Origin of the sequence: Prevotella communis (genome assembly GCF_022024175.1) — a bacterium.
Lineage (GTDB): Bacteria > Bacteroidota > Bacteroidia > Bacteroidales > Bacteroidaceae > Prevotella > Prevotella communis.
Map to the genome: position 1 here is coordinate 3,344,948 of NZ_CP091794.1, position 57,671 is coordinate 3,402,618.

The following is a 57,671-nucleotide window of genomic DNA, read 5'->3' on the forward strand; positions in this document are numbered from 1 at the left end:
TCAGCATCCTTGTAGGCTGCTGCACCATCGAGAGTGGCTGTAAGGTCTAATGACTTTTCAGCCAAGTACTTTTCGATATAGTCATCCTGGATGGGGGAAATGCGGTTATTGATTTTCTCCACCTTCTCAGGGATGACATCCACTGCCGTGACATGATTATGTTGCGCTAAAAGCGTGGCTATGCTCATGCCAACATAGCCGGTTCCTGCTACTGCTATATTCATTTTTCTCTTGATTTGATTTCTAAAAAAAGGGGCAAGGATTATCAGGTTATTGAACCAGGGAGATGTTAGATGGCAGATGGAAGATGTGTTTCCTACCACCATTAACAACTGCGATTCCATTTACCTTTTGAATATTTGTTATTAAATAAGGGAGGAAAGAGTCACATTATTCTTGCGTCCCTATGGTAGCAAGCGGTGCAAGCACCGAGCGGAATCTTGATTTTTTATGATATAAGATGGAAGAAGGAATATGTAAGATATGTTTCTTTCCACCATAATCAACAGTGATTCACATCCCTTATATCTTTTTGTATTTTTGAAAAGGAGGAGAGGGAAACCTTTATTGAACCTTTGTATTATGAGAGAGGTTTGCACCTCCCCTCCTGTTAAAGCTATTTTTATTTGTTATTCAATTATCAATTATCGTTATCTGCTCCCTCAGCATTTTCGTGATCGAAGGGTGAATCTTAGAACTCCAGGAAAGGCAATGGATGAAAATCCGGCCGGGATTAACCGATGGGCGAAGCTGGGCTTCGCCGGAATTACGGAATCACGAATCTAAGGAATTACGGAAAAGAGCTTCGCAGGATTTACTGTAGGACGCGAGGACAAGTCTGCGTCTCACATGGTTACCATGGACCCCATTGTCCCTTTTATGTTACTAATTATTCACACATCGTACTTTTTACGGCTAGGAAATCTAATATCCAAAAAAATTTTTTAGGTCGCGGTTCAATGTTCTGCCTTTATAATATGCGCCCCAGTTGGCATCAACAGTCTTCTCGCCTGTTTGCGGATCATATAACTCGCGGAAGTAATAATACTTATTTGTATCATCAGCCCTAACAGACTTCTCGAATTCCTCCCATTTTGAAATGATATCAGTTAGTTCCTTATCTATGGATTCTTCGAAGTCGGAAGGATATATAGATTCATTATATCTATGTGAGATAACACATGCTATGGCAAAACGAGCGAGATTCTTCACATTAAATGATGAACTCTGATAGTTGTTGATACGTTCAAAAGCCATATAAGCGTAAATACATTTGCGATAATCCAGATCTTCTGGGACTATTGTATCAAATGTACGTTTCTCAAATAGCGTATTGATTGAAGTTGATCTTGCCCTAACAGGTTCGTCTTCTACTGCCAAGCAGATACGTAAGAACTGTTCACGGTCTATAATCTTGGACCTTTCGATATATTTCTTTCGTAGGCCATCACCAAATTCACCTCGTTTGCGCTCATAATAAAATCCAAAATCTGCAAAGATTAACTCCTGAAGCTTTACCTGGATAGCATCGTTAGCTCGTCTGTCTGCTTCATATACGGGAGACTGTTGGTTGGTCGCTATAGAAATGTCTTCTATCAATTTCAGTTTATCTTTCTCACTTCTCTCACTGGCATTGAATGAAATGATTTTCAGCAGCACTTCCTTATTATCAAACACGTCAAGAGTATTGTTTGCAAGATGATTATCATATATTACACTTAACGTATAGGCCGTCTGACCACCGTTGATTATCTGAGGATTGGTGACCATTATCTCTGCCTTGTTTTTCTTTCCGACCTTATCGCTATAGATGGTTTCATCGGAAAGCATGGTGATACCATTATTAAAGAGAGCAAACTCGTTTGTAGCTATATTTTCAATAGAATTGGCAATCTTAGCATTGACACTTCCACTTTTTAAATCAAGATAACTACGGGGATTAAACTTTAAAATGGAATTCTTATATTTAGATAATATCTTGGCTATTTCTATTGTCGGAACATAAAGCGCATTAACTGTGCATTCTCCATAATTCGTTTCAGGATAATACTGGATTCTGTGACCCGCGCTTTCCTTATCAACATTCAATGTAATCTTTAACTCCTTGATATTAAAATATGAACCGCTAATAAGAGGGAATAACAGCTCTTTGTATACACGCTCATAATTATATACCTCGACAGCATATCCACCTGTCAATTTCCTCAACTTAGGAGCTAAAGAAGATTTCAGATTCGCCAGAAGGATTACCTTTGGCGTATATTTAGGAATATCAGAAATCTCTCCCAATCTACGGATAAATCCTTGAATCTTTCCATTGTATTGCGTCCCGTTTTCATCAGTTTCTTCTCCATCCAGAATACGTGTGATATCCATTGCCAACAGCTCCTCCATCGTAATCTCCTTATTTTGGAAGTTGGCATCAGTCGTCCTGAATTTAGATTGGATGAAGTAGATTATTTTATCTTCTTCATCAATGTAATAAGCATCTATTCCTCCATCAGAAGGTCCATCGGTAACTAGGGCTTCACGTTCTTCAAAATTAATCAATCCAAACTTAACCTTAAGAAACATATGGATATATGCACGGGTACGAGCCTGATTGATTTTGATCTGATCTGATGAATCTGGATAATATCTGCGATTCTCCGAAGGAGCTTCACATCGCAGACTATCAATTACTTTCAAAAGGTCGTCATATTTTGCCATAGTAAATAAGATAAAGATAAAGGTTAATATTATTTTTTCACGACACAAGCATTTGCAGCTCCCCTTTTATTGAGATATTCTAACAGTTCTTGTACAAATGTGTCGTCTGTTTTGCATTCTAATAATTGACATATCTGGAAACCGGTATCCGTAAAAGTGAATACATGCAAGAAGACTTCACCACTAGCCAATTTTAAATCTATATCGCACGATTTACACTCTAAGACGCAGTCCTTATCTATCGTTATTGTACCTTTTGATCCGTTGACAAATCCGCAATCAACTAATGACTGGAACTGATTAAAACGGAAGAATTTGTTGTCATCCAAAATAAAATCTGGTACGTAAGCATTCTCTATAGACATTTTACATAATTCTGCAAACCATTCAGCCTCATGCCTCTCTATTTGCTTCAAACAAGTCAGCGTTCGCTTATAATACTTACCCGGCTTTTTTATTTCACCTGCTAGAATCTTTGCCCACAGAACCCTAATTTGATCGTCAGAACAGTCTTTAGCGCAATCAAAGAAGTGAGCTGACCACTCGTCGCTTGGCAAATTAGCGGGCAACTTTGACGGATCAAGACCTTGGAGCTCAGCCATAGCACCTCCATATATTTCAGCGATATTATGGAGTTCGTTGCGGTCTCTGGAAGTCCTGGCAACATTAATTATATCCTGAGCCATTGCCTCCTTTAGAGCAATTATTGCATTCTGATTTGAACGCTCTTGCTCTATCACCATTTTAGCTCGTTCGTCCCTTTTGAGAACAAACGGATGCATCAAGGAACTGATGCCTTTATCAAGGCAATCAACCACTCGCTTTAATGGCTCACTGAGTCCAGCTAAATCTTTTATGTTCATAGCAAGGAAAGATAGTTAATGGATTGTTCTAAATTTCTTTTAAGAATCTTTGTTCCACTGACATTTTTCTCACCCTATTCAGCCACTCTTTAATGGCCCTAGGTGAATTCTTAAACCTCTCATCATCCGTCTTTTCAAGAGCGATCCCCATCAAGGCGTACTCACGCTCAAGTGAGGTTGAGAACACACCAGAGTCGTCTGTATTGATCGAAACACTTATCTCATGAGGAGGATAAGGTGTATTCAACCCAAAATTGTTGAACTTAAAGATAGGATGTTCAATATAATCCTTCATCTCTCCAATCCTCAAATTAGACGAGGGGTTGCACTCAATGGCAATATGTAAACGTTCCACTTTGGAAAGCAACAGTTCCCTTACTTCATCCACCATCTTCACAAACTCAATATAATAATTGTGGGCTATGGGAAGAATTATTGACTTATTTCCCTGCTCCTGCGCTTTTTTGTTGTAGTGGTATTCAAAATACAAGGTCCTGGCTTTCTCATTGTTTCTTGCTCTATTCACATCTGATTCCTTGTCATTCAGCGCAGCCTTACTCCAATCGCTTAAACTATCCTCCTGCTTCGCCTTTTGCAATACCGTTTCAGGAGCATCGCCTCTTAAAAGCCAGGAATCGTAATAGTCGTGAATATCAAACTGGACATCGCAATCTGTATTATCATATATCAACTGAAAGAGGTGCTTGGCCTCATATTCCAGATACTCACATAAAGATATGCGTCCTACCAAATTTGCCACACGTACATACAGCCAAACAAAGTTGTCCAAGATCACCTGTCTTGTGGCTCGGATGGCCTTTCCTCTACTCTTATAATACACTTCCACATCAGTACCCAGTACCAAGGCATGTCCCAAACGGTCATTGCTGCGAAAGTTCATAAAAGTAAGCACCTCATCTACGGCACGAAGGCCATCTACTACGTCATAAAAGTCTTCACCCACATGATATGTCATTTTCAAGACAGCTGGATGATTCTCGACTTCATCCTTAATGATATGGTGTCTCAAAAACCTAAAGGCCTGTGCAAAAACTTCTGGACGGCACTTAATCTCTGAATTTGCAGCATCAATACCAACCACTCGCGATGCGCTTTTATAGCCTTTTCTCCTATAATCATAAAGGGCCACAGCCTGTTTCTTAACCTTATTACGAAGTTCATAATGCCTCGGCAACAATTCTGAAGGTTTTCCGTCAGATGTCTTGATGAAATGGAAGATATAATAGCCGTTAAAACGCTTGTCATCCTTGTTTTTCCATTTTTTGACATGGTTATCCATCATAATGACAGAAGCACTATTTTCCTCTACTGTATTCTTTGGAGTCACTCTTGCCTCCATATATCGATTCGGACTATTTGGTCTCAGGAAGTTCAGAAAAGCCATAGGTGTCAAAAGGCGTTCATAAACAGAACCGTCGGGAATAAAACAACTCTTTCTCTGCTCATATGTGTCAAAATTCGCAAACCCAACCACATCATTCATCTGGATTATTTTTTCCCTCAACTGCTGTTTGAACACAATATATGCATACAGACACAATGCAATATCCTCATTTCCGTCATAAGCTTTGCGGAAAGCATTATAAAGAAGACTCCTCTCGCCTGTCAGTACAGAAAACACATCTTCAGAACCATCTGAAATAGCATAGTCGGGACACTTTCCACAATTCCCGATATTATCATAGAATCGCCCATAGGTAGTTCTATAATTCCAAGCACAGGCTGACATCTCAGACAGAATCGGTTGTATTTCCTCTATACTTTTTCCATTCGCGAGTTTCTCAATCCATTCCTCGGGCAGTGAGCAGTTACTCTCACTCTTTGACAAGAATAGGAAGAATCGCAAAGCAACGGCCAATGCAACACATTCATACAATTCCCGCAGATCATGTGATTTCTTGTCTATACCCCCAAAAGTCTTTTTACCAAACAGGCTCAAAAATTCTCTTTCACGATGGCATGGATAATTCATTAATGAAAGCCAACTTAGTTCGAAATTTGCAGAAGAGCCTTTCAAATGCGCATGCAATTCAGAAATAGGCAAAGAGAAAAGATGATTCACATCGTTAGTTTCCACTTCCAGATATGGAGGCCATCGGAAGTTTTTTCTAGCTCCTATTCCCCGTCCCAAGTCGTAGGCAGCCAAATAGGCTGTCGTAAACATATCCTCACCTAGTCTTGTTGTTGCCTCATGCCACTCGTCAACACTCCTGTACCTGCAATATAACGTATGGTCATTAACAATCAGTTTGTCTTTGGTAAAGTGAAGCAATATGTTCAGTACAGATGGTGTTTTTGAAAAATGTAACCCGCATGTATCCTCTGGACAACAGAAATAATAGTCTCGAATAACATTCAGGTGGACATCTAATTGATCCAACGAGCCTACTATACCGCGACGACAGGCACGGTATTTATAAGAATCCTTATCCAAAGTGTTAACCGGTGAGCTTAATCCACTAAGCTTCGCCTGTTTTGTCAACGCTTGAATTAGTCGTCTCGGTGTCGGTTCCTGAAATGTTAGACGTATTGTTTCCTGTAACATCTTCACGATAATTATCTAGTGAACTAGCGTTTACAAGCAAATTATTCAAGAAATCCGGATTATTACGCATGCTCTGGATAGCATCCATGATGACTTTGAGGAAAGTCAAATGTATCTTATTGTAATTTTCCTTGTCTTCAGCCTTATATTCATAAAGAGGGAAGGCATAATTTGCCAATTTATCCAATTCAGAGAAGAACAGTTCAAATCCTGCAAACGATTCAGTTCCTTCACATCTGACGATGATGTCCTGAAGTACCTCGAAATTTCGAAGCGATACGCGATGAATATAACCATAATCATTCTTTTCGTCCTCTCCATTAATAATTCTTTTTTTGAAAGAATCATAAGAAGCACTTTCCGCCATCACTTTGTAGAAATCCTTGTCGTAGCGGGAAATAGACTGGTCGTATCTAGTAATATTGAAAAGAAATGCACCAGAACTAATAACCACCTGGCTCTTTGTCGTTTCAGTGGGGATTGTCTCCCATTGCTCATAAAGTCGGACCGACTCATCCTTATCGTTTACTCGCACATAATAAATGGACAGTACAAGCACTTCTGCCATTAGGACCTTGGATTTTTCCTCATCTGTAAGTGTCTGTTTAGTGCAAATATCCTTGCATTCATTTACCAATGCGCGAAGCTTCTCCGCATTCAAGATAATATCAGTATTTGTCCTTTTCAATTGTACGAATGACCCTCCAATAAGCTTTTCATAATCATAATACATGCTCCACTTGTCCTGACGCAAGATGGAACTCCTTGTCTTACCGTCACTTCCCTCCAATTTTCTCTTCAAAGGTCTCTTCTTTTCTTCAAGCTCTCCCAATATCTCGCAATATGTATCATAGAGAAGCATGGAATAATAGGATTTGATGAAGAATAAAAACTTACGGTCTTTTTCCTGAATCAGACGAGGCTCAATTTCTGAAATCATTGTCAGAATGTCGGAAGTAGAAACTGGAAGATACCTATTCACCTCTGGTGAGGCACTTAAATAATCCCTGAACCGAGTCTTCATCATCTCCAACAGAGTTTTATTAAACAGTGTCATATCAAGAATGCTCCGCAACTTAAGTACATGTTCCCTATCATCAGAAATTAAGTTCGAATGTACCCATGTCCCATAAAAATACTCTTTGAAGAGCGTCTTGTTATGCGGGTGTTCCTGATTATCTGCATGGTAGTCTGGCATCGTTATCAGAAGCTTCATCAACTGACGCAGTTCCCTAAGATTTCGCGGAACAATGTAACTTTCATAGTAATTGGTGTTATAAAACAGATAACGAGTTTTCTTGAGAATCAATTCCAATAGAGCCTGTTTTACAGAAACGAATTTTCTTCTGCTAACCTCCTTATTCATATTTTCTTCATCGGAATCTATAGGACAATCCAGTCCTGCCTCTGTGACAAATTTTCCAATAATATACAACTCGTAGTCATGATAGGTGGCCGGTTCAGGCATTTGTATACAATGACTTTGAGGAAACACCTTTGTGAGGTACTTCTCAGCTAGTTCTTCACAACATGACTTCTTTGAACCGTCTTTCAGCCCACTCATAAACTCCCTAACCTTTATTAATTTCAGTTGCTCCAGACTGCACGACACAAAAACCAGTAAATTAGGCTGAACGAAGTATTTACGCATGGATTCTATCATCTCTGATGCCTGAGCAAAATCCATATCCACATCATCGATACGCAATATCAGCACCGTGTCTTTCCAATGGAAACAATCGATGTAGGCATCAACTAACTCCTTGATAGTACGTTTCAAATTAACGGATGCAGACGCTTCTTCAACATATTCCATCAAATCTTCGTCTGAAAAATTGTCGTTTTTCCTTTCTTGATAGAGCCTATGAAGTTGGGAATGCGCTTCGCGATAACAGGAAAGGAATTTCTGTTTATCATTGGTAGAAATACGTCCGTTCTCAGAGTCTTCAATTTGCTGTATAAAACTCTTATACAATTTTGCCAAGAATAATGACAACAAATTGTGAGCCTTATCAAAATAGGCTGGATCTATCAAATCGATAGTAACAAACTTGTCCTTATAAATAAACGGATGTGTTCTTTCCTTTACACACTTCTTCTTTATAAGCATATCAGCAACAGATATCATACACGAAGTTTTGCCCGTGCCCCTACCGCCTTCAAACGCGAAGATATTGTTATTGTAGTCAATATCATCATGAATATGCTCCGTATAATTCTTATCCTTACTTTCCTTCTGATTCTCCTCTGTCTTCTCCAATTCCAGTTCTCTCAGATACGACTCCACCTGAAGCAAAGCCTGTCTGTACTGGGGTTCAAACAGTTTTCCTTCAATTTCAGCTTCTTTGATGGGACGGTTGTCATTATCAAAGTTGAATGTGATAGGTCTCTTTTCTGTCATAGTCTTATACATTTGCGTTAATCCATTTATCCATTGCGATATTAACTGGGTCTGCCTCATAATAATTACCAAAGCTGACCTTCATGAACAATTTCTGATAGTCTTCCTTCAAGTTATTAAAAATTGTATATGAAGCACGTACTCTACAACTGCTAAGCTTGGCCTCTTCAGAATGTTTCTTGGCCGTCTCCATACCTTCACCATTCCAAGCATATACAGATTCTTCTCCATTCAAGCTCTTTATCAACAGGACCTTTCCATAATGCATCCCCACTCCGTAACTGATTTGGAATTTATAAACTCTATTTATCAATTTAAATAAAGAATTTATCTTTCCAACGCAATCGAGTGTTGCATCAATATCTGTCTTGAACGGAGTATCGAATATGGCCACAATATAACTACCCAATGACAAGACGTCCCTACACTTGGAGTGCTCACAGAAAGCCTCATATATAGCCTTTGTGATTGTAGAACAATCGGTCTGTTGCTTGGTTTCAGACCAATCAACATAAACACTGACCACAGTCACATATACAATACCATTTTCAAAATTATCCCAATTCTCTACCTCACCCATATTCTGATACACCTTGATTTCCGCATTGCCCAACAATGCGGATTTGATAATTCCAGAATATTGATCTATATCTATTGTAGGATGAAATTTTATCATAATATTTCTAACTCAAAAGAGTACGCAATTCTTCAATTGAAAGTTTTCCACTATTGAGATTGAACACGTCTGCCGTCTGCTGTTTGCTTTGCTGCAAAGCCAGTATTTTCTCCTCAACGGTATCTTTACAAATCAGTCGCATTACTTCAACGGGGCGTTTCTGTCCTATGCGATGAGCTCGGGAGAAGGCCTGTGCCTCCACGGCAGGGTTCCACCAGTCATCCAGCAGCAACACGTAATCTGCCGCAGTAAGGTTAAGGCCAACGCCTCCAGCCTTGATACTGGAGAGAAACACCTTTACTTCATCTTTGGTCTGAAATATTGAAACTGGCGTCTCACGGTCGGTAGTGCTGCCATAAAGTGAAACGTAAGGTATGCGCTGTTCCTTAAGATATTCTTCCATTTCCTCCAGTGCCTGCACAAACTGTGAGAATATAATCAATTTGTCGTCTTTACCCAGTTGCTGAATCTGCCCCAAAGCCAATTGCATCTTGGTGGATATATGTCGCCCACCTTTGTAAAGCGAGGAAGGCAACAAATTCACTGAGACACAAGCCTGACGTAGCCTTAGCAAAGCCTCAAGGGCTATGCTAGTAACGCGGCCACTGATTCCGTTCTTTAATGCCTTATTGAATACGCTATGTACTCTGTTATACGTTTCAGATTCTTCTTTGTCAAACGTAACATATATATTGCGCTCAGTACAAGGAGGAAGTTCCTCCAAATACTCATTCTTGGTTCTCCTGAGAATGAACGGGTTCAACAACTTGGATGAAACCCTCAGGAAGGAATCCGTATTGGTGGCTCCGTCGGATAATTTTTTCAAGCGGTCGTGTACAGACCTCATTCCCTTCATGAGAATGTAGAAGTATGACCAAACATCGTCAATCGCATTCTCAATGGGGGTTCCCGTCATCACAATGCCGTGACTAAAGTCTAATTGAGAGATAACCTTGTGCCGTTGAGTGTTGTCGTTCTTCAGCATCTGCGCCTCATCCAGAACCAATGTATCATAATGGACTACCTTGTAATAACTGATGTTGCGGCGCAACAAATCGTAGGATATGATGTGTACCAACTTGTCCTGCTCGGGCACCCGTTGATTCAAGGACACCTTTCCATCCCATGAAAGAATGAACCGCAGTATCTCTGCATTCCAATTGGTCACCAAAGAAGTAGGCACTACTATCAGTGTACGAGTATTGCCCGTAGAAAGCAGATGTGCCAACACTTGAAGGGTTTTGCCCAAGCCCATCTCGTCAGCAAGTATGCAGCCTGCCTGTTTTTTACGCATGGTGGCAAGCCAGTAAACGCCATCCCACTGATAATCACGCAGAGTTGCCGTGAAGTTCCGCTCAATGACATCTTCTATGGCATTCTTTTCATCAGGTGTCAGCGTTATCTCCTTGTACTTCTCAATCAGGTTCTCATCCTGGATGAAATCATTAACAAAAGATTCATTATCCTGTTTGGAAATATCATCCTTTGAAAAGAACGCTGTGTAAGACCGACTTTGTTGAAAGTTGCGGCCATGCATATAAGCATCCAACAGTTTGGCTGTAACATCATCATCAGTCAATTTTGCATCAGTACTGAACCAATCTATACCAGAGGAGGTGCGTTTGAAGTGCACCTTTGATGCCGCGGACTTACCTTTGGCGTAGAGAATCTCCCAACCCAGACTTTCAAGATTCTTCAGGAAAGCCACTTCGTATGCGGGTAATGTAATGGTTCCATCGACTGACAACTCACAAGGTGACAATGTTTCTAACCATATTGATTCCTCTTTTGCATCCCTCTTTTTATAATTTCCATCAAGAGTTCGAATCGGGTACTCATTATAGAAAGGCAAGGTCTCTGCTACTGCATCTTGATAGCGGAAGCGTACTTCTATACCGCTTTTCCAGTTTTCAAGGTTGGTGACATACAATGTTCCACCCAACAGATTGGCAACTGGGAAACTGCCACTTGTACTTGTTAATTTTAGTTGTCCTTTCTTTAACGATCGACTATTACCACTTTGTATGAAACTGTATGGGTTTTCCCCTAACAATGTTACCACTTCTGGTAATGACAGTTCTTTACCAGAAATCCGGAACGGCTGGTATTCGAAGCCTAGATTATTCAGCATTGCAGCATATTTACGTGTTAGCGGGTTGTCATCTATAGCAAGTTCTGACACGGTCACTTTGCGCACGAAAGGAGAAATCTGCGAAGAGCCACCTTCATTACAAACCTCTAAACACACTTCCTTAAGTGACTGTTGTTCCTCTACGTAAATATTTGCTATCCTGTAGGACATAATTCAAAATGAGTACTGGTACTCGTAGCTTTCAATCATCATCTTGAGCAGATGCTCATTGGGGCCTTGGCATTTGAGTTGTTTCAGCAGTTGGCCTATACTCCACTCTTTACCCCTGAAATCATATTCATCAATCCTACATCCACCTCCGCAAATGTATCTTAAAACGCAGGTGCGACAAGGATCTACATATTCTACGCTAGTTTCAAAATGCGCTTGTTCTCCCTTCTGCAGGAAAAATAAAAGAGGATGGTCTTTGACATTACCATGAGAGGTTACTTCCAACACTCGATTGCAGAAATACACATTTCCGTCTGCGGCTATTGACAAGCCTCCGAATCCACAGTTTCTTGATACCAGATTGGGGGTATGACCTTCCATAAAGGACTGGTATTTGGCATTGGCATCTATCAGTTCTTCTATCTGTCGGATGCGAGCCTCGTAGGCTTTGTTTTCATCTTCTGTATATGTTTTTGCCCTTCCGGGTAGGATTTTCTTTGTGAGTTTGAAGAATACCTTTTTATCGGTTGCTTCGTTTATTCTTTTGACCAGCTCGACATATTTGTCTGCGCTGTCAATATTGTCATTGGTGAATGTGGTTGCCACAGATACACGTACTCCGTTATTGGAGAAACGTACAACTTGGTTTACCAACTGTTCAAAAATGCCAGCCTTACGCACTTTGGCATTAGATTCATCATCAACTCCATCAATACTGATCTGAACTTCTGCCAGAAGTGGCGACAGTTGGTCTATCAATTCATCAGTCCACAGGATACCATTCGTTAAGATCGTGCTTTGAAGACCTTTTTTGTGTGCTGACTCAATGATGGTTTGGAAATCAGGATTCATCAGTGGCTCGCCACCAGTGAAAGTAACGAATTGTCCTCCGGCTTGTGTGAACTCATCCAAAACACGAATCCAGTCATTGACAGAAAGCTCATTCTTCAGTTTTTTACCCGCTTTCATAAAACAATGTGTACAGGACAAGTTGCAGGCATTGGTGAGATAAATATTAAGCATTTTGTACCCTTGCACGAAACTAGGACTTGGAATCTCATCCAAACCTGCAAATTGACGTGCCATAATAGCTGAGAGGAGTTTCAAAAACGCTTTCTTATCATCACCGTTCCCGATTCGCCCCAATACCTCACCAATAGTTTCACCCTCCCGTAAAGACTGTAGGAAGTCCTTGGTACGATTATCGGGCAACACAAGCCAATTAGCGGTTTCTACAGCTATGGCCAAAATCTTGCCAGAATATGGGATGTACTGGATATCAGAAGGAAAATGAAGACGATCTCCTAATTTTATTTCGCGTGATTGTTCTTTCATTCAATTAGTGTTAATTCCAGTGCCAGGTTGTGCACTATCTGGCACTGGATTAGATTGGTAACAGAATTTTAGTTTCTGTTAACGTCACAACTCTTGAAGCAATACATTGCTCCCATACGAGTCGATTCGTTGGACTCTTTTTCAGCCCAGGTCAAAACAATTTTTTCCTCCATGGTGAAAAAAAATTAAGTAAAACATTTAGTTAACTATATCACAATTAAAAATTGTGCAAAACGAATTGCCCCAAGAGTTGTGCCGTTTGACGAGCATCGTCAACGGAAACCATCTCGTAAGGGGTATGCATATAACGGCACGGAATTGAAACAAGTGCAGTCTTGATACCACCAGAACTGAGTTGCATGACGTTGGCATCAGTTCCCGTAGGTCTGGCTATGACCTCATATTGGACAGGAATATCCTTCGCTAATGCCTTTAACTGGTGACACACCCAGGAGTTAATATTAGGTCCCATCGTTATAACTGGTCCGTTTCCTAAATTAATACGACCTGTAACCTTTGTGTCAGCAGTAGGATAATCTGTTGCATGAGTAACATCAATAGCTATACCCACATCTGGGTGGATATAGTCTGCCGCCGTCTTGGCACCTCTAGCCCCAAGTTCTTCTTGACAAGAAGATACAAAATAAACGCTGCAATTCAAAAGCTGTTCAGCAAGCATCTTTGCAGTTTCCAACAGCGTCCACACACCTATACGGTCATCTGTGGACGGGCTCGCCAAAAAACCATTCTCATAGAATACCACATCCTTGGCATATGTAACAAAGTCACCTATCTGTACTCTCTTTTCTGCATTTTCTTTTGAGTTGGCAGCAATGTCAATCCATATATCGGAGACTTCCAGTTTTTTTTTCTCTTCTCCTCTTGTCAGATGGATTGCTTTTTTACCTATTATACCAGCTATTTTACCTTTCTCTGTATGGATATCAACCTTACGCCCAGGTAGCAGATCAGTATCAATACCACCTATTTCCTGAACATAAAGGAAGCCGTTTTCATCAATATTGCTAATCAAGAAACCGACCTCATCACAGTGGGCAGAAAGCATTATTTTAGGAGATCCCATTGGGCCCTCTCTAACAGCAATGATATTACCCATGTTGTCAGTCTCTACCCTGTCAACATATTTTTTAATATGCTCTTTAAAAATGTTCTGAAACTCCTCTTCATATCCAGAAGGAGCAGGAATTGTCAGTATATTTTTGAGAAACTCATCCATTTTATCTCACTTTGTTTTCCAATAATACATCGTAGTTCTACCTTACACGCGTCAACGACACGGTCTCTAAAGTGAAAGCACTCATGGTGCTCGTTCTCTTTTTTAGTTCGAGCAATCCCAACACCACACTCGGTTTATCATCGGTTCATCTGAGCAGGAAGGATTCTGTCAACGATGGCAAATGAACCATCAATATGATAGACATACACCCACTTGCGGTTATGTGACACCATACGACGGGCTTCAGGATGAATCCTTCGAAGCGTGGCTGAGGTACTGCGACCATAACACTCGGCATAAACCGTCAGCATTTTTATCTCGATACGCATATTGTTGGCATAGCGGATTGCGCCTTCCTCGGTCATCATTGCCTTGAGGAACTTACGCAATTCAACCATGTCAGCACGCGCTGCAAGACTAATTCTGACTTTATAGGTCCGCATAGTCCTCGTGAACCTGAGAGATTAGTTCGTCAAAATAGTCGTCGACAGACATTGTGCTGGCCATCACACGTTCGAGAGTGGAAACAGGCTTTGTTGTCTGATTTGTTGTTGATGTATTGTTGGCTGCTATCATATTCTTATTTATTATTTATGCAAAGTTACACATTTTATTTCATTGGCAGACATTTCTGTCTGCATTTTAACACTTGATATATTTTGAATCGCCCAGAAGGCGAGAAATCGTACAAAAATCTGAGTAAAAAAATACAAGGACCTAGAGATCCGAAAACACTCAAATTTGGGTTCTGTTTTACCTATATAGCTGAAATCGTGAATTGACTCGAGTGATTTCATGAATTCAGCTAGTTCAATCGATGATTTCACTCGAGTGACGATTTTGGGGGTATTAGGGCAGAGGAGAAAGACCCAGGGAGGAGGGGCTTCTTCACTGTATTTGATAATGATTTCTTTGAGATGTTCAAAGAGATTGTCTCTGAGTTGATCCCACATGTGCGTTTTACACACGACATAAAGGAGGACCGCCAAGACGTAGTACACGTGGACGGGTTCGCCCGTCAGTACTTTTTTAATACCGGATGGCTGATGTGTAGTTCTGCCATCATTTCCTTTACATTACAACCGCTCTGCAAACGATAGTCATCGATTACACTGCCCAGATCCTTCAGTAGGGCGTGACAGCGGTCTTGACGAAATTTCGCCGAAAATGTAAATCTCATCAGTCTAATGTAGATTTTTAAAAATGATTTATGATAATTAATGTTAATATATTACCCATTTGGTTTCACGGTATACCGAGGAACCTCCTGGACGTGAATTATAGTACCTTTGCACCGTCAGCCGATGAGACACAATGTCGTGTTGAACGGAAATACTGAGTCCTCTACTGACAAGGGGCAAATAAATGATTTCTACACAGTTTATTAAAATGTTTAACAAGCTCAAGAATGAGCAGATGGTACAGGCTCGCGTGGTAAACACCCAGACCGTGGGTTTCAACGACTGGTGTAACCGTATGGCGAACGGCAGTACCGTGACTGCAGCCGACGTGGCGGCTGTGATGCAGCAGATCGAGGATAAGCTGCCTGAGATTGTGAGTCTGAACGCGAAAGTAATCTGTTCGCCTAACGGATTGGTCTTCCGTCCAAAGGTGTCAGGTCGCATCTCGCAGAGTGAGCTGAAAGCAAAGCTCGTAGCTCGTAAAGCGGCGGAGTCGGATCCTGAGAAAGCTGCTCAGATCAATGTGGATCGTGAGCTGACCACCAGTGACCTCGCCATTTCTGATTGTATCGCCACCATCGAAGTGGATCTCCCCAAGAGCTGGAACGACATCTTCAAGAAACGCGTAGAACTGAAACGTGTCAAGAAAGCGCTCACGGAGACCGTGGAGGAGACTGACCCTCAGAACAACACGGAGCCTACAAACAACACCGGTGAGAACACGGAGCCAACGAATGGCGGTGAGAGCGGAGGTCCCGTTAATCCCTGATGATGGAAGAGGGAAGATGGAAGATGTAAGAGGTCTGAAGGCTGAGGGCTGAGGGAGGGCGGCTGATGTCTGAAGGCTGATGTCTGATGTATGAGGGCTGAAGGGCCGTAAACAATTGACAATTGATAATTGACAATTGATAATTATCAGAGGGAGGGTGGCGGGAAATTTTATATTATCAACTAAATTTATATTGTATGAAGACAGGTAACAAGAAATTATTGAAGTTCGGTATTCAAACACTTATCAATATCTTAACGGCCATCGTGGCGGCGCTGGGGGCTAGCTCATGCGTGGTACATTAAACATGAAAGATGAAACATTAAATTTCAGTTCTTTTTTCGAACATCGAAAGGCACGAAAGAAACGAATGGGCTCACACGGAGATTTTTTCGAACACGGATTTCACGGATGAAACGGATAGGCTCGCGCTAAAGCGTGAGGAGGTCGCCTAGAGGCGAGTAACCGAGTTCTACTCGCTTCGCTCGTCGAAGAAATCGATCAAAAATCTGATTCAAAATCTTAGGGACCTAAAGGTCCAGAAATCTAAGTCACACAGATAGCACAGATGACACAGATAGGAGAATCGCAGGCGATTCTTGATGCGGCAACACTAGTGCTTTTATTGCGAACACAAATCTCACGAATTGCACGAATAGGCTCGCGCTACTATAGATTCGTATATTTAGTGACTTTCGATGTTAAACATTAAAGATGAAACATGAAACATTAAATTTCAGAAAACGCTTATGAGAAGCATTAAGCTGATTGTGGTACATTGCTCCGCTGTCCGTCCGGGACAGCAGAGCTCCGCAGAGGATATTGACAACTGGCATAAGGATAAGGGATGGAAGGGCATCGGGTATCACTATGTGGTGCGTCGGGATGGGACAGTGGAGCTCGGGAGGCCTCTCGAGGAGGTTGGCGCTCACTGTTATCCTCATAACCGCTACAGCATCGGGATTTGCTATGAGGGTGGACTGGATGAAGCGGGGAAAGCCGCAGATACCAGGACGCCGGAGCAGAAGCGGGTGCTGAGAGAACTCCTAGAGGAGTTGCATCAGCGGTTCCCGGAGGCGGTCATCGTAGGACACCGGGACCTCACGCACAACAAGAGGTGTCCGTGTTTTGATGCGGTGAGGGAATACCGGGACTTGCAACCGAAGTGACAGGCTAGCGTTCTGCACGCATCGGGTTGTGCAGGAAGTCCTCGTAGGCCAGGCGGATACCGTCTTCAAGTTCAGTCTTGTAGGTCCAGCCCAACTTAGTGGCTTTGCTCACATCGAGGAGTTTGCGTGGGGTGCCATTCGGACGAGTGGTATCCCACTCTATTTTTCCCTTATAGCCTATCACCTTGGCAACCAGCTCTGTGAGGGCCTTAATAGTGAGCTCCTTACCGGTACCTGCATTCACCGTTTCGTTGCCTGAGTAGTTGTTCATCAGGAACACACAGAGGTTGGCAAGGTCGTCCACATAGAGGAACTCACGGAGTGGTGAGCCATCTCCCCAGCAGGTGACGCTCTTCAGACCGGCCTCCTTGGCTTCATGGAAGCGACGGATAAGAGCAGGGAGCACGTGGCTGTGCTCAGGATGGTAGTTGTCGTTGGGACCGTAGAGGTTGGTGGGCATCACGGAGATGTAGTCGGTGCCGTACTGGCGGTTGAGGAACTCGCAGTACTTGAGGCCACTAATCTTGGCCAGGGCATAGGCTTCGTTGGTCTTCTCCAGCTCACTGGTGAGCAGGCAGCTCTCGGGCATGGGCTGAGGAGCCATGCGGGGGTAGATACAAGAACTACCAAGGAACTCGAGCTTCTTACAACCGTTCTTCCATGCAGCATGGATGACATTCATCTCGAGGATCATGTTGTCGTACATAAAGTCGGCCAGTGCGCTCTGGTTGGCGACAATGCCGCCTACCTTGGCGGCTGCAAGGAACACGTACTCGGGCTTCTCCTGAGCAAAGAAGGCCTCTACGGCATCTTGGCGGGTGAGGTCTAGCTCCTTGTGGGTTCTCAACACCAGATTATTATATCCTTGTCTTTGCAGTTCACGGACAATGGCGCTACCTACCATACCTCTATGTCCTGCGACATATATCTTTGAATCAAGATTCATCATATTTTTATTTTTAACATCGAAAAACTCTAAAAACACTAAATTTTGAATGTAGACGACAATCATCATTATGATTGCTTTGTTGCAAACAAAGGTTGCTGTTGTTTTGAATCACTTCTGAAAGCGAACTTTCAAGATGCTTCCAAATAACATCAACTTATCATCTACATTCTTTTTCGAATATTCCGCGTATTTAGATGTTTAAATTAATACCGAACTATTCGTTCGGGTTTTACCTTTGTGTCATTGAAGTTCACCAAGAGACCAAGCTTATATCCTGTAATAGCGAGGTAGTTAATGACTTGAGCTGTATGAATAGGAAGAAGTTCTTCTACCGCTTTTAGTTCTACAACTATTTTGTCGAAACATACAAAGTCAGCTATGTACTTCTGTTCGAGCTCCTCGCCTTTATATATAATGGTGAAGCTCTTTTCACGCTCAAACGGAATACCCTGATGTTTTAGTTCCTTTTCGAGAGCTTCTTGGTAAACCTTTTCAAGAAGTCCTGGGCCTAATTCTTTGTGAACCTCGTAAATGGCACCTGTTATCTTGTAAGACTCCTTAGGGTATAACAGCGACATTTCTTTTTCATTTAACATCGAAAAACACTAAAGACTCTAATCTTTTCGTTTCTTTCATATCTTTAGATATTCTCCATTTTGCATTAAAGATCTCGAAGAGTTTTAATATTTCGTCTTTTTCGTGTCTTTAGATGTTATATTACTTTTGCATTTAACATCGAAAAACACTAAAGACTCTAATCTTTTCGTTTCTTTCATATCTTTAGATATTCTCCATTTTGCATTGAAGATCTCGAAGAGTTTTAATATTTCGTCTTTTTCGTGTCTTTAGATGTTATATTAAATAATTCCGTTTTAGATGCTCTATTATTTTACGATGCCCTTTTCGAGGTACTCAGCGAGGTTGGTGCGGACCTTGGCAGCTGCTCCTTCAGCAGCAACCTTGGCAATATCATGTTCAACCATAATCTTCACCAACTCCTCGAAGCTGGTCTTGTTTGGGTTCCAGCCCAACTTAGCTTTTGCCTTAGTTGGATCGCCCCAAAGGTTAACGACGTCGGTGGGACGATAGAAGTCAGGGGAAACCCTTACGACTACGTCGCCGGGTTTGAGGGCTGATGGCTGATGGCTGATGGCTGAGTTGATGGTTTTTACTACGCCAACTTCGTCAAGACCTTTTCCCTTGAATTCGAGTTCAATACCTGCATGTTTGAAAGCAAGTTCCGTGAATTCACGAACAGAGTGCTGAACACCTGTAGCAATCACGAAGTCCTCTGGTTTATCCTGCTGAAGAATGAGCCACATACACTCCACATAGTCCTTGGCATAGCCCCAATCGCGCAATGAATCCATGTTACCAAGATAGAGACAATCCTGTACTCCCTGAGAGATACGTGCTGCTGCAAGGGTAATCTTACGGGTGACAAAAGTCTCACCACGACGCTCAGACTCATGGTTAAACAAGATACCTGAGCAGCAGTACATGTTGTATGCCTCACGATATTCTTTCACGATCCAGAAGCCATACTGTTTTGCAACAGCGTATGGACTATAAGGATGGAACGGCGTGTTCTCGTTCTGGGGAACTTCCTCTACCTTACCATAAAGCTCTGAGGTAGATGCTTGATAGATACGGCAGGTATCAGTCATACCCAGCTGGCGGACGGCCTCGAGGATGCGGAGGACGCCAACGGCATCGACATCAGCGGTGAACTCGGGGGAGTCGAAGCTGACCTGCACATGGCTCTGTGCTGCCAGATTGTATATCTCATCAGGGCGTACCTTACCAATCACGCCCAGCACACTCATAGAGTCGCCCAAATCTGCATAGTGCAGGTGAAAATGAGGCGTACCCTCCAAGTGAGCGATACGCTCACGGAAGTCCACGCTACTGCGGCGGATAGTGCCGTGCACATCATATCCCTTCTCTAATAAAAACTCGGCCAAGTAACTACCATCCTGACCAGTAATACCAGTAATTAATGCTGTTTTCATACTTTTGAAACCAAAACCATAACGAAAACCAAAACTATTGACGCAATGAACGGATTAATCCCGCAAGTTGCTTTTCGATGTTGATGATTCCGTTATGCAACTCTTTATATTTTTCGTTATCTATATATCCTATTTTGTTTGCAATCAGCAGCTGTGTTTCAACTTCGTAAGCACTGCCTAAAGCTGTATCAAGATAGTGAGCAAACTCGACATTTGAAGGCTTTGCAGAACCTTCGGCAATGTTGCTGCCAATACTTACTGCTGCCCGCTGAAGTTGATCACATAGCCCTTTCTTCTCGAACCAAGGCATTTTATCTGTCTGCTGGTAGATCTTCGTACTATACTCCACCGCATCCTGCCATACCTTGTAGTTCCTAAAATTGCGGGCTTTATCCATTCTTCGTTTTCGTTTATCAGGCGCTTGGTCTCTGCTCTTGCATTATTTTCTCAGGTTGAGGGAAGAAATTATTCCCGCAGGGTTACCGGGTTGTGGGCATGTCGCCAGACCAGCCGTGGATTTAATAGATTAGCCCTTCTAGGCGGAAGCCGTTCCTCCCAATTCAATGGGAGGACACTCCGCGTACACGAACTCGAAGTACGGCAGGGAGAACTCCTGTTCCAGTAATTCGGTGAGCTGCTCTTGAATTGGCTCTGCCCACTTGCCCACCAACACAATAAACTTGTCAATAGTCCATGCTACTCGGCCACATTCGCGTTGCTTGATGTCAGATGTTTGATGTAAGAGGGAAGATATTGGATAATCTATGACATCAACTCCTTTGGCCCTCGACTCCTCCACCATCTGAGGCGTCAGTTCCTTCTTGCGTACGCCAAACAGCGTATTGTCCTCTGGATCGTACCAGAAAATGCCCACGCACGGCATCTGCTCGTCGAAGGACTTCATGTCCTCCATCTGCGCCTTATGGTCTTTATCTGAAAGTTGTGTCATTGTTGTTGTTTTATATCTAACATGTTTGTTTTTGTTTGAACACGGATTGCTCGGATTGAACGGATTCTCTTTTTATTTTGATGACAATCTTAGGAAAGATTGCTTTGTTGGGAACAAAGGTTGATATTGTTTGGAGGTATCTTGAAAGAATACTTTCAGAAGTACCTCAAAATAATCTCAACATATCATCAATATAAAAACACTCATCTTATATCCGTGGTGTCCGTTAGATCCGTGTTCGTTTATTATTTAACAATGCCCTTTTCGAGGTACTCGGCAAGGTTGGTGCGGACTTTGGCGTCGGCACCTTCGGTCAGTATGCCATTGGCCACATCGGCAAACTTGGAGAGGTCGGCCTCGTGAAGAGGATGATACATGCTTACGACTGTATCGGCTCCAAGGCCTTTGCGCTGCATGAAGGCAAAACTACGGCGTGACAGCCACTGGTAGTATGCCAACACCCAACCTGCCCAATATTCGGGACCGGTGGTGTAAGTGCCGTCGTTCTTGTCGGAAATACTGCCGCCTGACTCCTGCACGACCAAATCGGCCAACTCGGCACCCGACATGCCTACCAGATAGCGGGGATTGCCCTGTGAAAACTGGCGTGACACACTGCTAGACAAGAACTTCTGGTAGAACTCGCCTATCGTGTAGCCGTACTTACGCACACCGCAATCCATCATCACGGCAAGGTTGCGCATGGCTCCGTTGAGATATGTCTTCTTATATGCCCTGGCCATTCTTCCAATTATTTTCGTCTTTTCGCGCTTTTTCGTGATCCAAATTTTATTGCGAAAGAATGCTAAAATACCGAAATACGCGAAAACTTGTTCTTACTGATGACAATCATCGTGATGATTGCTTTGCTGCAAGCAAAGGTTGATTTTGTTTTGAAGTACTTCTGAGAGTTCACTCTCAAGATACTTCCAAAGAAAAACAACTTATCATCTGTAATAACCTACCTATTTGTTTTTGTAATCTTTTCGTCTTTTCGCGCTTTTTCGGGATTCAAACTACTCTCGAATATTACTATTGAGGACTCGCACTGGTTCCATATATAGTTCATTGAAATTGACCAGCAATCCCAGTTTATAACCTGTGATAGAAAGGTAATTGCGGACCTGAGCTTTGTGAACGTCTGTAAGTTCGCTCACAGCCTTCAGTTCGACAATTATCTTGTCATAGCACACAAAGTCCGCTATGTATTGTGCATCCAGTTTTTGGTCTCTGTAGTAAACTTCAAACCTTTTTTCGCGCTCGAAAGGAATGTTTCGGTGTTTTAGTTCAATGGCCAAGGCCTCTTGGTACACCTTTTCGAGTAAGCCAACACCGAGGCGTTTGTGAACCTCAAATATCGCCCCCACAATCTTTGCTGACTCGTCTTTAAATAATATCTCTTTCATATTCCGAAAGTATTCGAAAATCGCCAGATGGCAGAGGGACAGATGAATCAGGGGGACGGTTGACTTTCCCTATCGGCCGTCGAGCTAAACCTTCAACTGACCCAGTTTCATTTTGTCATTTATTCTTTGTATGACTCCGCAACTGATACCCGTAAGCCTTGATAGTTGCCGCAATGGTGCGCCATACAAATGATGTCTGATGTCCGAAGTCTGATGTCGGAAGATGTCTGATGTCCGAAGTGCTGCGAGATGTCTGAAGTCGGAAAGCTTTTGGTAGTGCTGCGGAAACAAAAGGTTATTTCTTTTTATCGCCCTCACGTCGCACGCGCTTCACTGTATGTTTAATCTTTCCTATGAGGAAGTTTATCTCTAGTGAACTCTCAGTTTCTGCGGTCTGGAGCTCAGGCATCACGATATCCGTGAGTACCTCGCCAAAGTGCTGCATCTTGGATGCCTGCTTTTCTTTGTCAGTCTCTGTATGCAGCTCTAACAACTCGTGCTTTAAAGTCTGTACCTTATCAAAAGTCTCGACAATAGCTACAGTAGCATCAGCAGCTCTATCGGACTTCAGGCACGTGGCCAACATATACAAACCTCTAGAAGTGAACGCTTTGAAGTTGTATTTACTATAACGTCCCTTGCCATTTACGGGTTCTAGGGTCTGGGCTGGAACTTCTATGGTCGAAATTTTCGACCTTAGAGCACCGGATTCCTCCTTGGTCAACTCGAAAACATAGCCTTCACGGAACTTTCGAGGGTTGTTCTTGACCGCCTCATTAACGCGCTTGGTTTCCACACCATACAGCGCAGCTACATCGCGATCAAGCAATGCCTTTTGTCCACGTACAACAACTATCTTACCTTCTACCTCCTTCATCAGGGCAGGCAGCAAGTTGCTCTGTACATTGACTAGTTTATCTTTTTTATTATCTGACATATAAACTCTAATTATATATTGAACACCGAAGGCTCTCTACTTGTAGAAAAACATGGGAACCTAGAGGCCCAGGAATGACAGACAGGTGATTGTCGCGTGAATGAAGGCTGATGGATGACGGCTGAAGGCTGAGGGCGAACACGGAAGTACGAATTGCACGGAAACACGGAAGGTTCACGCTAAAGCGTGAGGAGGGGGTCGCGAAGCTCAAAATTTGAAGAAAATTAAATTCGAAAATTATAGGGACCTAAAGGTCCTAGAAATGAAGGAGTGCCTCTTGCGAGGCAGCGCTCGAGCTCTGCTCGCTTGCTACCGAAGGGACGCAAGAAATCCTGCAAATCTTATCAAAATCGAGCAAAATGTTGAAATTGAAAAAAACAATAAAAACTCCTCTACTGCTGTCTGCAGCCTATGGCCTCATTGCTACCTCGCTCGTTTGTGCCTGAGAACGCGTTCTCGCACAAAGACCGTGCTATCAATGGGTTCGCTTAACGAACCGCAGAAAGCATCCGAGGCAAAAACAGGAAAAAACAGTTTCAACTATGACGATAAATTCTCTTGAACATGTAATTATCATTAATTGGAACATTAATTTTTCATTAATTGAGTCGCCTAAAGGCGAGGACTAACACCGTATCTGTTTCGCGATGGAGAGGAAACGGCGGATGACAAGGGGACAGTCGGGGTGCGACTGACGCCAGGCCTTCACCTGACAGCGGTACTCAGGATTGTGAGTGACGATGAACAATGACATCGTTAAATAACATGAGATGTCATTGTTTGGAATCACGGGGACCGGAGTCACGGAATCACGGAGGACGGAGCCCGGATTCACGGAGTCACGGAGGACGGAGCCTGGAACTACGGATTCACGGACTACGGATTCACGGAGGGCGGAGCCCGGAATTACGGGATCCGGAGTCACGGAGTCACGGAGTTCAGAACCTTGAACCTTGAACCTTGAACCTTGAACCATAACATCAGACATCTTTTCTACTTCAGACATCAGACATCGTTCCACTTCTTGTTGGCGGCGGGCTACCTCGTCTTTGTCGTTCATGAGGTAGGCGCAGATGAGCATCAGGGCGGCGAACTTGGCGCGGTTGGCGGGGTCGTCGAACTGGATGCCAGTATATTGGTAGAGGAAGCGGAGCTGGCGCTGGTCTTCCTTGTTGAGCTCGTGGGAGCCTTTCTTACCATGCAGATGGCAGAGGAGCTCGATGAGCTGGTCCTCGAAATGACCGATGACAGGGTCCTGGATGAGCTGCTGGGCCTCTGCAGACGTCAAGCGGACATCGGAGATACGGATGCCGGGGACGGCGACATGCATCTTGTCCTGGAACATCGCGAAGGTGATGGTGAGGAGGATCTGGCCCTCACGCTCACGGATCTCCTTGATGATACCATCGCTGCCTGCCATGGGACCACTGACAACGGTGACACGGTCGCCCTCACGGACTTCGTCGGTGGGCTCGCCATTGACAATCTGGAAGTCGTAACGCTTGATGACGGTCTTGAAACGCTCCACCTCGGCATGGCTGACCTCCACCGGGTCGCCATGCTCATCACGATAGGCATAGAGACGATGGGTGAGCGCTTTGTTCCATGAGGCATTGAGGAGTTTCTTCACGTTATCCTTCGACTCATGGATAAAGATGAAATGGTGCAGGTCGCTGCGCAGCGCACGCTCATCGAGCATGGCATCATAGTCCTTGAAGTCGTCCTCAGGGGACTCCTGCGCCTTGCGGCGCCTGAGCTTCAAATCCTGGAAGGGGATGAAGAAATTATATGAATACGAGACTTCCCCAGAGGCATCGAAGACTTTTCGTTTGCCACCGAGAATCTCACCAATGAGGTCGGCATCCGGATGACGGAGGATGCACCATCGTTTTTCTTTGTTGTCTGTTGCAGTTATGTCGCTACGTTCCATTAGATACGAGTTCCGCTTGGTCCGCACAGTGGGCTGTTTGGACAATTTCTACTTTTATGGGTGCACAGGGCCCCATCCCGTTGGTTCGTCATGCCTTTGCGTTTTCCCTTGTCAGTCATGATAAACAAGACCTTCAGAACGGCGGCAGAGTCACCTGTCTTGATACTACACAAAACTGTTCATTTTGGCAAACAGAGACGTGTATATCGGTGCAAAGGTACGAAATTAAACTGAAACCGGAAAGAAATTGCAAGTTTTTATTGGTTTGACCACGGATTTAACTGATTTAACGGATGAAAAGGGGGAATGGGTCGGTGAAATGGGTGCGCACACGGAAAGAATTTTAGGTCGCACAGATGGCACGGATGGCACGGATTTTGGATGATTTGAAAAAAAACAATAAAAACCGGGATAGAATAGCGATACCATAACGATGACGAGAACAAAAAGGAAATTTATTATGAACATTAATTACCATTAATTGGAACATTAATTTTTCATTAATTGGCTCGCGCTAAAGCGTGAGCGGGAGGGGGCACACAGAAAACACGGAAAGCATTTAAAACGTTGATGCCAGTATATTTTAAACATTAATTATCATGTAATTTAACCATTAATTGTCATTAATTGCTTTTCAGTAAAAGTAGGGGTAATTTATGTTATACTCCAAAATTTTTCACCTCCATAAAAAATAAATCACCTTTATTAGCGTTGAAATACAAAATAGTCACTAATCATGCTTAACATATCCAAGTATTCAGATCAGGTATATAAAATCATTGGCGCCGCTATGACGGTGCATTCAGAACTAAGTTGGGGTCTTTTAGAACCAGTCTATCAAGAGGCTTTGCACATCGAACTGCAAGACCGTGGTATTGAAAATGAGCGGGAAAAGGAAATAGATATTTATTATAAGAAACGTCTACTTGATAAGAAGTATAAGATGGATATTGTTGTAGGCGATATCATTATTGAATTGAAATCTGTCACTAGTATTACTCCTGTTCATAGAGCTCAACTTTGCAACTATCTGCGCCTAACACGTAAACCATTAGGTCTTTTAATTAATTTCGGAGAAGAGAGCCTGATAGGGGAGAGATGGGCTTATGATGAGGATACTAATGAATGTATCATCGTAGATCGCAAAATGGAGCCAATTTTTGGCGCAGATTATTCATTCCTATTAGGATATGATGACGAATAATTAACGCCTAATTATTATTGTTTTTAACATGTAATTATTATTGATATTTTTAACATATAATTTCCATTAATTAAACCACTGAACTTTCGCAAGTGAATATTCATTCATCAAGCGACTAATTTATACATTTGATATAGCTTATGGAACTTAGGATTGGCATCAATAACCGCAGAAAGCAGTTCACTGGCATCGGCAGAGATCATCTCTGCGATTTCCAGGATGGTGTCCAATATAAGTTCCCATATCCTGTCCGAAGCGGACAGCTCGAGAGTGTTGCCAGTGGTATCACGGAAGAGCGCCCCGACGGTTTCGTAGGCTTCAAACCGCTTCACCGTGCAAAGTATGTTGTACTGCATCATGATCAGCGTAAAGCTGGCAATCTGTGCAGAGAAGTGTACGCTCTGACATCTGCCGAAGTCGAGCAGTTGCTTCTGGTCGTGATAAGCCACCTCGGTAGTCCAGCGGATAGCGTACGTCCTGTATGCTTTGAGAAAACTAAGCGAGAGGTCCGTAGTGAGCAATCCATTCCAAAGCCCATTCCTGCCTCGTTTCGAGAAGAACAAACGCACGGTGGTACCTGCAAACTTCACATCGATGGTGCAGTAGGTACATCTGAGTGTCCTGTTATGTTTGGTGAGGCCCTGCTTCTGGAGCTTCTTGATAATCTGCTTAGCAGTCAAATCACCCCACTGGGTGTGGTATTTGGTTTTTCCAATCTTTATCATACCAATCAAATGACACTTGATGTGGCGGCTGGTAATCAGGCGAACGAAGTCTGCACTGGTAAACCAACTGTCAACCAGCAGATAGTCGAAACGTATTCCACGCTTGATAGCGTACTTCACCATCTCGATTGCCTTGTCAGTCTTCTTCATGGTGTATTCTTTTATGCGCTCCTCAACACATTGTCCCGTATAGTCGGCAGAGAAACGCTCACTGCGTTGCTTGTCCGTCAACCCTTGCTTCTTGTCAGGATTACTGCCTTCTTCACCATGAAGCGAGAAATCGAGAAACAATTGGCTCATGCCATCGCACAGAAGCAGCGTCAGACATTTGTAGCCGAGGATGCTCTTATGTTGGATATGAGAGAAAACCTTGCCGATAAGTTCACTCTTGCGACCACTCTTTGGAGCGTCTGTGTCATCGATAATCAGGCAGACGGGCTTGTCATGCTCAGCCTCGGTGCTACGGCTGATCTTACGCAGCAGCTGGAGGTTCATCGCATACAGCAGTTTGCGCCACTTGATATCACCATCATTCATAAAACGATAGAACATGTCCTTCTCACAACAGAACAAGCGGCTTAATGAAGAGCCAGAGTACCGGTATGCATTCCTGACGACGAAGAAAGGGAACAGCATCAAAAGATTAAGGACCTGCACGTTCGTGAACTTGCAGTTCTCTTTCTTCTCTGTCCCTATCTGCTCCGGACGTATGTTTATGCACTCCATCACTCTCATAATCGCATTAATTGCACGGTTATTCTCATTTTCTGAGAAAAAGCTTCTCAAATCTGAAATAATTGTTGTACCTTTGCTCACGGCTTCTAAGTTTGAACTTTATTTTTTGGCGATTATAAAGGTACTCATTTCCTGTGAGTTACACAAACTTCGAAGCCTTTTTTATTCCTATTTTATGTTAAATTATGCAGGTGCGCCATCACTTGCGAAACTTTAGTTAAACCATTAATTCTCATTAATTGCTGCGCAGAATATGAATCCCCCCACAGTGTCTCGCACAAGAATAATAATTAATGAAAAATTAATGTTCCAATTAAAGGTAATTAATGTTCATAAAAAATGCCATTGATGTTAATCGTCATCACTTGCTTCTTTGTTCAAGAAAAATAATTAATGAAAAATTAATGTTCCAATTAATGGTAATTAATGTTCATAAAAAAAGCCATTAAGGTTATTCCTGTTTTCCCAAAATATCAATTACCGTGCCTCTCCCTCTGTGTGAATAAAACATAATTTTCTTTGTATTTTCAAGTGTAATTATTACCTTTGCACCAAACATAAAAACCTTTAACGATTACAAATAATGAAGAAAGTATTATTTCTTGGCGCTGCAATGATGGCAGCAACACTGGGTATGCAAGCCCAGAAAACAATGAAAGCCCCTGCTGGCGGAAAGGCAATCAGTGACGAATTGATCGGTATCTTCTTCGAGGATATCAGTAGCGCAGCCGATGGCGGCCTCTATGCCGAACTCCTCCAGAACGGCTCTTTCGAGTTCAACCCCGGAGAGCGTGACGGCTGGGGCGCAGGCACCGCATGGAAACAGATTCGTCCGGGCCACTCACTGGGTACCCTCCAGGTACGTATGGATAACCCTATCCACCCGAACAACCCCACGTATATGCGTCTGCACACAGAGCGTGTCAAGGAGTATTATGACTATAAAGGCTGGAAAGGCTTCGGTATAGAAAACACCGGTTTCAACGGTATCAGCGTGAAGGCTGGCGAGAAATATGACTTCTCTGCCTTCTTCCGCATCCCATCAGCCATCAGCCATCAGCCATCAGCCTTCCAGATCCGTATCGCCCTCGTAGAGCCTCAGGGCTGGGGCAAAGATCCCAAACTCCTGGCTGAGGCACACCTCGAGATCGACGCTAAGTCATGGCAGAAGTGCGAGGCTGTCCTCGTGCCCGAGGCTGACTGTAAGAATGCTTCTCTGCAGATTCTGGTGCTCACACTGGGCGACCTCGATATCGACCAGGTGTCACTGATGCCCGAGGATACCTATAAGGGTCATGGCCTCAGAAAGGACCTCGCTCAGGCACTGGCTGACCTGCATCCAAAGTTCATGCGTTTCCCCGGCGGCTGTGTCGTTCATGGCGGTGGCGACGGTTTCTGGGATACCTACCGCTGGAAGACCACCATCGGTCCTAAGGAGCAGCGTAAGGGTCTGAAGAACACATGGGGTTATCATCAGAGCATGGGTCTTGGCTATTTCGAGTATTTCCAGTTCTGTGAGGACCTCGGCATGGAGCCCCTGCCTATCCTCCCCTGTGGTGTCAGCTGTCAGGGTGCCAATGGTGGATGGAACATGTACCCCACACAGGCACAGGATGCCGTTCCTATGAGCGAGATGGACGAGTGGGTGGCTGAGGCTATCGACCTCATCGAGTGGGCCAATGGCGACCCCGCCACGAATAAATGGGCAAAGATGCGTGCTGATGCCGGTCATCCCAAACCCTTCAACCTGAAATATCTGGGTCTGGGTAATGAGGAGAAGATATCACCTGAGTTCGTTGAGCGTTTCAAGTATATCTACGAGCGTGTCACCAAGGCCCACCCCGAGATTATCATCGTTGGTACCGCCGGTCCTGGCTCTCACCCCGGTAATGCCGACCTCGAGAATGGTTGGAAGCTGGCCAACGAGCTGGGCATGCCTATCATCGACGAGCACTACTATGAGCCCAACAGCTATTTCCTCAACAAGCGCCAGTACGACAACTACCCCCGCGACCGCAAGACGAAGGTCTATCTGGGTGAGTATGCTGCCAAGGACAAGAAGCTCATCGACGCCCTGGCCGAGGGTCTGTACCTGCTCCATGTAGAGCGTAATGGTGATATCGTGTCTATGACCTCTTATGCTCCTCTCTTCGCCCGTAAGGACAATACCAACTGGAACCCCGACATGATCTATTTCGATAACGAGCGTGCTTACCTCACCTGCAGCTATTATGTGCAGCAGCTCTTCGGTCAGTCAAGCGGTCAGTATTACTATGGTGACTGTGTGAAGTTCGAGGGCGATGCCGCTGATGTCATCCAGCCTCAGGAGAACGTGCACTATGGTCAGTCTGTCATCCTCAATGTGAAGACGCGTAAGCTCTACGTAAAGATCTGTAATGCCTCTGACGAGGCCAAGAAGGCCAATATCAACCTGGGTCGCTTCGGTATTAAGAAGACGGCCGTGAAGACTGTCCTCACTGGTGCTGCCAATGATGAGAACAACTACGACAAGCAGCCCATCGCGCCTCAGAAGGAGACTATCAAGGCTCAGAAGAAGTTCACCCTCGACGTGGCTCCCTACACCTTCATCATGCTGGAGTACTCTCTCTAACCCGTCTCCCCCACAAAATCTCTCTATACAGCCCGGCCTACGCCGGGCTTTTTTCATGGTCGCCTATCGGCTCAAAATTATAAAAAAATTAATTTCTAAAATTATAAAGACCTAAAGGTCTAGAAATAAAGGAGTGGCCTATCGGCCAGAAATCGAACAAATCTATTCAAAATCGAACAAATAATTTTTGAAAAAACAAGAAAAAACATATATACCTTGCCCAAGGTGCCCAAACCCCTAACATCAATGATTTTTCTTTTTCAACATATAATTGCCATATAATTGGAACATTAATTTTTCATTAATTATTTTTTTTCAAAGCAATTGAGTTGGTCGTAAATATGCTGCGAAGCAATTAAAGACAATTCTTTTAGTCGGTCTTTGACCTTGGTAAAAGCGTCCCAAAGGGCCGAGCGAATGGGTTAAATTACATGATAATTAATGTTCAAAATAAAAATTTGCTCGATTTGTTTTGATTTTGTTCGATTTCTGCCTCGTTAGAGGCACTCCTCCATTTCCGGACCTTTAGGTCCTTATAATTTTCTATTTTAATTTTCTTATAATTTTGAGCCTTTAGGCGACCCTCATCCGGAATCGTCTACGATTCCCCATTTCTGTGATTTCCGTGATTTCTGTGTGACTTTATTTCCGGACCTTTAGGTCCTTATAATTTTTTTATTTTAATTTTCTTATAATTTTGAGCCTTTAGGCGCCCCCTATCCCCGGAATCGTCTACGATTCCCCATTTCTGTGATTTGACTTTCCCCTTCGGGCCGTCGAGCTAAACCTTCCGTGATTTCTGTGTGAGATTAGAGGATGGTGACAGAGACGATCTGGGAGTCCTTGCCGCGGTAGAGGATGTCGACTTGGAAGGTGGCAGACTCGGTGTAGATATACAGGGGGAGATGGTCACCATAGGCGGGGACACAGGGGAAGCGGAGGTGGATAGTGGTGCCAGAGAGATAGTTCTCCTCGGGCGTGATGGCATCATCACTATCCAGAGGGTGGAGAGAGAAGACAGGATCGGTCATGGCGAGCACACGGGGGAGCTCCAGCTTCAAGTCATTGTCAGGACTGGAGAACCAAGAGAGGAACGTGTCCCACCACGAGCGGTCGGCCGTGGGGTCCTCCTCGGGAGGCAGGATGGTGATACCCTCACGGAGGGCGCGCTGCAGTTTCCGGGGCTCCAGGGAGTAGTTGCGCAGGTACTCCTCGCGGGCCTGCGCCTGCAGGGCACTGGCATCACGCTGACCGCCACGCAGGAAACTCAGCGCATGCGACTGCTTATAGTTGACATCATCCACCCAACAGATGCGGTCGTCGGTCATGGCGATAGCACGGATACGCGTGATATCCTTATACGTCTTTCCCGGATAGCGCAGGGTGACGGTGTCGAGGTCGGCCGTGGTATGCTTTGCGATGATATTCGCCGTATGCGGCACCTTGATGACATCGTACTCATCCTTATACATATCCGTGTAGTGGATGCAGAGGAAAACCCGCACATTCTCCAAGTCCAGGTCGGACCGGTTGTTGATCCTCACCCGCATCACATCATCACTATCCCAGAAGAGCCACTCCGACTCCGGTTCGATGCTCACATCGATATACGACGACTCCAGGAGCAACCCCTTGAACGCCCCGTAGAGGTTCTCCTCGCAGAACTGCATATCAGAGAGCAGTTCGTCGTAGATACCCTGGTTGCCACGACGGAAGAAATGGTTATAGATCTCCTCACGGCTCTGTTCCATCTTCCCCTGGTCGGCATAATGCTTCGCCTTCAGGAGGTTGGGCGAGAAGAGACCATAGCCCTCCATCGTAGAAGCATAGAGACGCCGCAGGTACTGTCCCTCGGGCGTCCGAGAGAGGTAGTTACGGCGGTTATAGCTGTCGAGCATATCCGTGAGCTGTGCCGCCTGACGCGGATACTCCACGCTGGCCTGATGGAAGCAACTCATAGCCGCCTCCTCATTACCCAACTGCTGTTGCAAGAGCCCCTCGAGAACCAAGGCAGGAGCCGTGCGGGAGGGGTAGCGAGTCGCGTAGCGCGCGAGCGTCTGCGAAGCAATTGATAATTGATAATTGACAATTGACAATTGACAATTGCTGAGGGAAGAGGGAAGAGGGAAGAGGGCTGAATCCGGAATCACGGGAGTCGGAATTACGGAATCAGGGAGGTTGGAACCTGAAACCTGAAACTTGAAACCATCACCTTGAACCTTTGAACCTTGAACCTTGAACCCTTTAGACTGGATGATGAGCGCCATGGCGTGGAGGAGCATGGCCTCGGGGTTGTCGGGGTATTTCTGGAGGATGGAGGAGGTGTGAGAGAGGGCTTCGTCGGTGCGGCCGGCATAGAGGTCGAGGTAGGCCTTGTCCTTCTCGATGCAGAGGGCATCGTACTCCTGCATGTATTTCTTGTAGATAGGGGTGTAGTCCTCCAGGTACTGGCGGTAGGAGGCGCGGAGCTTCTGGAGGTCGTCACGGAGCTGGGACTTCAGTTTCTTATCCTTTTCGTACTGGGCGAAGGCCTCGTTGGTGGAGCGCTCGGCATCCTCGCCATTGACGATGCCCAGGACGGCGAACATATCGCCCAGGGCGGCACGGAGGAGCGTGCTGGCCGAGGTATTACGGACGAGCGTCTCCCCTCCCCTGGCAGCACCACGCATCAGCATCCACGCATCCGACAGCTGCTCGTCCTGCTCACGCAACCGATACGTATATTCCAGGACAGGGAACAACTTGCGCTTGGCCTCCAGCACATCGGGCGCCACGCCAGTATAGTCCTGACGCGCCATATAGTCGAGGAACTCGTCGAAACTCTCAGAGCGCACCTGTGCCAGCTCCAGCGCATTGAGCACCCGCACCGTCTTCTCCAGGTCGTAGTCCCTACCCGACTGCAGTCCGGGCTGACTGCTGATAGCCTCATAGGCATCTACAAACTCGTCGACGGGCTTGTAGTTGTCGATGGAAAGGGTGAGCAGGTCGGCCTGAGGGGTGGAGGTGCAGGAGAGAAGGATGAGGGAAGATGTAAGAAGGAAGATGGAAGAGAGTTTCATTATGTTAGGAGTTAAGGAGTTAAAGGAGTTAAGACGATAGATTAAAGATTAAACATTCTTGGCGGAGCCAAGCGGCAAAGCCGAGCGAAAGATTAAACATTAAACTTGAAACCTGAAACTTGAAACCAAGAACTTGAAACCAAGAACTTGAAACGAAAAAAGGAGTAGAGGATGAGACGCGTAGATAGACTACGGTCTCGGTCCTTTACTCCTTTTTTCTCAGCAATGCTTAGTTCTTGAAGACACCGAGCTTGCCGTTCCACTTCAGGAACCAAGAGCTCTCGTCGGTGAGAGGCACAGACGTGGTGCCCTTTGTACCGCGACGGGCTTCGATGATCTGCTTCATGGCAGCGGCAGGGTTGGCCTGACGCTTGGCGAAGCGCATGATATCGTAATAGCGGGTACCCTCGAACGCAAACTCCAGCGCAGACTCTGTGAGCAAGAGCGTATCGACAGCAGCCTGCTGCTCCTTGATGAGCTTAGCACGCTTCACGGGGTCGGTCTCGATGGTGTCGTGAGGCAGCACATAAGTAGTGTCCATAGGTGTGTAACCTGAACCACGCATGTGGATACCAATCTGGTTGTGACCAGCAGCAGTCGTCTTAGCCAGATCCAGGTTGTCGCAGACACCATACAGGTTGTTGTCGAAGTTGAACTCAGCCAAGAAGAGAGAGTCCTTCTGAGACATCACGACGGTGTCGTTCTCAGCATCGTAGTTGAAGTAGCGAGACATCACATTCTCCTCGATAGCCTTGTTGCTCAGACCCTCGGCCAGAATCTGGAACGCCATGCGGGGATAGCCGGCACCATTGAGGGCCTCAGCCAAGCGCATATACACCATGGTACGACGGTAGATATGCACGTTACGAGAGTTGTACTTAGAGATGTCCTGCGTATCGATACGCTTGTTGGAAACAGCATCGATGGTATAAGACTGATCGTAATACCATGACAGACGCAGGTCGCCAGACCTGTGTTCATTCAGACCCTTAGGAGCGTAGTAAACACTCAGACCATTGGCAGCCAGCACACAGTTGTTCTGAGCCTCAGAGATATCGAACAGACGCTGAGAAGGCGTTACGCTCACCTTATAGTCATTCAGTTTAGTAGACGTGAAGATGTTACGCAGTTCGCTGTAGTGACCCTCAGCACGGATAGAGTCGCCAGCGATCAGCGAGATCAACTCAGCATTGGCATTCACCGATTCAGAGAAAGAAGCCACATCTGAGTAAACAGTACGGCTGCTCCAGTTGGTCTGACCAGGTGTCCAGCAGACACGACTCTCCGTTGTAGGATAAGCAGAGAAAGCACCATTGCGCTCGCTGATATACTTATAGTAGTGACGGGCAGCATTCTTATAGTCCTCCACATTACCGGTCATGGTAGCACGCCACAAGTAGAGGTCGCCACGAACGATGCTCAAGGGGAAGTAGAGCAGTTTAGACTCCAAACCACGAATCTGACGATAGCCAGGCAGTTCGGTGTTGTAGCGCTCGGGCAGCGTAGCCAGGTCGTTGATGAAATACGTACAGATCTCCTCGATGTTCTTCTTACCGGCACTCTCAGCCTGCTCGGCCTGCTCCTTACTGAGCAATGCCTTGTCGAAGAAAGGCACCTCACCATAGTTGAGCACCAGCTGCAGGTAAGTCCAGGCACGGATAGCCTTCACAGCGCAATACTCCTTCATGAAGATAATCTCGCCACGGTTGTCGTGCAGCGCCGTATCCACATGTTCGATGAAGTAGTTACAGTTATTGATGACAGCATAGTAGTCGCTAGGCTGATTATACTTATTATCATCGCTGACATTGAACTCATAGATTTCGCGCAGGTCATTGTTAGCCACAGTGGTCAGGTCCACCAAGTCGCCACGCAGTTCACCCAGCAGGATGGTGCGGTCGGCCAGCGCCTGCAACTTTGTGAGGATACCCGTGACAGAATAGATAGAGTCCTCAGCAATATTCAGGTGCTCCTGGTCAGCATAGAGAACATCATCGCTCTCCTGCGTGAAGAAATCCTCACACGAAGTAAGCACGGGAAGAGCCATCATGGCTGCGGCGATGCCGCAGACCATTGATCCAGCCCCTTTACGATATATATTTTTAATATTCATAATCTTTTAGTTTTCAATTGTCAATTATCAATTGTCAATTATCAATTATCAATTGTCAATTATCAATTCTCAATTACTTACAGGTTGATCTTCACACCAGCCACGATGCTGCGGCTCTGGCCCAGGCGGCCCAGGTCGAAGCCCTGACCGATGACACTTGACGTAGCAGTCATCTCAGGATCGCTGCCCAGATACTTGGTGAAGGTGAGCAGGTTGTTGCCCTGGATCCAGAACTGGAAGCCCTGCAGATACTCAGACTTCACAGGCAGGTCGTAAGAGAGTGTGACGCTCTTCAGACGCAGGTAAGAACCATCCTCTATCCAGCGGTCGCTGAAGCGTGCGTTGTCCATAGGATCCTGGAAAGTGATACGAGGAATATCCGTCTGCTGTCCCTCCACCTGCCAGCGACGAAGCATAGCCGTTGTCTGGTTCATGAAGCGAGAGCCACCCTCGAGCTGTGAGCGCATATAGTTGTAGATATCGTTACCCAGAGAGTAGTTGAAGTTGACATCCAGCTTAAAGCGCTTGAACGACAGAGAAGTGAAGATATTACCGTAGATATCAGGATTAGGATCACCGATGAAGGTGCGGTCAGCATCTGTAATCATGCCATCGTTGTTCAGGTCGGCGAAATGCATATCGCCAGCCTCGAAGTACACATGGTCAACACCATTCTCGCCAACGAAATAGAGACCGTTGGGATCATAGGTAGCGGCACCAGCGGCAGCAGCAGAAGCAGCCTGAGCCTCGGCCGTGGTGCTGAAGACGCCCAGAGTCTTGTAGCCATAGAAAGCGTTGGCTACGCCACCCACCTGTGTGCGAACGGTAGCACCATAGATCTCGTTGTCAACGAACTGCTTACCATCAGGCAGTTCGGTGATCTGGTTCTTATAGTGACCAGCGCTGGCACCAATCTGCCACTGCCAGTTCTTCAGGTTGAGCACCTTAGCCGTGAAGCTCACGTCGAAGCCCTCGTTCTTCAGTTTACCACCATTAGACCAGTTCTCCTTCAGACCACTGAGGTAGCCCAGCTGCTGGAGTGTGAGCAGGTTGTCGGTCTTAGAACGGAAGTAGTTGAAGCCCAAGCTCAGGCGGTTGTCGAAGAAGCTACCCTCAAGACCCAGGTTCAGGCGACGGGTGGTCTCCCACTGAATCTTCGTGTTACCGATACCCTCGAAAGCAATACCAGAGATGGTGTGGAGGAACTGAGAAGCACGGAAATAACTGCGAGCAGCATAGTAGTCGATATCGTCGTTACCACTGATGTCGTAACCGGCAGAGAGCTTCAGGTAGTCGATACCCTTCACGTCGGCCATCCAAGGCTCGTTGGTGACAACCCATCCGGCCTGGAAGCTGGGGAACACGCCCCAAGCAGCCTTGAAGAGGCGGAAGTCGCCACCCTCCTGACCGAAGCGAGAAGAACCGTCGATGGTCAGGTTGGCCTGTGCATAGTAGCGTCCCTTGTAGTTGTACTCAGCCTGTGCATACCAAGAGAGCGAGTTCCAGTTCTCACTGATACCCACAACATCCTTGTCCTGCAGAGAACCACTCAGGAACGGCGTCTTATCACTACCAGTGTTGTAACCCACCTGAGAAGTAGAAGTGAAGCTCTCCCAGTTGATGCGGGCACCACCGAAGATATGGAGGAAGTGAGCGTCGAAACGCTTCTTCCAGTCGATACGGGTGTCACTCATCACTGAGTTCTGCTTAGAAGCCAGTGAGCGAGTCTCGTTCTGACGGTAGCCACCCAGGCTAGATACATAATAGCTAGGTGTACCGTTGATGGGGATATAGAACATCTCGTTGGTGTTCACCAGGTTATAGCTGAAGTGCTCGCTCACGTAGAGGTCGCGTGCAATCTCCAGTTTTGGCGTCACCGTGAGGTTCAGCATAGATGTCTCGAAACGGTTCTTGGTATTAGCCTCAGCATACTGGTTGATAGCTGCGGGGTTGCCCAACTGCCAGTTGTAGTTGTTGTAGTTGGCCAAGGCCTCGCTCAGGTAAGACTCCGTGTCGATGTCGTAGTGCTCCTTAGAGAAGCGGCCGGCTCCCGTCTCGTCGTGACCATAGCTGTAAGCACTCATGAAGGGGCTCTTCACGTAGGCCAGGAAAGAAGGAGCGATAGGCGTACCCTCGTCATAGCCCTCGGGAGCACCATCATTACGGATGTCGCGTGTCTGGTTAGCAAAAGAAGCATCGAAGCGAACAGACAATTTGTTGCTCAGAGAGATGTCCGTATTGAAACGCACGTTCAGACGGTCCATATCATTATACTTCATGGTGCTCTTTGCATTGGTATAGCCCACAGACAAGTTGTAGTTAGCCACATCGTCACCACCCTCGACATTGATACCATAGTTCTGTGTCATGGCCGTGCGATACACATAATCCTTCCAGTCCGTGTTCTGATGATACTGATCATAGTAATAGTACTTATTACCCCTAGCATCGTACTCAGACTTCAGGAACTTGAAGTCGCGCAGTGTGGTATTCGTAGATTTCAGCATCTCAGACGCATAGCTGCGATACTGGTCAGCATTCATCACCGAGATATAGTTGGGCTCCATGGTGACGCCGGCAGAGATATTGGCCGTGATACGCGTAGCCATAGACTTGTTGCGGCGTGTCTGGATCAGGATGACACCATTGGCGCCCTTGGAACCGTAGAGAGCCGTACCATTACGAACCACGGTGACCTTCTCGATGTCAGCAGGGTTGATGTTGTTCAGCACATCATTATAGAAGCCATCGTGCAGCAAGGTGCGGCCATACTGCTGGTCGATAATCACGTCGTCGATGACGATCAGTGGCTGGGCGTTCACGTTCAGCGAGTTGAGACCCTGCATGAACATCACGCTACCGATACCGGGCGTACCGCTGCGGTTGATGGTGTAGACCTGACCACCGAGCTGCTTCTGCACCTCGTCCTTGATATTGATGGCAGGAGAATATTTGAAATCAGTAGCCTCGTAGTCACCACGTACGTTGGTCTGCACGCCATACTCGGCAGTGAAAGCAGAAGGATACAGATTCACGCTCTTCTGAGCCTCGTCCTTGGACAAACCGATCTTCACGGGGTTGTGGTCGGGAGAAGAAATATAGAGTGACGTAGAGAAGAGAGGCAACTTCAGAGAGTAGCTACCATCATCGTCGGTCAGCACACTATAACCATCGATATCGGCTGCGCGGACGATGGCACCCGACACAGGCTTTTGCGAAGCAGCGTCGAACACATAACCCTTGACGGTACGCGTCTCGTAGTGCTTCTGAACCCTTACTACACGCTTTACCTGAACAACCTCCTCTTCCTCTTCAGTATCTTCGTCCTGCGCAACAGCACAGAGAGGGAAAGCCATCAGCAGCGTCATTCCAAATAAGATATATCGTTTCATATCGTTCTTTCTTTTATTTTAGTCATGTGAACATTAGCGTTGCATGTACCAAGCCTTATAGTCTCTGTCGTCGTATTGTCCGTGAGGATACAACAGGACGCCAGGCTTTCCTACAGCCGGCTCAGAAATCTTAGTCATCTTGTTGCCAGTACCCACTGTTGCAGGCAGAGCGTCAACCAGTTCGATGCTGCCGTGAGGCACTACCAGGATACAGTTGATACGCATGGTACGTGTATGCGTCTTCTTTCTCAGCTCGTTGTTTGATACACTTGAATCAATTCTCAGATACGTCTTCATGGTCTCGTCGCCCACGCCATAGGTAGCCTTGGGGAACGTGAAGTCGTCAGCCAGTTTCACATAGCAGATGCGATCTGGATCAGGCTGATAGGCAGAACCCTTTGACTGGAAGTAGGGATCGGCCTCGTTCTGGAGGTCCAAACCATCTGAAGGCAATCCCGGAGAGATGAGCTTAGCCTTGAACTTTGTTGGCAGACGCTGCTCAGGGGTAGCTGTAGTATCAGCAGCCAGAGCAGGCACGTAAACCAAGTAGATGTCATAACTAATATTAGAAAGAACACCAGGGATGGTATAAGTCATCCAGTGGTTAGAAGTAGCCACCTGCGACTCGAAGGTCGTGAACGAGTTGTTCCACACCTTGTTGTAGAACTGCTTATTGTCGGCAGTCACATAGTCGATTACATGGCTCACAGCATCGATAGAGTCCTTGGTGCTGTTGTCATAGTCCTTCTTCACCTCCTTCAAGTCGTAATTTTCAGCGATACGGAAAGAATGGAAAGTCATGCGCTTGTCGATGTTCCACTCCGTAGCCTTGCGCACCTCACCATTACTGCAGTGCATAATCTCCGTCTGGTTCAGAGCGCCCTTGGCAGCCTTAGGCATATAGTACTGATAGTACTCGAAGGGCACGCCACCCCAGATAGACTTACGAGAAGTGTAGCTGCGGGTACAAGATGTTGACATGGCAGAGTCGTTGAGCGACTGATCCGTGTTGAACGTACGACTGAAGGTAGTACCCTCGACGATAGCCAGGCGAGCATTGGTATAAGCCATTGAGTCGCGATCCTGCAGTTTCTCAGGATAGTCGAAATAAGGCTGATACTCCTCGATGAGCTGTTTCCACACCGCATTGGTAGGAGCCACCATCACATAGTCACTATCCTCAGAGTTGATCAGGCCCACATAGCTGTAGAGCTCGTTGCGCTGTGCGAACACAGAGTCCAGATACTGCGTCTTACCGTTGACGATACTACCGGTAACACTCTGGTTGGGCAGAAACACCTTATAATAGAAATGACTATTATACATGAAACTGCGGATGCTGTCGAAGTCAGCGTCCTTGCGGAAAGCCTCGAACACATTCGGTTCGAATGCCAGTTTCTTATCCATGGTGAAGAGCACACCATTGCTGTAGAGCTGGTTGATGTTGGTCATCTTCACGCCATTGATAGTCGTATCAGGATTAACGATAGCATACTTACCGTTCATCAGCACCATGGTATCGGTGCGCATATTGGTGAACGAGTGGTTATAGAGCGCCATGTGGTTCTGAATGAACTCCTTGACAACCGTATTGTTCTCGGGCAGCACCTTTTCGGCCTGAGCCTTGTACTCTGCAATCAGCGCGTCGGCCTCGGCAGCAGAGAAGTCGTCGTTGGTAGGTACAAACACCGTGAACACCTGGCTACCATTCAGACGGTCCACATAATCACATCCCTCGATGAGCTTAGCGAAGTTGCTCATGTTAGGATTACTCTTGATAGCAGACCAGATGGTACCTTCGTGCACACCATTCTCACCGCCACCCAGACTGTCGTAGTGGTCGTCCCAAGTATCGGTGCAGCCAGCCAGTGCTGCGGCGATACCGCAGCACATCAGGCTTCCACATAATATTTTATTTATCTTGGTAATCATAATTTTCAGTTTTCAATTATCAATTATCAATTGTCAATTATCAATTGTCAATTATCAATTAAAGATCGTCCTCCATAGCGCCCTCACCATCGACAGCATATACCGACTTAGGCACCATTTCGAAGAAGTCGAACATAAACTCATTGTTATTACCCTTACCATCGCTGGCCACACGGAAACGGATGTAGTGATCCTTGGTGGCGTCGATGTCAGTCTGGCAGAGAATACGACGGTACATACCATTAGCATTTCCCAATGGGTGGTCCTTCTGACCAATGAGCTGGCTACGGCCATCGTCGTAGGCACCGAGGTTCTTCAGTACCTTCTGGTACTCAGCCTTCTCCTCATCGGTCATCTTCATATAGGCATCATAACTCTTATAACGGTCGCCCAGGTACATATCAGTATCCAGGTTCTTGGTCATATCAAGAGGAATACCCTGAGGCTTGCCGTCGAAGTACACCTGCATGACACCACGCGTAGGAATAGCGCAGAATCCGAGACGGAACTGCCACTCACCGCTGAATGGTACAGGAGGAATACGGAAGGTCATGTCATAGTCGCCGAAGAGGTTCCACTCGTCACCCTGCCAAGACCAGTAGTACAGGTGAGGACGACGGAGCACCAATTTACCATCATTATTCACCGTCACACCATCCAGGTAGCCGTCGGGGAAGTAACGGTTCTTACCGTTCTTAGGCTCATTACTCTCATCAGGCGTTTCATTAGGGTCATCACCCAGATAGTTACCCTCGTCGCGCATATCGTTGGTCATCACCTCGGGGAAGATGGTAGAGAAGTCCATACGGATACGCATGTTCTGCACCTTGTCACGCACATCGGTAGTGAAAGCAATCAAGTCGTCCACATAGAAATAGTGACCATTGAGTGCGTCGTTCTCGTATTCATCCTCCACATCCTTGATGACATAAGAACCACGGAACTGGTAGTCGGACGTCTCACCATAACGGCGGTTGATGAAGAAGCCCTTCACCTTGTCGCGGTCGTTACCACGGCAGTCGCGTCCCTGCTCATCCTTATTCATGGTCAGCATAGACACCTTCAGCATGGTGTGAGGCAGCAAGGTGGTATACCACTCAGTGGGGTTGACCAGTGTAGCATCGAAACCGAAGGGGTACTTACCATGCTCAGGAATCTCCATAGCCGTGAGCTTGTTGGTACCAGGCACGTAGCGGTTCATGATATGATAGCGGATGAAACGCTTCAAGGGGTTGATACTATCCGTGAGGTTCTCGAACTTCCATCCCTCCTTCAGGTCGTCACGATGCAGAGGATCGCCAGAACCGAACACTGGGTCATAGAGCTTGACAGCCAGGTCGTAGAGCGCATGGAGGTCGCCTTTAGACGTATCGATGCCATACTCCTCGAACTTAGCACGATAGATAGAGTCGGGCTCTACGAAAGCCGTGAAGCCGTACTTCTTCTTCTCGGGCACCCAACCCACCTCAGAGTGGACGTGAGACCTGTACTTATACTTAGGCTGGTTCTTTGAGTAGGTCACATCCTCGATGAGTTCAATCTCATTACGCACGCCAGTAGCCACGAGCGCCTCGTAGAACAACTTAATATTCTTGTTATCGCGCAAGATATCAGCGATATAGCAGTTTGACTTCTCAATCACCTTGTTCACAGGCTGCACGATACCATTCTCCACAGAGTCGTTCTGGTGAATGATCTGTCCGTCGGGCAGTGTGTCGCTGAAGATGATATGCGCGTTACCCTCGATCTGGATAACAGCATTACCATTCTCGTCAACGATAGGTTTGGTAGCCAGGTAACGTCCCTGCAGGTTGTAAGTAGGCAGGAAGTCGAGCACCATCTCGAACGTAGAATACATATTCTGTACCAAGTGTGTGCGAGCGATTGTATCGCAGTCGGCCACACTCAGCGAGTCAACACAAGGGATACCCTTTGACTGCAGATACTCGTCCACAGCCTTATTGTCGGGCAGGAAGCAAGTATATCTGCCATAGGTAGAGAGCAGATCCATGAGGTCGGCTTTCTCAACGATGTACTTGAACTCACTATACTGTTCACGGTTGCTGATATAGTCGCTCAGCATCTCGCCCGTGAAAGTATAGAAGTACTGACTATCAGGCTCGTCAGAGCAACTGGTCATAGAGCCCGTTGCCATGAAGGCAGCCAGTGCCATCAACGCTACTTTTATATTCTTATTGATATTCATAATCTTATCGTTTAAGTGTTATGCATTATTTAGCTTTCTCGTAGCTGGAGTTCTCACCGCTGCCAAAGGCAGGATTGGCCACCAGGTTACGGTTCACCTTCATTTCCTCAATGTTGTAAGGCCAGAAGATAGCATCCATCTTCTTGAAGAAGTTCTGAGAGTACTCCTTGTTCACATCCTCGCGGTGCATCACGGCATTGATCACAGGTTCTGTGTTGCCGGCACGCATGGCGTAGCGTACAAGGTCGTACCAGCGCTTACCCTCGAACATCAGTTCGCGCTGACGCTCACGCTTCACCAGATCGGTCATTGCCGTCTTGGTAGCGTAGTTGCTGCTCTTCAGTGTATCAGAAGCTGTCAGATCCTTCTTACAGATAGCACGCTTGTTGATAACGTTCACCAGTGTGAAAGCCTTCTCCATCAGCGGTTTGTTCGTGGCGCTAACCAGCGAGTCCTCGCCATCGATAGGATTCAGCATCTTCTCGCAGAGAGCCTCAGCCTCCATCAGCATGATATCAGGCAAGCGGTAGATGATCCACATACTGCTGTTGTTGTTCTGAGGATACAAAGAATAGTCAGACTTAGGCGTCGAAGGAGTCTTCATGTCGATTTCGAAGCTACGAGCAGCCAACTTCATGATAGGAGAGTTGTCCTTAGTAGCGTCACAGTTCACATAGAGGCGAGCATCCAACTTGTTCTTCTGCTCAGGCTCAAAAATGACACGCTTAGAGTAGTCGGCCTCGATATCCTCTTTCAGGTACTTAGAACCAACCAGCAGGCCAGTACCGTTAGAGTGACCGTAAAGAGAAGACACAGCACCATTGGCCAGCATACCATTACCAGCTTTCTCATCATCATAGACTAGTTCAAAGACGGTCTCCTTGCTAGCACCTTCTACGAATAACTCTTCATAATAATTGCCAAAGTAAGTACCCGTCAGATTGTCGTTAACCAGAGGATAGCCATTGAGGCGAACCTCCAGGGCAGCCTTCGTATCGGCCGACAGACGATGCTTCTTCTCGTACTCATCGTTGAGTTCCTTCTTAGATTTGATGACCTCTTCTGCATAGTAAACACAAGAGTCGTAGCCAATAGGATCAACGGCACCCTTCCACAGATACATCTCGCACAACATGGCACGGATAGCATCCTGCGTGATGCGGCCAGTCTGATAGAAAGGCTTTGTCTCAGGATAGCGTTTTACCGCCTTATCCTCAACCTGGCGCAGATCGGCGATGAGGGTGTCGAGCACCTCATAGAACGGCGTTGCGGGCAGGTCCATTGTCTGGTCGTCGTCGGTGAAGGCCTCACGAGTGAAAGGCACATCGCGGAACGTACGAATCAGATAGAAATAAGAGAGAGAGCGCAGTGCTGTCACCTCAGCGATGGTAGCGTCGAGGTCACCCTGTGTATAGGCAGGATCCTTCTCGGCCACGCCGGGAGCATATTTCAGTACCGTGTTACAACGGTTGATCACGTCGTAGAAGCCCTCCCAAGTGGTGTAGGAGTTCATAGCCGTGATATTCTCCTTTAATATATTAGAGAGGTTGATATCATTATTGATACCCTGACCGGCCATCACATTCTCCGTTCTGGCCTCACCCCAAATCATCATACGCTTTCTGACACCATCGTTCTGGAGAGCAGAGTAGCAACCAGCCACGACATTGTCCACGTCGGCCTTTTCATTCCAGAAGTCCTCGAAAATAATCTCGTTCTGAGGTTTGATATCCAGGAAGTCTGAGCATGAAGTGAGACCGCAGACGACGCAGATTGCGCAGATTATCTTATTATAATTCTTTTTCATAATCTTCATGTTTCTTTTTAAATCAATCTACGTTTTAGAAATCAACAGTGATACCCAGTGTATAAGAGCGTGAACGTGGTGTCTGCATGTTGTCGATAGCAGGATCCTCGCCACCGAATGCGATATCGGGGTCCACACCAGAGTACTTCGTGAGTACGAAGGGGTTGTTCACACTGGCATAGAATGAAAGGCGGTTCAGGCCAATCCATGTCAGGTTCTTCTTATTGATAGAATAGTTGAGCTGGGCATAGCTCATACGCAGGTAGCTACCATCCTCTACGAAGCGGTCGCTGATCAGCGTGTTGTAGTTGCTGTTGCCACCATACATAGCACGTGGGATAGGTGTTACGTCACCCTCCTGACGCCAGCGGTAGTTCACAGCCTGACTCTGGTTGTCGTTACCAGTCATGGCCTCAGCCTGCAGACGAGCCTTGTTGATAATCTTGTTGCCCACACGGTAGGTGAACTGTGTTGACAGACGCCACTGACCGTAGTTGAAAGAGAAACCGAAACCACCAGTCAACTTAGGCAGAGAAGAGCCCAGGTAGGTGATATCCAGTGCATTGATCTGACCATCGTGATTCAGGTCATCGTAGATAGCGTCACCACCGTTGAAGCCGGGGAATGCACCATCGTGACCAGTATTATCAGAACGATAGTCGTACATCATACGCTTAGGTACGTTGTTACCTTCGAGAATCAGGTTGCCATCGGCACCGACAGCCACAGGAGCCGTCTTACCAGAACCTGACCACTCTCTCCACCAAGTCTGGATGTCGTCCTTGGTAGCACCAGCCTCAACCATTTCCTGAACATGGTTCTTGATGGTGAGGTAGTTGTACTGGTACACACCCTTGTACTTGAAGCCGTAGATAGCACCGAACGGGTTGTGCAGCTGCACACGACGCAAGGTCTCACCGTTGTTATAGCCGTACTTAGAGTTCTTGTTTTCCAGGATGTACTCGTCCATCTCCAGGATTTCGTTGCGGTTGTTACCGAAGTTGGCGTTCATATCCATAGAGAACTTACCAGCCTTGATCATGCGGTTTGTATTGATATGGAACTCCCAACCGGTGTTGCGCATCTTACCGTTGTTATGATAAGGAACGGTAGCGAAACCAGTGTTTGAAGGAATACGGAAGCTACCCATCAGCATGTCGGATGTGGTTGACTGATAGCCCTCGATAGTCAGGTTCAGACGACCATCCATGAAGCCCAGGTCGATACCGAAGTTGTAGCTGGATACCAACTGCCACTTCAGGTCGGTCAGACGAATGTTCAGCGGTTTCATGGCAGCCATGTCGAGATACCTGTCGGCAGAACCATACTTAGAAGTAAACAGGTAGTTCTGACCAGGCTGGTTACCTACACGACCCCAGCTGGGACGGATAGCCAACATAGAGAGTGTGGGCTTCAGTTTCTGCATCCAAGGCTCGTCACTGACGATCCACTTCAGAGATACAGAGGGGAAGTAACCCCAGCGGTTGCCGGGACCGAACTTAGTAGTACCATCGGCACGTACGGTGAAGTCGGCCACATAGCGTCCCTTATAAGCATAGTGAGCAGAGAAGGTGTAGTACATAGAGCGCCACTGGCTGTAGCCAGAGCTCATGCCGTTGATGATACCACCAGCAGAGGGGCTCACGATGACACCGTTGGTAGAAGGCAGGCCGTAACCGTCGGTTGACTGAGAGCTGCTGGAACCAGAAGTCAGTTCGAAGCGTCCCATCATCATCACAGAGTGATCCTTGTTAGCAAAAGCAGGAATCAAGGTCAGCGTCTGCTTGGTGTTGAACGAAACGCTCTTTGAAGAGCTTGAGGCAGAGGTGTTCACCTTGTCCTCCCAGCGCTTGGTCACCAGTTCCTGGGGATAGAACGAATCGTTGTAGTGGTTAGAGATATTCATGTACACAGAGCTGCGCCAGTTCAACTGCCAGTGCTCATCATCGAGGCCCAGCAGCTGGTAGTTCAGGATGAGCTCAGGGTTCATGTCGTAGACACGGCGCTGCTTCTTAGCCAGATAAGCAGAAGCCACGGGGTTCACGTAGTTACGCTGGTCGTTCTTGAACACCTCAGAACCGATATAGGTTCCACTCTGAGGCATGTTATAGTACTTGTCGGTCTCCAGACCCGTGTCAGGATCGATCTGATAGATGCTCATGTTAGGCATCTTCTTCAGGGCGATGGCCAGCAGGTCGTCAGAGTTGTCGTCGTACTTAGAGTAAGTCAGAGAGAAGTTGGTGCTTACACGGATACGCTGGCTGACATTATAGTCCAGGTTCACACGTGTAGAGAAACGGTTCATCTTCTGCTGGATGATAGTACCCGTCTCGTGGTCGTAACCGGCACCGATACGGAAGCTAGCCTTCTCACCACCACCGGTGATGGTAGCGTAGTGGTTCTGACGCAGACCCCACTGAGTGACAGCGTCGCGCCAGTCGGTATTGGCACGATACTGGCGCCAGTCGGCCAGGATAGAAGGATCGTCCACATAGTTGATCTCAGGGATAGCATACTTATTAGATGCGTTATCGTTCTGACGGGGGTTGAAGTAAGCCTCCTTCAGCATCATGGTGTAGTCGTCACCATTCAGCAGAGCATAGCCCTGAGGCTGATAAGTACCAGTGAGCTTCAGTGAGTAGGTCACCTTTGGAGCACCACGCACACCACGCTTGGTGGTCAGCTCGATGACACCGTTACCACCCTGAGAGCCATATACTGCAGTAGCGGCAGCATCCTTCAGCACGGTGATAGAAGCGATATCCTCAGGGTTGATGTTCAGCAGTTCAGCGAACTTCTCATCATTGGCACCAGCCATATCGAAGTTGTCGAGGTTCACCTCACGGATGTTACCATCCACCACAATCAGCGGGTTGGCATCGGTCAGCGTAGAGATAGACGAAGCACCACGCAGACGCATGGTAGAACCAGAACCCAGGTTACCAGAGTTACCCACGATATCCAGACCGGCGATACGTCCCTGCAGGGCCTCATCGACAGAAGTGATACCCAGACCCTCGAACTCCTTCATGGAGATGGTCTGTGTGGCGTAAGAGATTTCTCGCTGAGGGATAGGCAGTGTGTTACCCTGCATACGGCGCTTAGAGGTAACGGTCACCTCCTTCAGCTTGGTCTTAGACTTCATCTTCAAGACATAGGTTGTCTTGTTGATAGGCATTGTCACAGTCTCCAGACCCACGTAACTGAAACGAATTTTATCCTTAGTATTGCGGACCTTCATCGTAAAGTTACCGTTCAAGTCGGTGAGAGCCGACTCGATGATACGTCCGGTAGCATCAATTTCACAGACGGTGGCACCCATCAGCGGACCCATATCGTCGCTCAGTGTACCGTGTACCGACGTGATATTCTGTGCGCTCAGTGTTGTAGACAGCAGGAGCGCGATTGTCATTATAACAGATTTCAGTATTTTCATACGTTTGTTCCTCCTATCTTATTATTCAACACCAAGTGCTTCTTTCACGATGTCACGCCAAGGCTTCTTAGCACCCGACATGAGGACACCGTCGATCTGATGTACCACAACGTCGCTGGCCATGAACAGAGAAGCGTTCACCTCAGAGTTCTTACCCTCGAACCAGTACTCACGGCACTGCAGGTTGTAGAGATTATTGTTTGTTACGACATGGTGGGTAACGCCCATCTTGTCCTTCACGGTCATGCTTGTATTTGAGTAGTCGATTTCCAGAGGAATGAATCGACCGGTCTCCAGGTCGCGCTTCATACTCTCGAAAGACGTGTGGCTCTTATAATGAGATACATTACCATTATCGTCGACCTCCACATCAGGTACCATACCGATAGCCACAGAGTGGTCCTGTACGTGATAACGGATGAAGTCAGACATGATAGTGGTCAGAGTCTCAACCACCTTGGCACGGATATCAGCCTTCTTAGCCTCAGTAGCTCCATCGGGATACCAGCCCTCAGCGATACAGATGCTGTCCACCTTAGGATCGTTCTTGGTCTTCACATCAAAGTCGCCACGGTCCAGTTCCTCGTCGGTAGGCAGGATTTTCTCATTCTGCAACTGCTCGATAGCCTCATTGGTAGGCACATACACGGTGTAGTTATAGTTGTCGAGCAGACGGAGGTTCTTACTGTTCACCCATGACTGACCAGCATAGTACTTGTTGTTCAGCATGTTTGTCAGCACGTTGTTGTAGTCGTTCTCCATCATGGTGAGGAACTTTGAGAACTCAGGATGCTCCTGCAAGGTGATATATACAGACTTCTGAGAAGCGATAGGCATCATGTCGTCCACCATGTAAGAAGAACCGTTTTCCATATCGTAACGGTCAACAGCGGGGATGTTGCGGTTGTGCTCAACCTGCCATCCACCCTGGAACTGCAGTTTGCCGCCAACATTGGTCACCTTGATCAGGCCACCACCCTTTGTCTTGAAGTACTTATAGCCTTGGGCCACATACTTCTCGACTGTCATATTCTTGTCGGGCAGCACGATAATCAGGTAGTTCATCATGCTGTCGTACAGACGATTTCTGAAGGTCAGCAGAGAACCGGTGTTACCAACCTCACCCAGTTTGTCGCCCTTTACGATCTCGCCATTCTCATCAACAGTAGATTTGTAGCGAACGCACTCAATCTGCTGCTTCTCCTTGTTGAAGGTGAACTCGAGGATATATGGTGTCTCGGTCTTCACATCATCCGTTGTAGCGCTGCGGCCGAAAGAGGCGGGGTCGAGCACCAACTGCATGGCATTGTTTGAAGGAAGAATCAAGGCATACTTAGAGTCCATTGACAGCAGGTATGGCTTGAAGGTACGTCCGTCGATGATGCTATAGATAATGTTCATTGTAGAGGCATGAGCCAGAGCGGGATAAGCCACAGAGGCAAACAGGGCAGGTGTGAACACCTTACCAACCTTGTAGACCACACCGTTACAACCCATGTAGCACTGCACGATATCGTCCTTGGTGATACCGAGGGGCTCCTTGGCATCGTTGAGCACGCTGGCGAACTTAGAAGGCACGTAGGTTGAGAACGTAGGAATCATGTTCACGTTGATCAGCTCAGTAATAATAGGTGTAGGCACATTATCCAGAGTACCGTACTCGTCCTGCAGAGACTTACCAGGACCATTCCACCAGTCCTGAACGGCCTGGTTGGTAGGAACAATCATCATACCGGCATCATTGTGCAGCGTGTTCTGCTGGTTGTCGTCGATATACTGGTTCCATCCCGGATCGAAACGCAACAGCTCATCGTAAGGAATCACGGTCTTCTGGTTGGTACGCTCGTCGTTGTAGACATACTTACCATTATCACTTGACGTGTCGTAGCTAGAACGGTCGATGGTCACCTTTCTGCTTCCGTTATAGTATGACTTAGCGGCATAGCGGAGCACAAACAGTGAGTCGCTGTTCTTGTAGTTTCTATTATAATCCTGCCACAATGTCTTATCGAAATAAGGCACTGCATAGCGGTCGAGCAGATGAGCCCATGTGCTCATGTCGTCGTCCTGATAGACGAGCTGAGCCATGTTGGGGCTTGACTCGATGACACGCTCCACCTTCTGGATGTAACCGTTCTTACAGGTTACGTCGTAGTCGATCTTCTTCTTGTCGGGATCGCCAGAGTTGACCACCTTCACACCGTTGACCCATGCCTCGTTGATACTGGTGGCACGATGGTTGGTGAGCAGGTTCAGGTCTTCCGCAGTAATCTTGTGGTTCTGCAGGTAGGCTGGCAAAAAGTGGATCATTGGAGCTTCCGTGACATCCTTCAGGATACGGATGGCATGTCCGCCACGCTTGCTGGCCCAATAAGCATTGTCTGGCATCTCGTCGGGTTGCATCACATACACCGAGTCGTAGGCAGATGCCGAAGTTGTGCGGCGCATGGTGCGTCCCCATTCAGGAGTAGCAGCATCGCCCTCAGCAGTCTCGTTGGACATCAGCTCCAGCAGATAAGCGTTGTCGATCATTGAGTTTCTCAACAACAGCTTTTTCTGAGGCAACGTGAGGTCCTCATACTGACTAACACCCCATTTGTTGTCCTTGAACCAGGCCTCATAAGCACTGTCGGCTGCAACAAACAACGTTCTTGAACCTGTGTGGCTGAGCACATCCTTCTCGCCCAGGTCATCAATAAGACGCAGCGTGTACTTGTAATTACCCTCGTCTTGCAACCGCTCATAGATAGAGTTGCCCAACCAAGAAGGCTGGCCGGTGAGAATCAGGTCGTCGTCTTTACACGACTGCATCACCGATGCTCCTATCAGCAGTGCACAGGCGGTGAAAGCTACGCTTCGTCCATGCTCTAAGATAGTGTTACACTTCATAGTTTTTTATAAATTGTTATTTTAAGTTATTATTGTTTACTACAATTATATTATTTGCTTTTTATATGTTGTCGCCTTACGGCGTGTGGTTTCTTATTTTGGGTAACAGCCGCCTGAGGGCCGTCGGTTTGCTTTTGTTTCGCTTGTCACGCGTTGTTCGATTGTTTCGGGTCATTTTGGTTTTGGTTTTTGGGGGTTATTAATAAAAACGAAGGAGTCGGAGAGGGCTTTCAGCCCCCCCCGATTCCTTATTTAGGGTATCGGAATTTTCGTTAATCGAATCATTCTTACTTCTGAATCTTTCTTACAACGACTGTGCCGTTGTCCATAGTTGTCTTACGGATGAAGAGGCCCTTGCCTGCGGCGCTGACCTGACGTCCGTCGAGTGTGAAGTACTGTACCTTTGCAGGCTTACCGATATTCATCACGGTCTCAACACCTGTGTTGTCGTCGCCATAGAAGAACAGCTTGAAGTTGTCCATGATAATCCAGTCAGCACCATTGCTCTTCTCGTGCTTGATACCGATGCGGAGTGTGCCACCCTCGTACTTGAACTTGAGTTGGTTGAGGTAGCGTCCCTCAGTAAACATCTCTACAGAAGATACCATGTTGCCAGGACCAGACTCACCTGCCTCAGCGTCGAAGCCGGCAGAGTGCTTCATCACTTCTGTTACATCCAGAGTGTCACCATCAACTACAGTAGCATAGAGGAATGCAGGTGTTGTATCGCTGACACGCTCGAAGGCGTTCATCTGCAGGCAGTAGTTACCAGCGGGGAAGGTTACGCTACCAACAGAGGTGATGTCCTGATACATATCGAATGTCTTCTCATAGAACTCCAGGGCAAGAGCACCCTTCTGAGTGTCGTCGTTACCGAAGTTGTAACCAGAGGTACCCTGCCAGCCCTCAATAGAGTTGGTCGGAACACCATCCTTAATCTTAGAGAAGTCAGGTGTCTGGATGAATGCGGTGAGGTCAGTACCCTTAGCAGAACCCTGAGCATAGTCAGCAGGCAGCTGAACCTTCAGTCTCATCTCACGGAGCTCCAGCTTCTTGGCCTCAATATCCTGAGCATCATAAGCACATGTGTTCAGGTTCTCCAGGACGGTTGCGCCCAGCTGCAGAGCCTCAGTAGCATCGATGCTCTGAGCAAACTGCATGTAGTCCTCGATAAACTCAGCAAACTTCTCGCAAACAGCCTTAGCCTCAGTCACATCATTGATAGCCTTCTGCAGCTTGTCGATAGCCTCGAGCATAGCGTCACCATCTTCGCCGGCCAGCAGAGCCTCGGCAGCAGCAATCTCATTTGTAAGGGCGGTCTTGGCAGTCTTTGTAGTTACCACGCTCTCATACTTCTTAGCCTCAGTCAGCATGTCCTCAAGCTGTGGCTTCACGATATCAACACCATTACCAAGGTAGGTCAGTTTGAAGTTGTCGAAGATAGGCCAGAACTTAGCCTCGGGAGTACCCTTCACACCGATACGTGTAACAGTGTTGGGCTCAGCAACCATACAGATAGTCTCCTGCAGGTAACCACCATCAGCGAAAGCAGCTGATGCAGCAACCATATTGTCGGGATAAGCATTCTCATCATTCTCATAGAGATAGGTAGCCTCCTTAACCTCATCATAGAATGCCTTTGGTTTTGGATAGCTGAACCAGTTGACAAGACCGGTCTTAGAATCGTTCATATAAAGATAGATGGGCACACCAGCCTCAAACAGCTCATAAGACTGAGCCTTGTTGTTGATAGCAGGATTGTCCTTCTTATCTGAACCACCATCCAGGTAACGAACATAACCGTTAACCTCCAGCTTATACAGACCTACAGGCAGGTTGCTTACCTCCTGGTAAACATCGAAGTTGGTGCTGTGCCATGCCTCGAAGCAGTGGTTGTCATCATTACCTCCGTGAGCAACATTACCACCACCATTATTAACAACGGTCCAACCATTCTTTCCATCCTCAAAGTCAGGATTCGTCAAGAATTTGGTTACATCGGTACCAGGCTTCAGACCTTCCTTCACCTCAGTAAATACGGCATCAATCAGGGTATTGATAGTAGCGATGATATCCTCCAGCTGCTTGTTAGTCAGGTCGCAATCACCAGTCTTGGTCTTAGCTTCAAGGAATGCCTTGACACTCATGGGGATCAGAGGATTGCCATCCTCGTCGGTACCCTCGTCCAGATAGTCACCAAGGTTGTAGGCTGCATCGTAGAGATCGTATTCTACGCTGACACCATGACCCTCGTTGTACTTAGTCTGCAGGTCAGCCCACAACTGAGCATTCTTTGCAATAGAGTCGCTGGCAGCTGTGATAGCCTTCAGAGCAGCAACAGCCTCAGCCTTATTGGTTGGTGCGGCACTGAAAGCAGCATTGTAGGCATTCAGATACTGCTCTGAAGCCACTGTACCAGTATAGTCAATCTTAGGAGACTGTGAAATCCAGTACTGATAAGCCTCAGCAGACTTACCATAGTAAGACAGCTTGAAGTTATCGAATACTACCCAGTCAGTACCAGTGATCTTCTGGTCCTTGCTAATACCTAAGCGTACAGTTCCTTCCTCAACAGCAAAGAACAACTTGTTCTTATAAAAACCGGCCTCAAAGTACAGACGACCTGTAGAAGGATTGCTAGGAATATAATATGTAACACCTTCATGCTCGCCACTCTGCTCTTCATTAGGTGTCTCAAAATATGTTCTGGTTTCATCACCAGCGATAGGTGCGGTATTCATGGCATCCCAGGCATTCTGAATCTCAGTAGTCAGGGTGTCGCCATCGGCATGAGCATACAACTTAGCCACATAGTTGGCATGATTTGCATGATCCTCCCAAGAGCCACGGAAGAACGCATTAGCCTCCAGTGCGTAAACACCAGTAGGCATATTGCTGATTTCCTGATAGGTATCGAAAGTCTTGTCGTAATGCTCAGCAACATTGGCAGCGGCGTGGCTGCCATTGCCCGCCATGTTAGGAGCAGTACCCTTCCAACCGGTAGAAGAAGCGTCATCGAAATTAGGATTCGCAAGAACGCCAGTCATATTAGAAGGCTTCTCAACTGAAGCATCTCCACCCAAGGCATTGTTGATCTTGGACTGAACGGCTGAAATAGCAGCCTTCAGCTCATCAACGGTAGCAGCCTCATTCTCATAGACAGCCACCTCAGCAGCCACGTCAATATTCTTCTCCTTGGCAGAGTTAATGTAAGTCAGAAGCTCCTCAGCCTTATCGAAGACAACCATTGCGGCAGCAACAACCTCATAATCGGCAGCACTTACAATAGCCCAGTCGATGTGATGACCTTCGCCCTCTGTCAACTCAACTGATACAGGGAAACGCTTCTCGCCGTCAACCAAAGTGCCATGTTCTCCTGTTTTGTAGAAATCCTGAGCAACGGCCTCATCACGTCCCATATACCTGGCTATCTCATCCTCAACCACGATGGGTGAAGAAGTCTTGATACGGAAAATATTACCTGTCTGAGGTACAATTTCCCACTGAGGACGGCCCCAACCAGAACCTTGGTCAGTGAAAATAGCATCAGCACCGGCTTCACCGCAGGCCATCTTCCATTCTAATTTGTTATTAGCAGTCTGAATGTAATTATTCAGGTAGTACAGCTGTGTGCCTTCTGAAGTCTCACTAAAATACACCTTTACGGCAGAAGCAGCAGGACCAACACAACCACGTGTACCCCAGGTATTACCCTGAGTAAAGAACAATTTTGCAGATGTGTTGTAGAGATAATAGGGTGCCTCTTCAGTACCCACAGACCAAGCAGTAGTAGCTGGCTCCGGCTTCTGGCGAACACCGTTCACCAGTTCCGCATTAGCAGTAGTCCATGCCATCACTAGCACAGAACCCACTACGAATAGTTTTTTCAGATTCATCATAAGTTTTAGTTTAAATTAAATAAAAATATTTTTTAGTCAGTAAAAATGTAGGTTTCTAACTCATTAATATCACCTCTCTCGCGTACATTATATATAATATAAGCATAGAACGCAGTAACTGCCTTGGTGAAAATCGGTGCAAATATAAGCAAAAAATTAATAACTCGTATCAAATATTCGTGTTTTTTTTGATTAAAATCAGAAAAAGGTGTGTTTTAACACTTCTGTTGAAACAAATGAATCAAATAGAAAAATGAAAAGCAACATGAGACAAAAACATAAGCTCTTTAAGAGAGACGTCGTTTCCCGACAAGAGAGACGTCGTTTCTCTGCAAGAGAAAGGTCGTCTCTTAACCAGAGCAAAATATTTTCCTAACTAGAGAAAATTATTTCTCTAACTAGGGAGTAAAAAAAAGACCCCGTCAAACTGGTTGACGAGGTCCTTGATTTTATATCGAATTTCCGATTAGAAATCCATGTGATCCAGTGTGTCGCTAAAGTCCTTTGGCTCCTTGTTCTCAGCGGGGTCGCGATAAGCCTCACCCTCCTTCTGCTCAGGACGGGGACGACGCTCTCCACGCTCGCGACGGTCGCGGCGCTCACCACGGTCACGACGCTCGCCACGCTCAGGGCGCTCACGGCGCTCACCACGGGCTGGACGCTCTACGTAGTCAGCGGGCTTCTCGATCAGCACGCGGTGTGAGAGCTTATACTTACCAGTCTTAGGATCGATCTCGAGGAGCTTCACCTGGATGTGGTCGCCCTCCTTGATACCAGCCTCCTCAACAGTCTCGAGGCGCTTCCAGTCGATCTCAGAGATATGGAGCAGACCATCCTTGCCAGGCATGATCTCTACGAAGCAGCCATAAGGCATGATGCTGCGAACCACACCATCATAAACCTCGCCTACCTCGGGGATAGCCACGATAGCCTTGATCTTAGCCAGAGCTGCGTCGATGCTCTCCTTATCGGGACCAGATACCTGCACCTTACCAACACCGTCGGTTTCATCGATAGTGATGGTCGTCTTGGTATCCTCCTGCATCTGCTGGATAATCTTACCGCCAGGGCCGATGACAGCACCGATGAACTCCTTAGGAATCTCGATCTGAACGATACGGGGAACCTGAGGCTTGAACTCGGCACGGGGCTCAGCGATGGTATCGGTGAGGCACTTCAGGATGTGCTCACGACCAGCCTTTGCCTGCATCAGAGCCTTCTCGAGGATGTCGAAGCTCAGACCGTCGCACTTGATATCCATCTGGGTAGCTGTCAGACCGTCCTTTGTACCGGTGGTCTTGAAGTCCATATCACCCAGGTGGTCCTCGTCACCGAGGATATCGCTCAATACAGCGTACTTGTCTTCTCCAGGATTCTTGATCAGACCCATAGCGATACCAGAAACAGGCTTCTTCATGGGCACACCAGCGTCCATCAGGGCGAGGGTACCGGCACAAACGGTTGCCATTGAAGAAGAACCGTTAGACTCGAGAATCTGAGAAACCAGACGGACGGTGTAAGGGAAGTCCTCAGGAATCTGACCCTTCAGACCGCGCCAAGCCAAGTGTCCGTGACCAATCTCACGACGGCCTACGCCGCGCTGGGCCTTAGCCTCACCAGTACAGAATGGGGGGAAGTTATAGTGGAGGAGGAAGCGCTGGTAGCTCTTGTCGAGCACATCGTCAACCATCTTCTCATCGAGCTTGGTACCCAGCGTACAGGTAGAGAGCGACTGTGTCTCACCACGGGTGAAGATAGCACTTCCGTGAGGCATGGGCAGGGGAGATACCTCGCACCAGATGGGGCGGATCTCATCGGTCTTACGACCATCCAGGCGGATACCCTCGTCGAGGATACAACGGCGCATGGCGTCGCGCTCTACATCGTGGTAGTAGCGGTCCATCATAGCGCTGTACTCATCGTCGCTGATTTCGCCCTTGGCATCCTCAGCCAACTCAGCACGCTCAGCGAAGAACTTCTCCTTGAAGTCCTCGAGAATCTTCTCGAAGGCATCAGCGCGATCCTGCTTGGGCAGAGCCTGCTTGGTGATATCGTATGCGGGCTGGTACAATTCTTTATTCATGCGTGCGCGGAGGTCCTCGTCGTTAACCTCGTGGTTGTACTCGCGCTTCACGTCCTTACCGAGCTCCTTGCTCAGCTCCTTCTGGAGTTCGCACATGGGCTTGATGGCATCCATAGCGGCCTTGAGGGCACCCAGCAGATCCTGCTCAGACACCTCTTTCATCTCACCTTCCACCATCATGATGTTCTC

Annotated in this window: 35 protein-coding genes (2 of these 35 running past the window's edge); 4 read left to right on the forward strand and 31 right to left on the reverse strand. The window is 46.6% G+C overall.

From position 1 onward, the window contains the following. The 11 genes from L6466_RS13470 to L6466_RS13520 all read right to left on the reverse strand — a co-directional run. Positions 1 to 224 carry the beginning of a UDP binding domain-containing protein gene (locus tag L6466_RS13470; protein WP_237802550.1) on the reverse strand. It extends 1,105 nt beyond the left edge of the window, so 224 of the gene's 1,329 nt are visible here — the first part of the coding sequence; the start codon lies at positions 222 to 224; the stop codon falls past the left edge of the window. Positions 225 to 924: 700 nt separating this feature from the next. Then, entirely contained in the window at positions 925 to 2,709 is a 1,785-nt protein-coding gene (locus tag L6466_RS13475) for an AIPR family protein (RefSeq protein ID WP_237802549.1), read from the reverse strand. A gap of 29 nt (positions 2,710 to 2,738) precedes the next feature. Next, positions 2,739 to 3,572 (reverse strand): DUF2806 domain-containing protein, encoded by an 834-nt coding sequence (locus L6466_RS13480; RefSeq protein ID WP_237802548.1) that lies wholly within the window; start codon positions 3,570 to 3,572, stop codon positions 2,739 to 2,741. Between the two features lie 28 nt (positions 3,573 to 3,600). Further along, entirely contained in the window at positions 3,601 to 6,027 is a 2,427-nt protein-coding gene (locus L6466_RS13485; RefSeq protein WP_237802547.1) for an amidohydrolase family protein, read from the reverse strand. A 25-nt stretch (positions 6,028 to 6,052) separates the two neighbouring features. Next, a complete protein-coding gene (locus tag L6466_RS13490) occupies positions 6,053 to 8,539 on the reverse strand; it encodes a hypothetical protein (protein ID WP_237802546.1) in 2,487 nt (828 codons plus the stop codon). A gap of 4 nt (positions 8,540 to 8,543) precedes the next feature. Next, on the reverse strand, positions 8,544 to 9,215 hold the full coding sequence (locus tag L6466_RS13495; protein WP_237802545.1) for a hypothetical protein: 672 nt from the start codon (positions 9,213 to 9,215) through the stop codon (positions 8,544 to 8,546). Positions 9,216 to 9,222: 7 nt separating this feature from the next. Beyond that, positions 9,223 to 11,517 (reverse strand): DEAD/DEAH box helicase, encoded by a 2,295-nt coding sequence (locus L6466_RS13500; RefSeq protein WP_237802544.1) that lies wholly within the window; start codon positions 11,515 to 11,517, stop codon positions 9,223 to 9,225. Between the two features lie 3 nt (positions 11,518 to 11,520). After that, positions 11,521 to 12,852: a radical SAM/SPASM domain-containing protein gene (locus L6466_RS13505; protein WP_237802543.1), complete on the reverse strand. Its 1,332-nt coding sequence runs from the start codon at positions 12,850 to 12,852 to the stop codon at positions 11,521 to 11,523. Between the two features lie 217 nt (positions 12,853 to 13,069). Continuing rightward, positions 13,070 to 14,089, reverse strand: a complete 1,020-nt coding sequence (locus L6466_RS13510) for a M42 family metallopeptidase (RefSeq protein WP_237802542.1) — start codon at positions 14,087 to 14,089, stop codon at positions 13,070 to 13,072. A gap of 137 nt (positions 14,090 to 14,226) precedes the next feature. Next, positions 14,227 to 14,532: a hypothetical protein gene (locus L6466_RS13515; RefSeq protein ID WP_237802541.1), complete on the reverse strand. Its 306-nt coding sequence runs from the start codon at positions 14,530 to 14,532 to the stop codon at positions 14,227 to 14,229. Continuing rightward, positions 14,519 to 14,665: a hypothetical protein gene (locus L6466_RS13520; RefSeq protein WP_237802540.1), complete on the reverse strand. Its 147-nt coding sequence runs from the start codon at positions 14,663 to 14,665 to the stop codon at positions 14,519 to 14,521. The genes L6466_RS13515 and L6466_RS13520 overlap by 14 nt, the downstream gene beginning before the upstream one ends. A gap of 813 nt (positions 14,666 to 15,478) precedes the next feature. Between L6466_RS13520 and L6466_RS13525 the strand changes: the two genes are divergently transcribed. Together L6466_RS13525 and L6466_RS13530 are read left to right on the forward strand one after the other, a co-directional pair. Then, positions 15,479 to 16,039 (forward strand): HU family DNA-binding protein, encoded by a 561-nt coding sequence (locus L6466_RS13525; protein ID WP_237802539.1) that lies wholly within the window; start codon positions 15,479 to 15,481, stop codon positions 16,037 to 16,039. A gap of 749 nt (positions 16,040 to 16,788) precedes the next feature. After that, the gene (locus L6466_RS13530) at positions 16,789 to 17,208 is read left to right on the forward strand and encodes an N-acetylmuramoyl-L-alanine amidase (RefSeq protein WP_237802538.1); all 420 of its coding nucleotides are present in this window, start codon (positions 16,789 to 16,791) and stop codon (positions 17,206 to 17,208) included. A 4-nt stretch (positions 17,209 to 17,212) separates the two neighbouring features. Here the strand turns inward: L6466_RS13530 and L6466_RS13535 are convergent, their stop codons facing one another. The 9 genes from L6466_RS13535 to nusG form a co-directional block, all read right to left on the reverse strand. Beyond that, on the reverse strand, positions 17,213 to 18,157 hold the full coding sequence (locus tag L6466_RS13535) for a GDP-L-fucose synthase family protein (RefSeq protein WP_237802537.1): 945 nt from the start codon (positions 18,155 to 18,157) through the stop codon (positions 17,213 to 17,215). 203 nt (positions 18,158 to 18,360) lie between these two features. Further along, entirely contained in the window at positions 18,361 to 18,753 is a 393-nt protein-coding gene (locus L6466_RS13540) for a GxxExxY protein (RefSeq protein ID WP_237812990.1), read from the reverse strand. Between the two features lie 288 nt (positions 18,754 to 19,041). Further along, positions 19,042 to 20,169, reverse strand: coding sequence for a GDP-mannose 4,6-dehydratase (gene gmd, locus L6466_RS13545; protein WP_237802535.1), 1,128 nt, complete (start codon positions 20,167 to 20,169; stop codon positions 19,042 to 19,044). A 34-nt stretch (positions 20,170 to 20,203) separates the two neighbouring features. Then, positions 20,204 to 20,566, reverse strand: a complete 363-nt coding sequence (locus L6466_RS13550) for a four helix bundle protein (RefSeq protein WP_237802534.1) — start codon at positions 20,564 to 20,566, stop codon at positions 20,204 to 20,206. Between the two features lie 138 nt (positions 20,567 to 20,704). Then, positions 20,705 to 21,118 carry a hypothetical protein gene (locus tag L6466_RS13555; protein WP_237802533.1) on the reverse strand — a complete coding sequence of 138 codons (414 nt, stop codon included), beginning with the start codon at positions 21,116 to 21,118 and terminating at the stop codon, positions 20,705 to 20,707. 245 nt (positions 21,119 to 21,363) lie between these two features. Beyond that, entirely contained in the window at positions 21,364 to 21,861 is a 498-nt protein-coding gene (locus tag L6466_RS13560) for a hypothetical protein (protein WP_237802532.1), read from the reverse strand. 273 nt (positions 21,862 to 22,134) lie between these two features. Continuing rightward, the gene (locus L6466_RS13565; protein WP_237802531.1) at positions 22,135 to 22,524 is read right to left on the reverse strand and encodes a GxxExxY protein; all 390 of its coding nucleotides are present in this window, start codon (positions 22,522 to 22,524) and stop codon (positions 22,135 to 22,137) included. A 295-nt stretch (positions 22,525 to 22,819) separates the two neighbouring features. Further along, positions 22,820 to 23,461 (reverse strand): ORF6N domain-containing protein, encoded by a 642-nt coding sequence (locus L6466_RS13570; RefSeq protein WP_237802530.1) that lies wholly within the window; start codon positions 23,459 to 23,461, stop codon positions 22,820 to 22,822. A 625-nt stretch (positions 23,462 to 24,086) separates the two neighbouring features. After that, complete coding sequence (nusG, locus tag L6466_RS13575) at positions 24,087 to 25,391, reverse strand: transcription termination/antitermination protein NusG (protein ID WP_237802529.1); 1,305 nt, start codon at positions 25,389 to 25,391, stop codon at positions 24,087 to 24,089. A gap of 736 nt (positions 25,392 to 26,127) precedes the next feature. On the opposite strand from nusG, the gene L6466_RS13580 reads away from it, so the two are divergent. Beyond that, the gene (locus L6466_RS13580; RefSeq protein ID WP_237802528.1) at positions 26,128 to 26,595 is read left to right on the forward strand and encodes a GxxExxY protein; all 468 of its coding nucleotides are present in this window, start codon (positions 26,128 to 26,130) and stop codon (positions 26,593 to 26,595) included. 107 nt (positions 26,596 to 26,702) lie between these two features. Here the strand turns inward: L6466_RS13580 and L6466_RS13585 are convergent, their stop codons facing one another. After that, on the reverse strand, positions 26,703 to 28,136 hold the full coding sequence (locus tag L6466_RS13585; protein ID WP_431356501.1) for an IS4 family transposase: 1,434 nt from the start codon (positions 28,134 to 28,136) through the stop codon (positions 26,703 to 26,705). A 502-nt stretch (positions 28,137 to 28,638) separates the two neighbouring features. On the opposite strand from L6466_RS13585, the gene L6466_RS13590 reads away from it, so the two are divergent. Continuing rightward, entirely contained in the window at positions 28,639 to 30,666 is a 2,028-nt protein-coding gene (locus L6466_RS13590) for an alpha-L-arabinofuranosidase C-terminal domain-containing protein (RefSeq protein WP_237802527.1), read from the forward strand. Between the two features lie 809 nt (positions 30,667 to 31,475). Here L6466_RS13590 and L6466_RS13595 read toward each other — a convergent pair. The 10 genes from L6466_RS13595 to L6466_RS13640 all read right to left on the reverse strand — a co-directional run. Next, on the reverse strand, positions 31,476 to 33,725 hold the full coding sequence (locus tag L6466_RS13595) for an MCP four helix bundle domain-containing protein (RefSeq protein ID WP_237802526.1): 2,250 nt from the start codon (positions 33,723 to 33,725) through the stop codon (positions 31,476 to 31,478). Between the two features lie 229 nt (positions 33,726 to 33,954). Continuing rightward, entirely contained in the window at positions 33,955 to 35,838 is a 1,884-nt protein-coding gene (locus L6466_RS13600; RefSeq protein ID WP_237802525.1) for a RagB/SusD family nutrient uptake outer membrane protein, read from the reverse strand. Positions 35,839 to 35,915: 77 nt separating this feature from the next. After that, positions 35,916 to 39,230, reverse strand: coding sequence for a SusC/RagA family TonB-linked outer membrane protein (locus L6466_RS13605; RefSeq protein WP_237802524.1), 3,315 nt, complete (start codon positions 39,228 to 39,230; stop codon positions 35,916 to 35,918). A 33-nt stretch (positions 39,231 to 39,263) separates the two neighbouring features. Continuing rightward, positions 39,264 to 41,162 (reverse strand): fasciclin domain-containing protein, encoded by a 1,899-nt coding sequence (locus L6466_RS13610; protein WP_237802523.1) that lies wholly within the window; start codon positions 41,160 to 41,162, stop codon positions 39,264 to 39,266. Between the two features lie 58 nt (positions 41,163 to 41,220). Next, positions 41,221 to 43,368: a fasciclin domain-containing protein gene (locus L6466_RS13615; RefSeq protein ID WP_237794211.1), complete on the reverse strand. Its 2,148-nt coding sequence runs from the start codon at positions 43,366 to 43,368 to the stop codon at positions 41,221 to 41,223. A 25-nt stretch (positions 43,369 to 43,393) separates the two neighbouring features. After that, the gene (locus L6466_RS13620) at positions 43,394 to 45,175 is read right to left on the reverse strand and encodes a RagB/SusD family nutrient uptake outer membrane protein (RefSeq protein ID WP_237802522.1); all 1,782 of its coding nucleotides are present in this window, start codon (positions 45,173 to 45,175) and stop codon (positions 43,394 to 43,396) included. A gap of 34 nt (positions 45,176 to 45,209) precedes the next feature. Beyond that, positions 45,210 to 48,611: a SusC/RagA family TonB-linked outer membrane protein gene (locus L6466_RS13625; protein ID WP_237802521.1), complete on the reverse strand. Its 3,402-nt coding sequence runs from the start codon at positions 48,609 to 48,611 to the stop codon at positions 45,210 to 45,212. A 21-nt stretch (positions 48,612 to 48,632) separates the two neighbouring features. Further along, a complete protein-coding gene (locus L6466_RS13630) occupies positions 48,633 to 51,500 on the reverse strand; it encodes a hypothetical protein (protein WP_237802520.1) in 2,868 nt (955 codons plus the stop codon). 287 nt (positions 51,501 to 51,787) lie between these two features. Beyond that, on the reverse strand, positions 51,788 to 55,399 hold the full coding sequence (locus L6466_RS13635) for a hypothetical protein (protein ID WP_237802519.1): 3,612 nt from the start codon (positions 55,397 to 55,399) through the stop codon (positions 51,788 to 51,790). A 466-nt stretch (positions 55,400 to 55,865) separates the two neighbouring features. After that, positions 55,866 to 57,671, reverse strand: the 3' portion of a protein-coding gene (locus L6466_RS13640; protein ID WP_237802518.1) for a polyribonucleotide nucleotidyltransferase. The gene runs 549 nt beyond the window's last position; only the last 1,806 of its 2,355 coding nucleotides appear in the window; its start codon lies off the right edge, out of view — the gene reads right to left on this strand; the stop codon is at positions 55,866 to 55,868.

What these genes read in the sequence shown, in the direction of transcription:
- L6466_RS13475 (WP_237802549.1), bottom strand. Translation starts at nt 2,709, where the DNA reads ATGGCAAAATATGACGACCTTTTGAAAGTAATTGATAGTCTGCGATGT.
- L6466_RS13480 (WP_237802548.1), bottom strand. Translation starts at nt 3,572, where the DNA reads ATGAACATAAAAGATTTAGCTGGACTCAGTGAGCCATTAAAGCGAGTG.
- L6466_RS13490 (WP_237802546.1), bottom strand. Translation starts at nt 8,539, where the DNA reads ATGACAGAAAAGAGACCTATCACATTCAACTTTGATAATGACAACCGT.
- L6466_RS13495 (WP_237802545.1), bottom strand. Translation starts at nt 9,215, where the DNA reads ATGATAAAATTTCATCCTACAATAGATATAGATCAATATTCTGGAATT.
- L6466_RS13500 (WP_237802544.1), bottom strand. Translation starts at nt 11,517, where the DNA reads ATGTCCTACAGGATAGCAAATATTTACGTAGAGGAACAACAGTCACTT.
- L6466_RS13505 (WP_237802543.1), bottom strand. Translation starts at nt 12,852, where the DNA reads ATGAAAGAACAATCACGCGAAATAAAATTAGGAGATCGTCTTCATTTT.
- L6466_RS13510 (WP_237802542.1), bottom strand. Translation starts at nt 14,089, where the DNA reads ATGGATGAGTTTCTCAAAAATATACTGACAATTCCTGCTCCTTCTGGA.
- L6466_RS13515 (WP_237802541.1), bottom strand. Translation starts at nt 14,532, where the DNA reads ATGCGGACCTATAAAGTCAGAATTAGTCTTGCAGCGCGTGCTGACATG.
- L6466_RS13520 (WP_237802540.1), bottom strand. Translation starts at nt 14,665, where the DNA reads ATGATAGCAGCCAACAATACATCAACAACAAATCAGACAACAAAGCCT.
- L6466_RS13525 (WP_237802539.1), top strand. Translation starts at nt 15,479, where the DNA reads ATGTTTAACAAGCTCAAGAATGAGCAGATGGTACAGGCTCGCGTGGTA.
- L6466_RS13530 (WP_237802538.1), top strand. Translation starts at nt 16,789, where the DNA reads ATGAGAAGCATTAAGCTGATTGTGGTACATTGCTCCGCTGTCCGTCCG.
- L6466_RS13535 (WP_237802537.1), bottom strand. Translation starts at nt 18,157, where the DNA reads ATGATGAATCTTGATTCAAAGATATATGTCGCAGGACATAGAGGTATG.
- L6466_RS13540 (WP_237812990.1), bottom strand. Translation starts at nt 18,753, where the DNA reads ATGTTAAATGAAAAAGAAATGTCGCTGTTATACCCTAAGGAGTCTTAC.
- gmd (WP_237802535.1), bottom strand. Translation starts at nt 20,169, where the DNA reads ATGAAAACAGCATTAATTACTGGTATTACTGGTCAGGATGGTAGTTAC.
- L6466_RS13550 (WP_237802534.1), bottom strand. Translation starts at nt 20,566, where the DNA reads ATGGATAAAGCCCGCAATTTTAGGAACTACAAGGTATGGCAGGATGCG.
- L6466_RS13555 (WP_237802533.1), bottom strand. Translation starts at nt 21,118, where the DNA reads ATGACACAACTTTCAGATAAAGACCATAAGGCGCAGATGGAGGACATG.
- L6466_RS13560 (WP_237802532.1), bottom strand. Translation starts at nt 21,861, where the DNA reads ATGGCCAGGGCATATAAGAAGACATATCTCAACGGAGCCATGCGCAAC.
- L6466_RS13565 (WP_237802531.1), bottom strand. Translation starts at nt 22,524, where the DNA reads ATGAAAGAGATATTATTTAAAGACGAGTCAGCAAAGATTGTGGGGGCG.
- L6466_RS13570 (WP_237802530.1), bottom strand. Translation starts at nt 23,461, where the DNA reads ATGTCAGATAATAAAAAAGATAAACTAGTCAATGTACAGAGCAACTTG.
- nusG (WP_237802529.1), bottom strand. Translation starts at nt 25,391, where the DNA reads ATGGAACGTAGCGACATAACTGCAACAGACAACAAAGAAAAACGATGG.
- L6466_RS13580 (WP_237802528.1), top strand. Translation starts at nt 26,128, where the DNA reads ATGCTTAACATATCCAAGTATTCAGATCAGGTATATAAAATCATTGGC.
- L6466_RS13590 (WP_237802527.1), top strand. Translation starts at nt 28,639, where the DNA reads ATGAAGAAAGTATTATTTCTTGGCGCTGCAATGATGGCAGCAACACTG.
- L6466_RS13595 (WP_237802526.1), bottom strand. Translation starts at nt 33,725, where the DNA reads ATGAAACTCTCTTCCATCTTCCTTCTTACATCTTCCCTCATCCTTCTC.
- L6466_RS13600 (WP_237802525.1), bottom strand. Translation starts at nt 35,838, where the DNA reads ATGAATATTAAAAATATATATCGTAAAGGGGCTGGATCAATGGTCTGC.
- L6466_RS13605 (WP_237802524.1), bottom strand. Translation starts at nt 39,230, where the DNA reads ATGAAACGATATATCTTATTTGGAATGACGCTGCTGATGGCTTTCCCT.
- L6466_RS13610 (WP_237802523.1), bottom strand. Translation starts at nt 41,162, where the DNA reads ATGATTACCAAGATAAATAAAATATTATGTGGAAGCCTGATGTGCTGC.
- L6466_RS13615 (WP_237794211.1), bottom strand. Translation starts at nt 43,368, where the DNA reads ATGAATATCAATAAGAATATAAAAGTAGCGTTGATGGCACTGGCTGCC.
- L6466_RS13620 (WP_237802522.1), bottom strand. Translation starts at nt 45,175, where the DNA reads ATGAAAAAGAATTATAATAAGATAATCTGCGCAATCTGCGTCGTCTGC.
- L6466_RS13625 (WP_237802521.1), bottom strand. Translation starts at nt 48,611, where the DNA reads ATGAAAATACTGAAATCTGTTATAATGACAATCGCGCTCCTGCTGTCT.
- L6466_RS13630 (WP_237802520.1), bottom strand. Translation starts at nt 51,500, where the DNA reads ATGAAGTGTAACACTATCTTAGAGCATGGACGAAGCGTAGCTTTCACC.
- L6466_RS13635 (WP_237802519.1), bottom strand. Translation starts at nt 55,399, where the DNA reads ATGATGAATCTGAAAAAACTATTCGTAGTGGGTTCTGTGCTAGTGATG.